Below are 55,367 nucleotides of genomic sequence, written 5' to 3' on the forward strand. Positions count from 1 at the left end.
ATAGCGCGGCGAGACGATAGGCGCAGCCATTACAGGAAGATGAATTCAACCAATGTGAATTGGGGCAGGATAAGGCGCTGTAAAGTAGGCGAGTGTCTTCTTGACCGGCACAATAGCGAATTCCGCCACAACAAAGAATCCGCCCGTGTCCGGCAATCGTGTTTTCAATCGTTTAGCGAACTATCCTAACGGGTCGTAGGTACATATCCCCTCAAGAGGAGAGCGGGAATGGCGAAATGCGCTTGTATAACACGTATTTTCACTGCGCAGTGAAAATTGGCGTGACATCGAATATTAGATGATTTATTGAATTTTCACTCTGCAGTGAAAAAGGTAAAACAATGGAGTTAAACGAGGGGGACCGTGCGACAAAAGCGATCAATGCGCTCGTTGAAACGCTTGAAGGGCTGCCGCATGTCACGGTTTCCCATGTTGAAGCCGAGCCCGGTTTCGGCCTTCACCTATACCTAGACGCTGCAGTGGAGGTCGATGTAGCCGGCAAAGGCATCGTCTTGATCGTCGAGTGCAAGTCCGTCGTATATCCTCGTGATGTCCGCGAGGCGATGTGGCGCCTCCTCGCTGCCAAGAAAGACGCCGAAGCAAAGCGCGTTGAGACTGTCGTGCCCGTTCTCGCAGCAAGCTCCATATCGGTTGGTGCTCGCCAGGTGCTTCGAGGGGAGGGGGTTGGATACTTCGATGATGGCGGAAGCCTCTTTGTGCCAGCACCAGGCGCCTACCTCGACATCGAGCGCCCCGTCCCGAAGTCTGGGGAACGAACGATTGGATCCCTGTTTACAGGGAAGCGCTCCCAGATCTTGCATGCCCTGGTTCTGGATCACGGAGACTGGTTCGGCGTCAGCGAGCTGGCAGAGCGGGCGAAGGTATCGTTCGGAACCGCTTCAGAAACACTTAGCGCACTGGAGCGCTTGGAATGGGTGTCTGCTCGCGGCCATGGCCCAAATAAAGAACGGCGCCTGTCGGACACCACCTCATTACTCGACAGCTGGGCTCGCCATGTGGAAGAGGGGCCGCGGTACAAACGCCGGCGCTTCTACGTTCCTGGTAAAGGTGCCGACACTATTGCAAACAAGCTCGAAGCTGAATGCGAGGCTCTTGGCGCCGAGTATGTGCTTACCCAAGACAGGGCTGCACAAGAATATTCGCCTTACCTTTCATCTATCAATCGCATAGCTTGCCGTATGGCGCCTGGTGAAAAGACAGACATCGTTCTGGAGCATCTTGATGTCCGAGCTGTGACGGAAGGTGCAAATCTCGACGTGATCGAGACGCCGTCCCGAACTGAGTTTCTTTTCAAAGAGAAGCGGGCAGGACTTTGGCTTGCGAGCCCCCTGCAGGTCTATCTGGACCTCTTGCGAGGCGAGGGGCGATCAAGGGATATGGCCGAACACCTTAGAAAAGAAGTTTTAGGAGTCTGAGATGACGAAACCGTCGACCGCCGAGGGATACGGCAATCAGGTCACTGAGAACTGCGAACGGGTCCTGGTCACGCTTCTTCGAGGGTTGGGACCATGGCGTGACTCCATCTTCCTGGTGGGTGGTTTGACGCCTCGCTATCTTATCGAGAGGAAGCCTCCCGAAATTCCGGCACACGCAGGAACGGGCGATGTCGACGTCGTCATCCAGCTTCAGATGCTCAACGAAACGGAGGCTTACCATAGCCTTGAAGACAATTTCAAAAAACTCGGATTAACGCGCGGCACAAATACGAAGGGACAGTCTGTCTCTTGGCGCTGGGAGATCAGCACGGGTGGTACGAAGGTCGCAATCGAACTCCTCGCCGATGATCCTGACAAGTCAGGCGGCAAGGTCGTTGAGTTGCCCACGGAAGGCAGCGTATCGGCCATGAACATCCCGCATTCGGCAATTGTCTTCGATCATCATAAAACGCGAAAGATCTCGGCCGAGCTTCTCGGGGACGACGGGGTTGCAACGGTCGACCTCCACTATGCTGACCTGGTGGCGTTCGTTTGCCTGAAAGCTTATGCCTTCAACCAGCGAGCAGAGCGAAAAGACGCCCATGACCTAGTCTACTGCATCGAGCATTATGATGGTAGCGTCGATGCGGCCGCAGACGAATTCGTGAAAGCGCTTGGTGGTAAACACAAGGAGGTTATCGCCGAGAGCCTGACTTTGTTGGCTCAGCACTTCGTTGATGACGAGCGGACCGAAGGCTTCACCAAGGATGGTGCTGTCGCGGTGGCGAAATTCGAATTGGGAGAAGACACCGATCGCGACACCCGTATTCTCCGGCAGCGTGAGGTTTCCGATCTCATATCGACGCTCCTGAAGAAAGTTGGCGCCTAACGCCTAGCCTGGGCGCACTCCCTCAAGTTCCATAGGTCGGCGTTACGCCATCTTTTCAGAGGCTTAGTTCATTTGGTGAGCGTGCCATTGGTTCGAATCCGTTCAAGAGCTTGCTTGGAGGTTCTTGTTCCTTCCCCACAGTACGACTTGAAGAGTGATATCATTTTGTTTATATTGATAGCGCGGCAAGACGATAGATAGGATAATGTCCATGGCAGCGGTCACCATTCGAAACATCTCTGATGAAACGCATCGGGCGTTACGTGCAAGAGCCGCTCACCACGGCCGGAGCACCGAAGCCGAAATTCGTGACATCCTTGAAGCTGCTGTTCGTCCATCTGGACGCGTGAAACTTGGATCACTGCTCGCGGCCATCGGACGTGACGCCGAATTATCAAATAGTGACGTTGAAGCTCTGCACCAGCAGCGCGACAGGACCCCGGCAGAACCGATGACTTTTGAATGATCTTGCTAGACACTAATGTAATATCTGAGCCTTGGAAGTCGGCTCCTGACCCTGCCGTGCTGACTTGGCTGGATGCACAGGCAATCGAGACGCTGTTCATTTCCGCAATTTCCATTGCCGAACTTCGTTTCGGGATTGCCTCAATGCCTGTGGGGAAGCGCCAGACAATTCTTCATGATCGTCTTGAAAGCGAAGTTCTTCCGCTCTTTGATGGGCGTATTCTGCCCTTTAGTGTCGGTACCTCGCACTTTTATGCAGCTTTAATGGCCGACGGCCGAAAATCTGGAAAGGCGATCGCGCAGGCTGATGGATACATCGCTGCTACGGCAGCAGAAAACCATCTCGCGGTCGCAACGCGAGATACAAGCCCGTTCGAGGCAGCCGGATTGCGCGTTATTAATCCTTGGCTCGCCTAAAGCCGCCTGAATTGCGCGGCTCCGGTTCGCGTCACTTCAAGAGCTTCCGTCCCTCCTTCGACCCGCATTTTGGAAACGCCAGATAAATATGCCGGTGATGATGCCTGAAGATGTTGCGTCATCACTCTGCCTGCCGTCTATGGCGTGAGATTTTGGGTGCCATCCCGTGATGATCAGTTTTCATCGTTCTGGAATCGACAAAGCGAGTGAGCCAAATGAGACGCTCCCGCAAGAGCGCCTGAGCTTACGTAGCATCAAACACGACCCTAAACGGAGAGCGCCGTGCTGCAGCTTTCGGCGATATTGCTGTCGACCGATGTCTGCCCCGGCATGGATGCCCACCCGCCCGCTTCGATGAACTGCCGCTTTTTGTAGCTGTCTGAAAGAGCCTTGAACTGCGTCAGTTTCCCAGCAGCGTCCGGAGCAGCCTTTAAGCGTTCGACGCATATGGCTGATGCGAGTTCTCCACGGGCCGCCTTGCCCGCAGCCGCCGCTGTCAGGACTGAGGACCCGCCCGTCACCCACCCGCCCCAGTTAAAGCCGACAACGATGGTCGCGACCGCGGTCGCCACACAGGCCCACACAAGAATGGTCTTGGAGGGCTGATACGTATCAAATCGCTGGAATATTGATGTTTTGCTGTTCTGCACGGCCATGTCATTCTCCTCGTTGATCGGTTAACTGATCCAAGTTCCAGAGTAAGCGCTACATCATTCCGCCCATGTCAGGCATGCCGCCGCCGGCAGCATCCTACCTGGGAAGGTCGGCAATCATGGCTTCTGTTGTCACCAGAAGGCCTGCCACCGAAGCGGCATTCTGTAGGGCGGTGCGAACCACCTTGACAGGATCGACAATACCCATAGCGATCATGTCGCCATACTCGGATGTCTGAGCATTGTAACCGAAATTGTCGGTATTGCTTTCGAGTATCCGGCCTATCACGATCGAGCCCTCGTCACCCGCATTTTCGGCAATCTGCCGAACCAGCGACTGCAGGGCCTTGCGGATGATGGCGACGCCGGCATTCTGATCGTCGTTCTCGCCCTTGATGTCGAGAAGGATGGAAGCCCGTAGCAGGGCTGTGCCACCACCGGGAACGATGCCTTCTTCGACAGCCGCGCGGGTTGCGTTCAGCGCGTCGTCAATGCGGTCCTTCTTTTCCTTGACCTCGATTTCCGTCGAACCTCCGACGCGGATCACGGCGACGCCGCCGGAAAGCTTGGCAAGTCGCTCCTGCAACTTTTCCTTGTCGTAGTCCGACGTGGTTTCCTCGATCTGCGCTTTGATCTGGGCAACGCGGCCTTCGATATCCGCCTTGGTGCCTGCGCCATCGACGACGGTGGTCGCTTCCTTTGTGATCGAGACCTTCTTGGCACGGCCGAGCATTTCAAGCGTGACGGTTTCCAGCTTGATGCCGAGGTCTTCGGAGATGACAGTGCCGCCGGTCAGAATGGCGAGATCTTCGAGCATCGCCTTCCGACGATCACCGAAGCCCGGAGCCTTGACGGCAGCGATCTTCAGGCCACCACGCAGTTTGTTGACAACAAGTGTTGCGAGAGCTTCGCCCTCGACATCCTCGGAGATAATCAGGAGCGGTTTGCCGCTCTGCACGACGGCTTCGAGGATCGGAAGCATCGCCTGGAGATTGGAAAGCTTCTTCTCGTGCAGCAGCACATAGGCATCTTCCAGATCGGCGACCATCTTTTCGGCGTTGGTGACAAAATAGGGGCTGAGATAACCGCGGTCGAACTGCATGCCTTCCACGACCTCGAGTTCTGTTTCGGCGGCTTTGGCTTCCTCGACGGTGATGACACCCTCATTGCCGACCTTTTGCATCGCATCAGCGATGTATTGGCCGATCTCCTTCTCGCCATTGGCCGAGATGGTACCGACCTGGGCGATTTCCTCCGACGTATTGATCTTCTTGGCCTTGGTCAGCAGGTCCTTGACGACGGCTGAGACGGCAAGGTCGATGCCGCGCTTCAGGTCCATCGGGTTCATGCCGGCCGCAACGGCCTTGCCGCCTTCGCGGACGATGGCCTGGGCGAGAACGGTTGCCGTCGTGGTGCCGTCGCCGGCGATGTCGTTGGTCTTCGAGGCCACTTCGCGGACCATCTGGGCGCCCATGTTCTCGAACTTGTCTTCGAGCTCGATCTCCTTGGCGACGGTGACGCCGTCCTTGGTGATGCGCGGCGCGCCGTAGGATTTGTCGATCACGACATTGCGGCCCTTGGGGCCAAGCGTAACCTTGACGGCGTCGGCTAGGATATCGACGCCACGCAGCAGCTTTTCGCGCGCATCACGCCCGAATTTGATTTGTTTGGCAGACATAAAATAACTCCCGGGCCATTGGCCCCATGGTCTTCATGAAAATGGAAATAACGAAGAGGCAGAAAGTCAGGTGATCACGCCCATGACGTCGGCTTCCTTCATGATCAACAAGTCCTCGCCGTTGAATTTAATCTCGGTGCCCGACCATTTGCCGAACAAGATGCGGTCGCCGACTTGCACGTCGGGCGGGTTGAACTTGCCGCTTTCGTCGCGATCACCAGGGCCAACGGCAACGATTTCGCCTTCAGCTGGCTTTTCCTTGGCGGTGTCCGGAATGATGATCCCACCCTCGGTCTTACCTTCGGCCTCGATACGACGCACGACGACGCGGTCGTGCAACGGCCGGAAAACAGTAGTCAACATTTTGGGATTCCTCGACGGCAACGAAACCCAATGGCCGCTCCCGATAATGTATGTTAGCAGTCTAATGGTAAGAGTGCTAGCGAATTCGTATTGGCGGCGGGTCGCATAAGTTCTCATTCCGTTCGCCCTTAGCGTACGATTTTGCACTGCTCTTGTTCTGACCCCGAAGAGGATCTGCTGCGACAATTCCGGCGATGAGAGAAACTGGATCAGCGAAAGAAGCGACTGGAAAAGGAAGAGCAGCGCGATGCCGCCTAGCATGGAAAAGACGAAAGCGCCGAGCGGCACTGCGATAATGGCCGACAGGCCAAGCGCGCCGACCGCAAGAACCAGCCCTGCGCCGAGGGCTGCAACGACAACAAGTCCCATCAGCGCCATGGGCAGGCGCAGCGAGAGGCCGCGACGGCTGCACCAGTGTCTAGGCCCGTATTTCCTGGCAGTCATTTGGATGCGAACTTAGACCTGCCTAAAAGGACTTGAGTGCAAATTTGAACGCACCTAAGCCTACCCACACCTGAGATTAATCAACCCTACGGTCGATTTCGTTCGTCATGACGTTCGACGAAATGAATCTTCTCCTCCTTCCAGAGACCTTGCTTGTCCGGGCGTCATGCCAAAGAACTCTCGAAAAGCCACACCAAACGCTGGAACGCTGTTGAATCCCGCAATTGCTGCAGCTTTCGTTGGCGTTGCACCGATAGAAAGAGCAGTCAAAGCTTCGGTCAATCGCGCCTGTTGCCGCCATTGCCGGAAACTGAGACCAGTTTCCGCACGAAACAGACGTGCAAGTGTGCGGCTGGACGCATTCCCAATTTCGGTCCACTCCTCCAGACCTCTATTGTCATGCGGTGTGTCGCGAAGTGCACTCACCACGCGCCTCAACCTGCTGTCCTTCGGAAGGGGCAGCCCCAGTGGCATGGTGGTGGAATGTTCGATCTCGCTGATGACGAGCTCAGCGAGATGGTATCCTCGTCCGTCAGGTTTCCAGTCTACCGGTTCAGCACAGACTGCAACGATCAACTCACGCAGAAGCGGAGACACGACGATAACGCGCGACCGTGTACCCAGTCTGTCGGTCGCCTCCTCTCTGAGAAACAACTCACGCATAGCGACGGGCCCCTCCATACGGACTGCGTGTTCCAAGTCGGCGGGCAAGAGAAGCGCGGTGGTCGGAGGCACGACGTAGTTTGAGGTCCGTGTTTCCACGCGCATGACACCGCTGATCGCATAGACAAGCTGCGCGCGCGGATGCGTGTGAAAACCTGTTGTCAAACCAGAGGGATAGTCGCGGGAAAAACCAACGATCGGCCTCTCTGCCGTTTCGAATGGCAGGATTTCCGCTTGTCTGGTTGGCGACAAAAATTGTCCAGATGTTTCCATTCGACCAGTCTAGGCTTTTGCTTGCATCTTTCAAGGATGCGGAGCGAAGGAAGGAAAAAAAGATGAGCACAGGGCTCTTTCAAGAAATCGGCTACGTCACTGCGGATCAACTGGTCGACGGACCTATCACGCCAGGCCAAAACCGTCGCAAGGCGTTGGAAGCGGGCAATCTCTGGGTGGGACAATGCCACGTCACGGCACTGGATGCCCCAAGCCAGTGGCACCACCACCAGGAATTCGACAGCGTCATGTACATGCTGTCCGGGCGCATTCGCGTCGATTTCGGCGAGAATGGCGATCAGTCCTTCGAGATCGGAAAAGGCGATTACGCCTACTTCCCGCGACGCGCCATCCATCGCTGCCAGATTCTCGAGGGCGGCGACGACGTCCACTACGTTTTTGTCCGTGTCGGCGAGGGTGAGACCGTTGTCAACGTGGGCGGCCCGGGCGGCTTTGCTCCGGAAGTAAAAACGGCGGCAAAAGTCGCCTGAGAAAGCGCTGAACGCTTTCACGATGCAATTGGCGGCGGCCCTGAGGGAGATCGAGCGGCCGCCCCCTAGGTCATGATGGAGATGAATTCCTGCGCATCGCAATTGGTCGCGACCGCAGTCTGCACAAAAAGGGGAATAAAAATGAGTGACATAATGTCAGCCTATCCACTTGCCGAACAGCGAAGCAATACCTCCAGAGGAACGGTCATTGCGGCGACACTTGGCAATCTGTTCGAATGTTTCGATCTTTATATCTACGGCATCATGGCGGGCACGATCGCCAAACTTTACTTTCCAACCGGCAATGACACCGTCTCCCTGCTGCTGTTCCTGGGAACCTTCGGTGTAACGTTCTTTATGAGACCGCTCGGCGCGATCTATCTCGGTAATCTCGGCGACAGGATCGGCCGCAAGAAAGTGATGAGCCTTTCCCTGTTTCTGATGACAATCGGAATGCTGATCATCGCACTTGCGCCAACCTACTCCGCGATCGGCGTGCTTGCGCCCCTTCTCGTCGTTGGAGGAAGAATGCTGCAGGGTTTTTCTGCCGGTGGCGAATACGGTAGCGCAACGGCACTTCTTGCCGAACACAACCCGCAAAAACGCGGCTTCCTTTCAAGTTGGCAAACAGCAACACAGGGCCTGGCGATGATGCTGGCCGCAGCTTTTGGCGCATATCTCGCATGGGCATTGACGCCTGCCGAGTTCGAAAGCTGGGGTTGGAGAATTCCATTCCTGTTTGGCGCGTTGCTTGGTCCGATCGGCCTCTACATCAGACGCGGCACATCGGAATCCTCCGAGTTCACGGAGACAACACGCACAGAAACGCCAATGCTGGATATGCTGAAACTGCAAAAAACGCGGATTTTGTCTGCGGCCGGCATGATTATTCTCGCGACCATCACGATCTGGATGTCGGTGTTCATGCCCACCTATGCGGTGAAGCAGTTTCATGTTGACCCTGCAACGGCATTCTTTGGCACCATTGTTACGGGAGGCACCATCTTCGTGCTCTCTCCACTCATCGGTTACCTCTCCGATTTCATCGGCAGAACAACCACGATGATTGTCGCCGTCATCGCAACGATCATACTGGCCCATCCCGCATTCGCGCTTCTGCAGCAATCGCCGACCTTGAATACACTCGTAACGGTACAGGCCATATCGGGTGCATTGATTGCCCTTTATTTCGGCCCCTTACCGGCGCTTATGGCAGAAATTTTTCCGGCGAAGAACAGAACGAGCGGTCTTTCCCTCAGCTATAATCTTGGCGTCACGATTTTTGGCGGTTTTGCGCCTTTCGTCCTGACCGGTATCGGCTCCATCACTGCCGATCCGCTTGCGCCGAGCTATTACGTCATCCTCGGCGCCATATTGAGCGGCATCGCGATCTTCGTTGCGCGAACACGCCTTGGGGTGCGGTGACACCACCTCTACCCAAGGCACGCCTTGTCTCCAGACGGTCATCGAGAACGTGAAACCACAGCAAGGGGCTCCGTGGGAGACCCGCTGATGTTCCTTGCTGCGAACTTTCACGGCGACTGGCTACATCGATAATTCGACTAAAAAAATCAATGTTATAAATGAGGGAAACAAATGTATCACGGCGATATCAGCAGCAGCAACGACACGGTCGGAGTGGCCGTAGTCAACTACAAGATGCCGCGCCTTCACACCCGCCAGGATGTGCTCGAAAATGCGCGGAAGATTGCCAGTATGGTTGAAGGAATGAAGATCGGGCTTCCCGGAATGGACCTTGTCATATTCCCGGAATACTCGACCCACGGCATCATGTACGACCAGGATGAAATGTATGAAACCGCCTCCCAGGTCCCCGGCGAGGAAACGGCGATTTTTGCCGAGGCATGCCGCAGGTCGAAAGTATGGGGTGTCTTCTCGCTGACAGGTGAGCGGCACGAAGACCATCCTAAAAAGGCGCCTTATAACACGCTCATTCTCATCAATAGTGAGGGTGAGATCGTGCAGAAGTACCGCAAGATCATGCCCTGGACACCGATCGAAGGATGGTATCCGGGAGACCGCACCTACCTATCCGAAGGCCCGAAAGGCCTCAAGATCAGCCTCATCATCTGCGACGATGGAAACTACCCGGAGATCTGGCGCGACTGCGCGATGCGTGGGGCTGAGCTCATCGTTCGTTGCCAGGGTTACATGTATCCCGCGAAAGAGCAGCAGGTGCAGATCTCGAAGTCGATGGCCTGGGCCAACAATTGCTACGTGGCGGTCGCAAATGCCGCGGGCTTCGACGGCGTCTACTCCTATTTCGGTCATTCTGCGATTATCGGATTCGATGGGCGCACTCTTGGCGAATGCGGGACCGAGGAAAACGGCATCCAATATGCCCAGCTTTCCGTCTCGGCGATCAGGGATGCCCGCCGCAATGGCCAGTCCCAGAACCATCTCTTCAAGCTCTTGCACCGAGGCTATACCGGCATGATCAATTCCGGTGATGGCGATCGCGGTATCGCAGAATGCCCCTATGGCTTCTACGCGAAATGGGTCAGTGACCCGGAGGGAACACGGGAGATGGTCGAGGCACTGACGCGCCCGACAATCGGAACAGACGAGTGCGCGATCGACGGCATCCCGAACGGCAGGCGCAGCAACTACTAGGCTCGAAAGCCATGGCACCCGGTCCGAGCTTCGCGCCGGGTGCTACGCGAGCCGATCGTTAGTCGAGAATGACTGAGATACTGGCGTCGTCATGATGCTTTGTCTGATTGGCGACAAACATTGGCGGGACGGCGAACTCTTCCACCTCATAGTTTGCGCGTCCAAAATACAGTGAAGGCTTTAAAATGGATTTGACCAACTGGCTGGGCGTCGCAAAGCCGTCTCGGAAAGTTCTCAACGGCAACTATGCCCGTCTGGAACCTCTGGAAGCGGGAAAGCACAGAGATCAGCTTTATCGTTCGACAATCGCACCCGGAGCGGATGATCGGTTCCGCTTTCTGTTCGAAGCGGCACCCAGCCAAAACAGCGAATTCGATAGCTGGCTGGAAAAGGCATCCTCCTCGGATGACCCGATGTTCTTCGCGGTCATCGATCAGAGAACCGGATTGGTCGAGGGGCGTCAGGCGCTCATGCGCATTGATGCGACGCATGGCGTGGTCGAGGTTGGCAATATCCTGTGGGGGCCAGTGATCGCCAGAAGCACCGTGTGTACCGAAGCTCTCTTTCTGTTCGCACAATACATATTCGACGAGCTTGGTTACCGCCGTTTCGAGTGGAAATGTCACAACGACAACGAGCCTTCCAAGAAGGCTGCCGCGCGGTTCGGCTTCCGGTTTGAAGGAATTTTCCGCAATCACATGGTCATGAAGGGCCAAAATCGCGACACAGCATGGTTCGCCATGACAAGTGAGGATTGGCTTTCCATCAAAAAGGAATACGTCCGTTGGTTGAGGCCGGAAAACTTTGACGCCAACGGCGCACAAAAAAGCAGGCTGTCCGTCCAGGATGCCTGAAAGAGTAGTCTCGCACGTTTACCGAAACGACGAGACGGAATCCCATCGTTAACACCTCGTCGGCAAACGAAGATGACTGGGTGTTCGCCCCTCGATCAACGAACTGCTGTCGCTCCAATATGGCCGTTTCTCGGGATTTGTTGTCCTTCTCGCGGGCGCAATTCTTTTCCGGTCGTTCCAAAAACCCTTGCTTAAAAATCTTTTCAGGCAGGTGACGACATGGGCGAAGGCAACGCAGGCGAAAACAAGATGGCATCTGCGACCTGACGCGTCCTGATAGATGATGGCTGGGTTAAAGCTGCTGGGTGGATGAAGACATGGGATAAAGCTCTCCGGCCGGGAGCGCTTTGCCGCGTATCTCCCCTCCTTGCTGGGCGGCCGATGGTCAAGTTGTCTAGGCAGGTCTTGCGCGGACGGTGATAACGGCGCGAATATCGATCAACGTGCGCGGGCGCGTTTGGCAAGCAGAGCGGAGGTTGCCGCGGTACGATCCGACAATTCCTTCGCAAGACGGGCTTCCCGAAGGCGCAGGGTCTTTGCATCTCGGGATTGCGCTATGGAATCGAGCTCCTCAAGCGCTTTTTCCTTTGCGAAGAACTGTGTCTGGATATGGCTGAAGGCGAGTTCGGCCTTCTGGCGGGAAATACTGTATTTTTCTGTCATGGGTGTTCCGATGATGATGCTCGGAGAGCGAGCGAAAAACAAAAGGCCAGGCAATTTGCCTGGCCTTGATTGGGTTGGTGTGCTTCCGGCAGTGCCAGTACATCCGTGGTCAAAGGGAAGCGCAGACCCGTTAGGCAGCTTGCAGATTGCAGGCCGACATTTTGCCTGACTTGTTGTCGCGCTCCAGCTCGAAGCCGATCTTCTGACCTTCGACGAGTTCGCGCATGCCTGCGCGCTCAACCGCGGAGATGTGGACGAACGCATCGGTGCCGCCATTGTCAGGCTGAATGAAGCCGAAGCCCTTGGTGGAATTGAACCATTTAACTGTGCCAGTGGTCATGATGAACCCTTTCATAGCGATAAAGAAACCACAGCACTTATGCGCTGCGGAGGATAATAGCGATTTTGAAAGGAAAGGTTCGTTCAGAACGCGGTGCCATACGCGTGACAAGCAGAGCTAAGCAAGCAAATTCGATTGCCCCTTATATCCTGGCTCTGCTGGAGTGTCAACTATTGGTTTTTGACGAAATTTCATCTCGCCACAAAGTTGTCTCCCTCCTAGAAGGCGTGTGGCCTTCCATCGCCTTGTTTTCCGCGCAATCCGGGCGCATGGTTAGGCTTCGTCATGCTGGCCGCATGGCGCTGCGGTGTCAGAAAGGCGCCGTCTTCTTCCCTTCGTCCGATTGCAAATGTTTGCGCAAGCGCTGCGGTGTCATTTTTGACCATGCCGCGAAGTTTGACTCATCGCGAGAGGCGCGTGCCGGTAGCGGCGATCATAGACCATCAGCCATTTCTTTATGCCTCCGCGTAACGTTCGTCCGGCGGCGATAGCGGTGCAGAATAAACGGGCTCCACGCGAACGAAATCCGCGTGCCAGTTCCATACGAAAGGCAACACCATGGAAACGTGTAACGAACACCGGCGCCAGGCGCTAAGGATAGAGACCTGGGAGAACGAAGGCGGCGCTCCCGTCTCCGATACGCTCGAGACCCAATATGGAAGACGGATCGAGAGGGATAAAAGCTGGACGATATACCATGTCTTCACCGGCGTGCCGGTGCGCATCGGCCGCCGCAGGCTGACCCATCTCAGCATAGCGGAAGCGACCGATGGCATGCTGTCCCTCAACCGGCGCAACGCCTTGCGCAGGAAAGAGCGCACGGGGAGCAAGTCATGACGCTCGCTTTCCCCAACACGGCCCGCAGTTTTGACGACGTGCGTAAAGCGGTTCGCTTTTTCGGCTATGACGGCATGTTTGAAATCCGGTTTTTTGTCGAGGCCGAAGCGCTCGCCGAGGGCCGGGGACAAGCCATGAGCATGTCGGAAGCCCAGTGCCTTTCCTCTTTCGACGCGATGCGCACGGCCATCTATGCCGCGGCACAGAAGGTCTACGCCAAATCGCGTCGAAACATGAATATCCTGACAGCCTCCGACCTCGATTAACTGTCGCCAGATATTATTCGTTTCCCGAAGGTGCCGACGTCACCAAGCGCGGCATCGCTGCCGTGCCCGCTGGTGATTTCATTTCACTGGCGGCGGAGCCTTTCCGAGCTTTACTGAAGGTTCCCGACCCCAGACACGCAGCTTGCCGAGGTTCGATACGAAGCCGGCGAGGCCTTCCTCCCCGGGGAGGGCAACGGTGCCCTCATCAAGAGCGTCGGCAATGCCGGCTTTTTCCAGCAAGGACAGCGCTGACTGATCATAGCCGATGAACTTGCAGTGCTGGAAAGCATCGGCCACGAAGTCCCGTGCCGTTGCCTCAGTGACCAGATCGTCTATCGCTTCGGCGGAGGTCAGCAGTGCGACCGCATCGAAAAGAACGGACGGCCCGCCATCGATCATGTGATGGGCCTCAAACCAGCTTCCATCCGAGGCCGTGACGCCGCCGACCTTCGGCGCGATCAGCTCGCAGACGGCTTTCTCCTTGGCAATCGCCGATATCAGGCCATTCAGCAGCTTGGCATCGACCCCATCGGTGACGAGGATACCGAGCTTGCGGCCTTCGAAGCGCTTAGGGCCGCGCTCCACGATGCTGAGCGCTTGTGAGGGCTCCAGATCCTGACGGGTCGGCATGGCTGCATCCGCCGGCTTCGGCATCGACTTGAATCCCAGCTTCTGCGCAACGGTGGTTGCCAGCGTCTCGTCAATGTTCATCAGATGCGACACCATGCGTTCGCGGATAACAGGTGTCTCCACCTTGCTTAGTTCGAATGTCAGGGCGGCAACGATGTGACGCTGTTCGGGTGGTGTCTGGCTGATATAGAACTGTCGTGCCTGGCTGTAATGATCGGCAAAGCTCTCGGGGCGAAGCCGCGCCTTGCTTCCCTGTTCTTCCGCCGGAAAATGCCGATAGCCGCGGCTTGGTGATTCCCGCGGACCTTCACCAAACGAGTTCGGCTGGTAGTTCGCCCTGCCGACAGGATTGCGCATGGCCATGTGGCCATCCTGCTGGAAATGCGCGAAGGGACACTTCGGCGCATTGATGGGCAGGTGGGTGAAGTTTGGCCCGCCAAGCCGTTTCAGCTGGGTGTCGAGATAGGAGAAGTTCCGGCCCTGCAACAGCGGATCATTGCTGAAGTCGATGCCCGGCGGCACGTTCTGGGTCATGAAGGCGACCTGCTCGGTCTCGGCGAAGAAGTTGTCGGGCATGCGGTCAAGCACCAGCCGTCCGATCGGCTGCGGCTTCAGTATTTCCTCGGGGATGATCTTTGTCGGGTCGAGGACGTCGAAGTCGAAGCTGTCGGCAAAGTCCTGGTCGAACAGCTGTACCTGCAATTCCCATTCCGGGAAGTTGCCGGCTTGAATGGCCTGCCAGAGGTCGCGGCGGTGGAAATCGGGATCGGCACCGTTGATCTTGACCGCCTCGTTCCAGGCGACCGACTGAAGCCCCAGCTTCGGCTTCCAGTGGAACTTGACGAAGGTCGATTCGTCCTTGGCATTGACCAGGCGGAAGGTGTGGACGCCGAAACCTTCCATGAAACGGAAGGACCGCGGTATAGTCCGGTCCGACATCGCCCACATGATCATGTGCATGCTTTCCGGCGTCAGGCTGATGAAGTCCCAGAACGTGTCATGGGCGGTCTGCGCCTGCGGAAACGCCCGATCCGGTTCCTGCTTGGCGGCATGGATCAGGTCAGGGAACTTGATGGCGTCCTGAATGAAGAACACCGGAATATTGTTGCCGACGAGATCCCAGTTGCCTTCCTGGGTGTAGAGCTTGACGGCGAAGCCACGCACATCGCGCGCAAGGTCGGCAGAACCCTTGTTGCCGGCAACCGTTGAGAAGCGGACGAAGGCTGGTGTCTTTTCGCCCGCTCGCTGCAGGAAATCCGCCCTGGTATAGGCAGAAAAGGATTCGAAGGTCTCGAAGAAGCCATGCGCGCCGTAACCGCGTGCATGCACCACGCGCTCGGGAATGCGCTCGTGGTCGAAGTGGAAGATCTTCTCACGGAAATGGAAATCATCCACGACCAGCGGCCCGCGCGCCCCGATCCGCAGAGAATTCTGGTCGTCGGCAACCGGCCCGCCCTGGGCGGTTGTCAGCACAGACGCGTCTGTTTCGGCCGCCTGATGCAGCTCGCCGCCGGCGCCGCGCTCCAGCTTCTGGTCGTGAATAGTGACGGTCTCGGTCTTGTCTTGCGGTGTTTTGCTGTTGGTCGTCTTTGTCATGGTGTGCCTCCTGAATTGGAAGGGGCCTATCGCGGCCCAGAAATGAAAAAGCCGCCTTGAAAGGCGGCCCGAACAGAGTGGGCGGCTCACGCCATTTTCGGCTGGGCCTTCAGTGTCTGGTTTGCGGAACAGCCGATGCCCTCGAGTCCGTCAGGCAACACGTCATGCAATGTCTTTTCCGCAGGCATCTGGGAATCCGATCAAATTTTGAGTGCTGGACTTGGAGAACCATCGAACCGAAGCGACGTTCCTGCGGCGACAAAATAATTTTCATCCCGCCGCAATGCCCCGACGCACCAGGTCGGCAAGCCATTCACCGTCATGGAAACGCAAACGCCATCCAATTCTATTTGCAAGGCGGCGGAACCATGCCGCGAGCATAGTGTTTGTTGTGGGAGCCTGCTCGAAAGGCTACAACGAGGAAAAAATCATGAAAAAACTTCTCTTAGCCGCAGCGCTTGTCGGCGCCTCGACGCTTGCCGCCTTCGCACAGACCACCCCCGCCCCGGCAACCGACGGGAAAACGCCCGCCGTGGCCACGCCCCAGACCAAGAATCCTACAGCGCCTGTCGAAGGCGCCAACAGTTTTACCGAGGAACAGGCGAAAACACGCCTCACGGAAGCCGGATATACCGATATCACTGGCCTTATGAAGGATGACAAGGGTGTCTGGCAGGCCAAGGCCTCGAAAGATGGCAAGCCGGTAAGCCTCGCGCTCGACTATCAGGGCAACATTGTCGCTAAATAATTCAATTTTCAGGAGAATCCTATGAAGATCGTTACAGGACTTTTCGACGACTACTCCGATGCCAGCGCGGCCGTTAGCGCGCTCGAAGAACGCGGTGTGCCATCCTCGGATATTAGCATCGTGTCCAACAATGCAGATGAACGCCACGGCAAGTCTACAAATGCCACTGAAGGCGCCGGCACAGGTGCCGGCATCGGCGCCGCCGTTGGTGGCGTGGGCGGTCTGCTCACCGGCCTCGGCATCATGGCAATTCCCGGCGTCGGACCGGTGGTTGCTGCAGGCTGGCTTGCCGCAACAGCGGCGGGCGCAGTAGCCGGTGCCGTGGCAGGCGGTGCCGCCGGCGGGCTTATCGGCGCGCTGACGGAGTCCGGCGTGCCGGAAGACTATGCTCATGTCTATGCGGAAGGCGTTCGCCGCGGCGGCACGCTGGTAACCGCGAAAGTGGAAGACAGCCTTTATGCGGACGCGCAGGACATCCTTCGCCAGTCCAACCGGGTTGATCCCGATCAGCGCCGTGAGGCCTATGCCAAAGAGGGCTGGTCACGCTTTGATGACACGCTGGATCCTTATGAACCAGCTGAAATCGAACAGGAGCGTATGCGCTACAGACGCCAGAACTAACAATGAAGAGAGGCCGGCATCTGCCGGCGTTTTCTTTCAAATCCAAAGGCAAACAAGAGTGCCGATCATTGCAACAGCGTTCTCTGCAGATAGCAGGCGAGGGCGATCGTAAAACACGGTTCAAAAGCCTTCTGAAACGTATCATAAACGTGACGAGCAGTTCAGAGGAATACCGGTCATTCTACAAAATCGGCAAATTCGGGCCCGACGCCACACAGATTCACCTGAAGTCTGGTCGCCGGACGGGCGAAAATTACAATGACTGCCCGCAAGGGTAGTCGGCTCGCTGCAGCCTTGGGATTCGCTCGATGCTGTTGTTGGTATATTTGAACGTGAGTTCTTCGATGACGCACTCTTGCGGCGCCTTGATTGGAGAGTTCGTGCCGAAAGCCTTCGATCCTCTCTTCGGGATGCAGGGTCGGACACCAGAGCAATTTCTGAACGTTAGCTCTGCTCAAGTAAGAGGTTCGAGTGTTCGGTTTCCATCAAGAGCTTAAAAGAGCCGTGGTGGGGACGGCGGCGTAAACTCCATCAGGAGCCCGTCATTAAATTTCGTTGCTGCGCCACCCAATTGTAAGCGACAAGCTGCGGCCGTTTTGGCCTTGTAGCCCCACGGCATGAGAGCGTCGATTTCACTGCTTGGCCAGCGAGACGCTCAAGTTTCTGGGCCAACCGAGCTTGCGGATCCACAGTGTTCAACTTTGCAGTTTGAAAGTGTCGCGGTTGTTGCCAATGGCCTTCCGCCGCCGTCGCTGTCCGCGAAGAGACTATTCTTTCTTGTTATCGCCTGACGTCTGATAGCACGCTCGACGATGTTGGAGGTCAATCTCGGCGCGGCCGCCGGTCAGGAAGCGTTCGAAGACGTCACGACGCTTGAGAGCGTAGCGGAGAGCTTCGGCGAGTTTGGATTTTCCGGATACTCGCGGAAGTGTCGCCTGCCAAAGAACGAAGGGATCACGAACAATCTCCATCGAGCGTTCTTGTCGGGCGGCGATACGCGCTTCGGTATGTTGGCCACAGACGGTTTCTTCGATCTCCCAAAGCTTTGCACTTCGCTCAAACGTCGAGCGGCCGCCCGACTTTAAGCCGGTGCGCAAGAATCGTGAAGCTTACTTGGTCTGCGTTTGCGTCGTCGGATCGCTACGCCATCTTCACATACATCGATGCAGATAATCCTACAGCGGCCGGGAGGCTCACCCGATAATAGCTTCGATCTTTGCTAGGAGTTTAGGGTTTCAACAACCTGCCACGCCTAAAGTCGCGCGTGATCTGCGGGGAAAAAACATTGACGCGAGTTGCTCTTGGACAACGCGATGCATAACCCGGAAAAGCTCTTCTTCGACATCCTTATGCGTGAAGAAATTTAGATCGCGGGACGCAACCAGAATTGTCTTTTCAACAATCATTCGCTTTTTGGCGGGTGTCGGCGAGTAAAGCGATGCTCGATCATAGAGCACCTTTTCAACCCCGAATTTCAGATTGATGCCTTGATAAACGGAGGGAACCATTGTTGCTCTCCTGTTTCGGCAGGCAAGAGCACGTGATAACCGTTAGCCGCCAGCGCCTACGTAATCGGTTGCTGACGATAGCCTCAACCTATACTTCTTTCCTGAAAGAGTCCAATGAGCAGTAAACTCGAAACACTGTGCGTGGCAATTTCCTAAGCGGCCCACTTTCGAAGCAGCTCAAGGAGAGTTTAAAAAGACTTTGACACGAAGGCTGGAATTTCAGAGTTCCCATGTCAAATCCAAATGTTCGAGGTTGGTGGGTCGGACGGGCGTTCAGGAGCCCCAAACGTTTGAGGGATCACTTACTGAAGCCTTATTCGCTTGCGTTAGGGGTCATTCAGGCGCAAAGTTGGGTTGTCAGTGGTCATGTTAAGGGCGCTACTGGTTGAGGGCAGGTCACCCTAGCCCCAATAAGAGGAGGACGAGATGTCTTCCGATTCCAACTTTTCTGGCATCTCCCCCGAGGAAATGGAGATAATCCAGTCAGTCTTGAAGAGTGTCGGCTATAACGCCGCATTGCTGAATGATGATCAGAGACAATTTAACACTGCCGCATTTCTCGTAATGAGAATGTTTCTTGCGGGCGAGAAATCCGCAGATGCGCTCGCAGCCCAACTTAAACGCCGTCTTGGGAGGGCGAGTTTGCATCGACCCTCTTATCAGTCGGCGCTCGTCCCGTATGCCATTCGTGGACTGCCCCGCAACATGAGGTATGTGCTTCGAATATCCCGGAAAGTGCCTACCCGATCAATTGAAGCGGACGAGCAGTCTTGGGAAAATGAAGGCGGCGCGGTACGACGCCCCCTTGGTCATCCCCATCACAGTCCAAAGCTGTTCTGATCAAGAAGAACGGTTGGCAGTGCCCCATCACTCATTTCGCCTCTCAGCGAGAGGCTATGCAATAGAACAGAGGATACTAGGGACATGATAGAGAGAACGACGAACAGCGAGATCACTTTCGCGCACCCGTTTGTACTAAGTAGCCTGGTGGCACCTCTAGACGCAGGTACGTATCGTCTCGTCGTAGACGAAGAACTCATTGAAGGTCTAAGTTTTTCGGCCTACAGGCGCGTGGCGACCCACCTTGAGATACCTGCGATTTCCGCTCAAACGGTCAAACGGCAGTTCTTGCAAGTTTCCTCTGCGGAGATTGAGGACGCACTACGGAAAGACGCCGAACTCGGGAGCGCCATCAAGAGCTTAGCTATCAGCGCGCCAGAGCTCCTCCCGGACGTCTAGTGAGGAATATTCGCGGAAGGATAAAGCACCGCGCCAACCTTCTGAGCCGCAGCAGCGAGGCGTTTATCCCTCGTCCACAAGCTTGATCGTCGATCGAGGAGGGTTGAAGTCAACAGATGGGCATCAGTATAGCCTATTCCCATGCTGAATACCGAATAGCGGTCAATGACGGTCATCACCTCGGCATGTGTCGCGACAACTGCCTCACGCTGAGCTGCAAGAAACGCTAGTACCGCATCCCGATCTCGCAGACTGCCCAGAGCCAGCTCGCCGACAACGAACGGGTGGCAAAGCAACTGATCATCTCCGATGATTTTGGTCAACTCCGAGCCGCCGTGTCGAAAATGATCAATCCAGATTGAGCTGTCGACAAGGATCACATGCTCACTTCGCTCCGGCGGCGAGGCGCTACTTCGGCCTCGGGCATAGTACCGCCAAGAGCAATCAGCCGTTTGCCGGATTCGACTCGTACCAAAGTCTCGAGTGCTTGACGCACCAGCGCCGCCGTTTCCTTCGTGCCTGTAAGAGACTTGGCACGTTCCATGAGCTTGTCGTCAAGACTGATAGTCGATCGCATAGTTGGCTCCCAAATTTTGATACGATTCTAGCACCAGTTGGTGCCATGATCCACGCCTCACGAGCGGTCCATTGCCACCAGACCTATCGCGGGTCACAGGTGCGTATCCCATCAAGAGCTAAACCGATCCGGGTGAGCCTGTCATTTTTTTGGACGTCCTACCCCAAGTGCAACGTGCCAGTTTGCAGGGTAGGGGATCAGGTCGCCTCCTGCAAATGGGCCATGAATGCTTCGGCTGGTGTCCGGTATCCAAGGCACTTTCTGGGTTGGTCGTTGAGGATGCGAGCGACCTGGTTCAACGTTGCCTGAGACATCTGGCTGAGGTCGGTGTTCGACGGCAAAAAGCGGCGGATGCGTTTGTTGGCATTCTCCCGCCTGCCCGCACGATCTTGTCCATGATCGGTCGCGAATGCCGGCTCGGGTTCTTGATAAGAACGGTGTAGCGGCTCTTGCGCTCGACGAGGGACGTCACATTGGCATGGCCATACGGTCGATCGAAGATGATAAGGTCACCCTCCCAGTGCCCAAACCGCGATCTGTTTCCAATGAAATCAGGCCTTTGCGATATGCGATGGCTGGCCAGGAATGCTCCGTCGCGAGGCTTTCTTGAGCGCAGTGGCCGACGTTTGCGGCGTGCTTCCGGCAGATAGTGATAGAGACCGAGCTGATAATCTTCCTTGCTGTAGATGAACCGGTAAATGGTCTCGGCGCAGACACGGACAAGGCTCAATCTCTCCGATACCAGGCGCCCGGCGATCTGTTCGGGTGACCACCGGGCCTCCAACTGTCGGATGACTTCGGCACGAAGATCTGGATAGCGTCGAAGCTTGCGCAGGCGACGACGACGCTCGCGCCTCAGTTCATCAGCGATCGTCCCAAAATACCCGGTGTGCTCGGGCAGCTCGTTGTCATGGAAGGTGTTGCGGCGGATTTCTCGATAGATGGTCGACCTGTGGCGTCCCAGCCGCCGGGCCATTTCATTGACGGAGACTTTCTGATCAACGAGACGATGAAGGAGGCGGCGATCGGCAAGGGTCAATTGAGTATAGCATCCGGACATGTGAAATCTCCAAAGTGAAGCCATTGAAATTATTGGCATGTCGCACTTGGAAATAGAATGTACCCCCCTTACAACCAAAAATCAGATAATTTTCATTACGGAATTATCGGTTCTAACCCCATTTAGAGCAAGGCATCAGGGACATCCTGATCTCCATGGATCCACTCCGCAATATCCGCGATAACTTTGCTCTCGTTCGTCCCCAGCATCGCCTCACGGATTTGCTGCCGCAACCATGCGCAGCCCAGATCACTATCCATATGAAGGGGCCAAACCATCGCCACCGGAGGGAAAGAGAGTGCCAGTGGCACTGGACTGACCTCGAGTCCCAATAGCGGCCCATAACGAAGCGCGATACGCGAAGATACGGTGGCAATCACTGCAGATGAACGCGCGGTGGCCAATATCGACATGAAATCGGGAGCTGCCGCCACGACTTCCAAGTCTGCACCTGCATGTTCCAGCGCATCCTTAACGCAACCATGAAGGCTGTCTGTTTGTGAGATCACCGCGTGCTGTGCGGCCATATAGTCATTGCGGCTCACTGGGCTGGAAAGGTTCATTAGCTGCGGGTTGAAACAGCACAATACGCTGGACTGATACAAGGGCTCGCTATGGTGCCGTGAGTCCGGCAGATAACTGCATCCTACAGACAAATCGATGACACCCGCATCTAGCATCGATTCCACTTCCTGCGCATCACCACCGCGGGCGAGAATGCGGATACCCGGCGCGATATCCCGCAACCGCACCGTCAGATCGGGCAGTAATAGCAGTTCCACCTCGCTGGAAAGTCCCAGCCGAAATGTGCGTTGCTCGGTGGCCGGATTGAATTCGTCCGCCATCAAAACGGCCGCCTGCGCCTGCCGCAGAGCCTGCCGTACCGGGCCGGATAAATTGAGCGCCCGTGCGGTTGGCTTCATCACCTGACCAACACGGATGAAAAGATCGTCCTGAAACAGCGTGCGCAGGGTCGCTATATTGTGGCTCATCGCAGGCTGCTGAATTTTCAGCCGCTGGGCTGCCCGGGTGACGCTCATCTCTTCCATCATCGCATCGAAGGCGACGAGAAGATTGAGATCAAAGGAACGAAGATTGAAATGATCGATGGCTTGCATGAGTGGTATCGATTTGATTGCTGACCGAAGCATCCTTAGCTGATGGGCAGGAACTTTCAAGCCGTCCCGCACACTCACGTAAGGAGCAAATCCATGCCATCCCGTCGTTCCATTCTCAAAAGCGCTCTGACCGGCCTCGTCACAGCACCCTTCGTCGCACCATCAATCGTCTTCGCCAAGGCACCTTATGCCGCTGCTCAGGCACCGGGTTTCTACCGGCTTATGATCGGCTCTGTAGAGGTCACTGCCCTGTCGGACGGCACCATCGCCCTGCCGCTCGCCAAGCTCTACACCAACACGAGCGAACACCACGCGCAGGACGCTTTGAATGATGCCTTTCTGCCCGAACTGGTACCAACTTCCGTCAACGCGTTCCTGGTCAACACCGGCGAAAGACTGGTGCTGATTGACGCAGGCACCGGTACCTATCTGGGCCCCTCACTCGGCAGGCTCGCTTCGAACATCGAGGCATCCGGTTACAAGCTGGATGAGATCGACGACGTCATTCTCACCCATATTCATACCGATCACTCCGGCGGGTTGATGAGCAAAGGCAAACGCACCTTCTCGAACGCCACCTTGCGGGTTAATGAACGAGAGGCAAAATTCTGGCTGAATGCGGCAAACGCCAAGGCGGCGACAGGCATCGTCAAGCAGCATTTCGGCGAGGCGGAACAGTGCGTGACGCCATACGTGGAAGCCGGAAAATTCGAAACCTTCGCGGATAACGCAGCGCCTGTTCCCGGTCTTGGTTCCATTCTTTATGCGGGACATACGCCGGGCCACAGTGCCATCACACTGGAGAGCGGAGGCCATAAGATCGTATTCTGGGGTGACATCACCCATGGTGATATCCTGCAGTTCGATGAACCAGGAGTCGCGATTGAATTCGATATCGACCAGAAAGCCGCTGTGCTTGCACGCGACGCTGCGTTCAAGCGGGCGGTAGAGGGCAAATATCTGGTGGCCGGCGCGCATATCGCCTTTCCGGGCATCGGCCATGTCCGCAAGGACAGCACGAATTACGACTGGCTACCGATCAACTACGCTTAAGGGTCTAGCACCGGCTGTCATCCGCGCAACAGGCGAATACGAGAAGAGGCTTCCACCAGCCTCTTCTTCCAAAATGACGAACGTCGATTTCGCTGGGGGCTTCCCCCGCGAGTGACCGCTAGCACTACCCAAGCTTGTGCCCACGAACGTGGTCAATAAGTGCGCGCAGCTTGGGCGCCATATTGCGGCGGTTGGGGAAGTAAAGGAAAAAACCTGGAAATGGGGGCAAATATTCCTCTAGCGCTGTGATCAACTCGCCTCGTTCGATATACGAACGAAACGTCTCTTCCAGCGCAAATGTAATACCGCCGCCAGCAAGCGCAGTCCGGATCATCAGGTACAGATCGTTTGTGGTGATTTGCGGCTCAACAGCGACGTCGAGAGGTATTCCATCCTCCTCGAACTCCCACCGGTACGGCGCAGCACTTGGAGACGGTCGCCAACCGATACAGCGATGACGCACAAGGTCCCGAGGATGGCGGGGCATTCCGTGGACCTCGAAGTATCGCGGCGTTGCCACGACCACTTCTTTCTCTTGTTTGGTCAGTGGAACCGCGACCATATCCTGCTCAATCACCTCACCCAGCCGAACCCCCGCATCGAAGCCCGCCGCCACGATGTCGAATACGTCGTCCGTCACAGTAACATCGATCGTGATGCCGGGATGGGCCTCAGCGAATGACGCGATCAGTGGGCCTGACAGGAATTGTTCCGCAATCGATGTGACCGCAATCCGCAGCAAGCCACTTGGTCTGGCATCCCCCGCCACGTTCTCGAACGCAGATCTGACCTCGGCCATCGGTTGCGACAAGGTTTCGCGGAAGCGGTTGCCGGCTTCGGTGAGCCGCACGCTACGGGTCGTGCGGCTGACAAGCGCGATGCCGCAAATATCCTCGAGCCGGCGTATGCCCTGGCTTACGGCCGAACGTGTAACCCCCAATCTGTCAGCCGCGGCTCTGAAGTTGCCCTCTTCGGCCACTGCCAGAAACACTGGCACAAGGTTAAGGTCGATTATCATTGTCGCATCCTGCTAACCAATCTCGTTAGCGAAAAGGGAATACAAGCGACAATCGAATTTGTCTACCTTCTACCCGTGGCCGACAGTCGCATCCCGCACAGCACGGCAGGCAATAGCAACGATCAACGAAGGAGATATCCAAATGACGAACATCAAGATCACGCTCGCAGCAGCATTGGGGCTCGGAATTTGCGCCGGACCTGTCGCTGCGCAGGATAGTGCGTGCCCCCCGCACGGCGCCGAAGCTCCTCTCGCACTCCATGCAGACTGGATCATGAAGGGCTGGGAGCGTCATGAAGGTGATGGCAAATTCGTGTTCGCAGAAAAGCTGAACAAGTATTACGATCTGGAGAACACGAAAGGCGTTTTCTACGATAATTTCGCACCTGGAAGCACACAGCTCTTTGACAATTCGGCTCGCTACGGCGCCAACTGGGAAGCGTTGCAAAACGCCGCCCGATCCGTTCGCCACGGCTTGACCGGAGGCCATGACGCAATCGTCGGCGACACAGTTGCTTCGACGACTCTTGGCTTCGTTGGACGTATCGATCGACTTGATGGCAAGGTGATCGCTTTTGACGGCCGCTCGCAGCTGGGCTGGGAATGCACTGGTGGCAGATGGAAGATCCGGCATGAACTGAATTACGCCTGGGTCGTCGAACCAGAGACCATTCAGTCTTTTCTGGGAAAGACGGAGGCGGCACAATGACCACCGCAACGCCTTCACACCCGTATGTTGGCATGTGGGAGACCGCAGACGGTAGCATCCGTCATCAGTTGCTTCCGAACGGCCGCTACGACGAGGCGCGTGGCCGACGCGAAAGTGCCTATCAAGGACGATACGAGGTGTCGGGAGACCACATCGAGTACTGGGACGACACTGGCTTTACTGCCGACGGCGATTTCGTCGATGGCGTCCTGTACCACGCGGGAATGGTTCTCTATCGCAAGAAATAGCCTGGATACCACGCCGGCATATCTGTAGCCGGCGTGGTGTCGTTTTTAAGCCTGGACGCGAAGACGCGATTTCGCATCGGTTTGGATCCAAAAGTAAAATAAGAGCTGGGCATGTTCTCGTCTGAAACCAGATGCTGCTTCGCAACATTAATGAAGGTTGTGAACGAAGGTGTTGATCAGGCTGTGTTCCGTAGGAGCAGTTCTGCCCTCTTTTTAAGAAAGGCTCGACATTGGAAGATTTGGAAGCATCCGGTCAAAAGATCTTGCCGTCGATCCCGGCTGTAACTGGGAAGTCTTTATTTCGAGCCGACCTCGTGCCTGAGGTGACGAAGGCCATTGCAAGGCCTGATCGGACGTCCCCACTCGGGCTCGAGCAGTATATTGCCGGCCGCACACTAGTGAGTGGAGATAGTCCGGCTTGGAACGATATGTTCGTGCAAGTCTACTCTCGCCTCACCAAGCAGGAGCCTTTCCTCGTCCCGGCGGTTGCAGAACCTCTAATCGTCTGGGTGATGTCGGGGCAGGCTGTTGTTGAGGAACGTGACCTCGACGGGGAATGGGTGGCAAACACCGTCACCGTTGGAGACTTCTTTCTTACCCGCTCCCCCACGCCCTATGAGATGCGCTGGCGCGCAATCGGAGATGCACCTTTCCAGGTCATGCATCTCTATCTCTCCGTTCCGCTGTTCGAGCGCGTTGCCTACGACGTGCTGGGCTGCGCCGCTCCTCCTGCGCTCCGCGACATCTCCGGGGGTAAGGACACGCAGCTGTCGCACCTTCTTTCGCTTATCCACCAGGAGCTGACGTCGGAGGGCAAGGGGAGCCAGCTATTTATTCAGGGCCTCGCGCAGACACTGGCCGTGCATCTCATACGAAACTATGCCGCCAGCGAAACTTCCGATGATCGTCAGAACGCACTTCCCGGCTTCAAGCTTCGTCGTGCTGTCGCTCACCTCGAAGAAAATCTGGCAGAGCCGTTCAATCTGGCCCAGCTCGCCGAAACGGTGGGAATGAGCGAATTCCACTTCAGTCGCCTGTTTAAAAAAGCAACGGGCCTCTCGCCATCACGCTACTTTATCCGTCAGCGGATCACCCGTGCGCAGCTTCTCCTTCAGGAGACCGATACGAGCATCATCGAGATCGGCATGTCTGTCGGGTATTCGAGCCCGAGCCATTTCGCGCAGGTCTTCCGTCGCGAAACCGGTCTGCCGCCGAGCCACTATCGGCGAGGCTGAATTTTGACCTTTTGCGCCGGCAAAAGTTCGAGGGATCATTTCGTCGAACGCAAAACACGATCTGAGACGGCTCCAGAAAAGTGCGCTCGATCCAGACACTAATGCGCTTGTTTTCCTCAATCCCAGCCCGCACAGTAAGTCACTGACAACGTTGCGCGGAAGTTCCAGAGGCATGACGAACGAGGACATTGAAAGTATTTCCGCCTGGTTAGCGCAGGAGGGACTTCGGGGAGCGACAGAATCGATCTTGCTCGGTGGCTTTTGTGCAGCATGTCGGGACGCAGGGTTACCGCTTGACCGTAGCCTCGCGCTCATTGACACGCTTCACCCGGTTCACGAGGGACGCGCCTTTCGGTGGGACAGTCAGCAGGAGGTGGAGACGGAATTCGCGTATGGTCCCAGCAGTGAGGGAGACGCGCTGGAAAACTGGAAGCGCTCAGCTTTTTATCACCTGTGGGCCGGAGAGGACTCCGAGATCCGACGGCGTATCGGACTAGGCGATCCCGCCGATTTTGCGATGCTTGACGATATGCGTGCCTCTGGCCACACAGATTTTGTCGCTTGCATCCATCGGTTTGAGAAGCAGGGGACAATCGGGGAGATGGACTGTTTCTTGTCCCACTTCGCGACCCGAGACCCTGATGGTTTTTCTGATGTTCATCTTCAGAACCTTCGTACACTTTTGCCGGTTCTGGCATTGGCGATTAAAAGCGCTGCGGTTGCGCGGATTGCAAGGACAATTGCCGAAGTCTATCTTGGGCGCGATGCTGCACGGAAAGTGTTCGAGGGTAAAATCAATCGGGGCGCATCCGAACGGATATCCGCCGCGCTGTGGTTCTCGGATCTCGCAAATTATACAAGAATCTCCGCTACAGTCGCGCCGGAAGAGATCATTCCGCTCCTGAACGATTACAGCGATGCGGTCATCTCAGCTGTTCATGGGGCTGGCGGCACGGTCCTGAAATTAATCGGAGATGGTATCCTGGCAATATTCAGGGCGGATCGACAGGTCGACGCCTGTGAGGCGGCTCTGCAAGCCGAGAGCCTCCTTCGCCTCAGGCTAAAATCCCTCAATAGCAAGAGGACATCGGAAGGCCGTTCGACAACGGAGGTCTGTCTGGGACTCCATGTTGGCGATGTCTTTTTTGGGAACATCGGAAGCGAAGATCGGCTCGATTTCACAGTGATAGGTCCGGCCGTGAACGAGGTTAGCCGCATAGTTTCGATGTGCCGGTCGTTGGACGTAAACCTGTTAGTCTCATCGAACTTTGCCGACCGTATCGAAGGTGGCAATCGCCAGCGCCTTGCATGCGTTGGCCGGTTCGCACTGAAGGGTGTCGAGACCGCGCAGATGCTATACACGCTCAATGGTCTTGATCACATCAGCTCTTAAAGAGGCGAACGCCCAGAATGAGTGAGTCGTTCGGGAAACCGGCTCGCCCGACATAAGTGTCGTATGTAATTTTCATCCACGCAAGATTTCGCGCAAGATCGCGACAGGTTGAGCAAGCCCCCGAGAGAAGAGCGATAAACCGAGGCGTAATTTCCTCCTTGTCAAAACGAAACGCCCACCGCGGTGGTGGGCTCCAGACAAGGAGTAAAGACAATGACCAACCTCAACGGAAAGATCGCACTGGTCACCGGTGCATCGAGCGGCATTGGCGCTGCTACCGCCGTCAAGCTTGCTGAAGCCGGAGCAAAGGTCGGCATCGCGGCCCGCCGCACCGACAAGCTCGAAGATCTCAAGAAACAGATCGAAGCCAAGGGTGGAGAAGCCCTTGTCATCGAGATGGACGTGGTTGATACGGCCTCGGTGGATGCGGGCGTGATGAAGCTGATCGAAGCCTACGGCTCGATTGACATTCTCGTCAACAATGCCGGCCTGATGCCGCTCTCCGATATCGACCAGTTCAAGGTTGACGAGTGGCAGCGAATGGTGGACGTGAACGTGAAGGGCCTGCTCAACACGACGGCCGCCGTTTTGCCCCAGATGATCAAGCAGCATTCGGGCCATGTCTTCAACATGTCCTCAATCGCTGGTCGCAAGGTCTTCAAGGGTCTGTCCGTCTACTGCGCGACAAAACATGCGGTAACGGCTTTCTCTGATGGCCTGCGTATGGAAGTCGGCCAGAAGCACGGCATACGCGTGACCTGCATCCAGCCGGGTGCCGTTGCCACCGAACTCTACGATCACATCACCGATCCGGGCTATCGCAAGCAGATGGACGAACTGGCGAGCCAGATGACCTTCCTCCAGGGCGAGGATATCGGCGACACCATCGTCTTCGCCGCCCAGGCCCCGGCTCATGTGGACGTCGCCGAGCTGTTCGTCCTGCCAGTAGAACAGGGTTGGTAACAGACCGACCCTGAAGGGTCCCTGCCTCGATGCAGGGACCTCTCAAGGGAGATTGTCATGAAGGAATTACCCGCATCTCAAGCTTATCGCGTTCTGGAACCTGGCCCGATCGTCATGGTCTCCACGAGCGATAACGGCAAGCCCAATGTGATGACAATGGGCTTCCATATGATGATCCAGCATGACCCGCCGCTGATCGGGTGTGTCATTGGGCCCTGGGATCACAGCTATCAGGCTCTCCGGAAAACCGGAGAATGTGTCATCGCAGTCCCCGGTCTGGATCTCGCCGAAACTGTTGTCGACGTCGGCAATTGTCCGGGCGATCGGGTGAACAAATTCCAGAGGTACGGCCTCAAGACGCGACCTGCCAAGGACGTGTCAGCGCCGCTCCTCCCCGATTGCCTGGCGAACATAGAATGCCGGGTCGTCGATACAAGGCTCTCTGATCCCTACGACCTCTTCATCCTTGAGGCGACGAGGATCTGGATCAACGAGACCCGAAAAGAGCGTCGAATGATGCATCACCGCGGCGACGGCACGTTCACCGTCGACGGCGGCACGCTCGACCTAAAAGACCGCATGGTCAAATGGCGCCATCTCCCCTGACAGCGCCATGAGCCCAGAAGCTACAAACTCAACAGGAAAGGAAAAGACCTATGTCTGCTTATCTTATCGTCGATCTCGACATCCACGACATGAAGTCTATCGAAGATTACAGGTCCAAGGCATTGCCGCTTGTCGCCAAAGCCGGCGGCACGCTCATCGCAATCGATGAAACACCACTGGAGCTGGAGGGCTGGACGGCCACCAACATGCTTATCATCGAATTTCCGGACAAGGATGCGATCCGCCAGCTCTTCGCATCCCCCGAATACGCGCCCTTGGCCGCTCAGCGGCAGGCTGCGGCCGCATCGCGCATCATCGCGATCAACGGCGTCTGAAAAGAGCAAGACGACAGCTCCCGCAAAGACGCGGCAGATCTTTTTCCAGGCATGCCGTCACTATGCGGGTGTTGCCCCAACCTAAGAGGAGACCTGAAATGGCTGATCTTACAAATGTGGCCTACTTCACCGCAAAGCCGGGCCGCTCAGAAGATCTGGGTGACGAACTGCTTCAGCTCGTCGCTCCGTCCCGACACGAGGAAGGCTGCCTCCGTTACGAGATCCACCAGTCCAATGATGTTCCCGACGTGTGGATGGTGCTCGAAGACTGGCGGCACGCCTCCGACTTCAAACTGCATATGAGCACGCCTTACGTCGAAGCGTTTATGGCTAAGGTCCCAGACCTGTGTGTCGAAGACGTGGAAATCTGCGGCTACCAGCAACGGTCCCCGCAGGCCTGGTACAGAAAGGAGTATATGAAATGAGCACGCAAAACCCAAAAGTCTGGCTCGTCACCGGATGCTCTACAGGCTTCGGTCGCTACATCGCAGAACACCTGCTGGAAGCCGGTGAAAAGGTCGTGGTGACGGCTCGCAAGACTGACAAAATCGCGGATCTTGAGCAGAAGGGCGATGCCCTGATCCTCCCGCTCGACGTCATCGATCGGGATCAGTGCCAAAAGGTTGTTGACGCTGCAGAAGCGCACTTCGGACGCATCGACGTTCTGATCAACAACGCCGGGATCGGTTTCTTTGGCGCTATTGAGGAAACAGCCGAAGCCGACGCCCGCCGCCTGTTTGATGTCAATTTCTTCGGTACTGCCAACACCATCCATTCGGTGCTCCCGCATATGCGAGCCCGCCGCAGTGGTACGATCGTCAATCTGACATCAATCGGCGGCCTGGTGGGGTACACCGGCGTGGGCTACTACTGCGCGACCAAATTTGCCGTGGAAGGCCTGTCAGATACGCTCCGAAAAGAAGTCGCGCCACTCGGGATCAACGTCATGACCGTCGAGCCTAGCGCCTTCCGGACGGAATGGGCAGGCTCGTCGAACGAGGTCTCCGCGTTCATTGACGATTACGAGGCGACAGCGGGCGAGGCACGTCGTGCTTACCACGCCTCGGTCGGAAATCAGGCCGGTGATCCCGCACGCGCAGCAAAGGCGATCCGGGAAGCCGTGCTGGCTGAACAGCCTCCGCATCACCTTCCGCTCGGCAATGACGCCGCGGACGCAGCCCTGAAGAAGGCTGACGATCTCAAGGCGAACGTGCTTGCCTGGGAAGCTTTGTCTCGTTCCGCCGACTTCCCGACAAACTGAACCAATCCAGTCAAACCCAAACACGAAACCAACACTGCCGCGGCCTTCGCCACGGAGAATGAAGGAGTGTGTCATGTCAAAGCGATTTGATGGAAAAGTTGCAATCGTAACGGGCGGGGGTTCCGGTATCGGCGCCGCCATTGCCAACCGGCTTCTTGAGGAAGGAGCGTCCGTGATGATCTCCGGCAGAACCGAGAAGCGGTTGTCGGAAGCTGCCTCGAAAATGCCGGCCGACCGCAGTGGCATCTTTGTCGCAAATGTCTCCTCACGGCCGGACTGCGACGCCCTTGTCGCAGCGACGGTCGAACGGTTCGGCCGCATCGACACTGTCGTCAATGCCGCTGGCATGAATCTTGTCGGCACCATCGAGGAGACGAGCGATCAGGATTGGGACGAATGCATCGCCTCGGATCTTTCCGGCGTCTTTTATATGAGCCGTGCCGCGGTTCCGCATCTGAAGGAGACCAAGGGTTCGATCGTCAACATCGGCTCCGTCTCATCCCTTGGTGGCGGCTGGAGCCACGCGGCCTATAATGCTGCAAAGGGTGGGGTTGCGAATTTGACCCGCTCAGCAGCTTGTGACCTCGGCAAGTTCGGTGTCAGAGCCAATACAGTGGCGCCCGGACTTACTGTCACGTGGATGGTGGATGCCATCATGGATGATGACGCGCTCCTCGAAAAGGCGTGGGACCGGATCCCGTTGCGACGGGCAGGCCAACCTGAAGAGATTGCCTCGGCGGTTGCTTTTCTTGCCAGTGATGAAGCTGCCTGGATCACCGGAATTGTCCTGCCTGTCGATGGGGGCCAGACCTGCACCGATGGCGGCCCGGAATGGGGCAAGTAAAAACACGAGAAGCCCGGACCATCGTCCGGGCTTTTCTTTTGATCGGGTGCTTCGCTTAGCGGCGGGCGTCGAGGCTGAAACGCCCCGCGCCGAACGCCACGACCTGGAGCAGGCCGCCGGCCATTGCGATGTTCTTGAAGAAGTGGATGAACTGGTTCAGGTCGCTGAGGTTGTTGTGGAACGTCAGTGCCGTGGCAACGCTAAACAGGGCAAGGATTAGAGCGACGATGCGGGTCTGGAAACCGAGGATCAGGGCAATGCTGCCCAGGAGCTCAGTCACGACCGCTGCACCGTAGGACAGCGACGGGAAGGGCAGGCCAACCATATTGATATAGCCGATCGTCCCAGCTGGATCAGAGATCTTACTGATACCGGACAGAAGGAAGATTGCCGCCAGCAGGACACGGCCGGTGAGAGGCGTGACGCCGTTGATGAGGGCCGAATGGGAGAGAGTTTCAACGCGCTGGGCGAATGCTTCGGAATAAGACATGGACGTTCTCCTTAAGTTTAGGGCGTAGCCACCGTGGCTGCGTCGTGAGGAGAAATTGCCACCATCCGAACAAACGAAAAAGCTGGATAATATCGCCGATTATCGTCGAGAAAATCGAATGATGCAGGCAAAGAAAAACCCGCGCTTTTGAGGGCGCGGGTCCGACTGGAGGGTCGAGAAATCAGATAACGGAAAGCAGCCCTCCATCCACCAGGAGCGCGGTGCCCGACACATAGCTCGACAGGTCCGAGCCGAGGAAAGCCACAGCATCTCCGACTTCTGCCGGTTTGCCAAGCCGGCGAAGAGGTGTTCTCTGGCGGAAACCCTCGGAGGCCTGGGCAATACCGGGGCTGGTGCGAAGGAGTTCCGTGTCGATGGTGCCGGGTGCGACTGCATTGACGCGGATACCGTCGGGGCCAAGAGCATCGGCCAATGATTTGGCCATCAGCACGACACCGCCCTTGCTGGTCGAGTAGGCGACTGTGATGCCGGCCCCGGAGATACCGCCCATGCTTGCCATGAGGACAATGCTGCCCTGCTTGTCCAGTGCCTTCATCTGACGCGCAGCTGCCTGCGCTCCAAACAGCGGGCCATCGAGATTGACAGACATCAGGCGGCGGTAATCGTCTTCCGGAACCTCCACCCCGTCTGTCTTCAGCGTAATGCCTGCATTTGCGACCATGACGTCGACGCCGCCGAATTCTTCTGCTGCCGCAACGAGGGCGTCGTTGTCGGCCTTGCGACTGACGTCTGCTTTCACGAAGACGGATTTGGCCCCCAGTTTTCTGATCTCGGAGGCAGTCGGTTCACCGCCTTCGCGCGGTGCTTCCACGACGTCAGAGACGATAACTGCTTTGGCGCCATGTTCGGCAGCACGGATGGCGATCGCACGGCCAATGCCGCTTGATGCGCCGGTTACGATGACGACCTTGCCGTCGAGAATGTTGCTGTTGCTCATTGTGGTGATCCTTAATGTTCCGGCACTTTGGGAGCCGAGGATGGCAGGGCGTCGAGTTGCTGCAGAAGATAATAGAGATTGGCGACACCCCAGTGTTCGACGATCTGGTCGTTGCGAATGCGCATGGCGTCGACGGTTTCGAACTTGATCTGGCGGCCCGTTGGCGCGATACCAAGGACGACGCCCTGATGCGTGCCGTGATAGGTCTTGAAAGTCGTCACGATGTCGTCGTCGACCGCTTGCCAGTGAATTTCGGCGTGGAAGTCCGGGAAGGCTTCGCGCAGCGCGTGGTAAAGACGACGCGCTCCTTCCTTATCTGGCGTCCCCCCTGGCTGCGGTGTGTGGTCCAGAAAGTCGTCGGCGAAAAGCTCGTCAAAAAGTTCGAAGTTGCCGCCAGACTGCACTTCGAGTGTGTTGCGGCGGACGACTGCTTTCAATACTTCGTTTTGGTCAGACATGGGATGTTCCCTTCAAGATTGAGCGTCAAAGTTCGAAGCCACCAATCGTCATGCCACCATCGACGGTCAGCATGTGTCCGGTGACATAGGAGGCGGCGTCGGAGGCAAGCCAGATTGCCGCGGCCGCGATTTCCTCCGGCCTGCCGCCGCGTTTGGCGGGAATGGCGCTCTGCGCAAGTGCGGCGAAGGCGGGGTTTTGTTGGCTGTTTGCCACAACCATTGGCGTTTCAGTCCAGCCGGGCGCAATCGCGTTGACGCGGATGCCGTGCGCCGCATTTTCCATCGCGACAACCCGGGTCAGCCCTTGCACGCCATGTTTGGAGGCGGCATAGGCACTCATGCCTCCCGGCCCCGTCAAAGCGGCGACGGAAGCCGTGTTTACGATAGAACTACCGCCGCTGCGCCTGATCAGCGGGATCTGGTACTTCATTCCCAGAAAGACGCTCTGCAGATTGACAGCGATTACCCGCTGAAAATCCTCGAGAGAATAGTCTTCGATGCGCTTCGCCGGGCCGGTGATACCCGCATTGTTGAAGGCCGCATCGAGACGGCCAGACGTAGAGCCGATCTGCTCGATCCATCCGACAACTTGAAGCTCGCTCGAGACGTCGAGTTGGGTGGTAAATGCCCGCCCGTCTTCAGAACGGATTAGGTCTGCAACCTCTGCGAGAGCATCGGCATCCCGATCAGCCAGATGCACTGTCGCGCCGTCACGAGCGAGGCCAAGTGCAATAGCTCGGCCTATCCCAGAGCCTGCACCGGTGACCGCAACGATCTTGTTTGAGAAAAGCAAGGACATGACTTCTCCTTGCCAGCCGATCGCAATCGGCTGGTCTGGTTGGAGCTCAGTTGTAGGAGTGAACTATGCGGGTTTAGTTACGCGCAGCGACAAGAGCGGCCGCAGTGCGGGCGACGATCTCGCCCTGATGGAAGGCACCGGCGAGATCGATCTGCGACGGCTGGCGAGAACCGTCGCCACCGGCAATCGTTGTTGCACCATAAGGAGCGCCACCTACAATCTCGTCCATACTCATCTGCCCCTGATGGCTATAGGGCAGGCCGACGATGACCATGCCGAAATGCATGAGGTTGGTGATGATGGAAAACAGGGTGGTTTCCTGGCCGCCGTGCTGGGTGCCGGTGGATGTGAATGCCGCGCCCACCTTGCCGTTCAGAGCGCCACGAGCCCAAAGGCCGCCGGCCTGATCGAGGAACGCCGCCATCTGCGACGACATCCGGCCGAAGCGAGTGCCGGTACCGACGATGATCGCGTCATAGTCGGCGAGTTCCGCGACCGTCGCAATCGGTGCCTCCTGGTTGATCTTGAAATGGGACTTTTCGGCAATTTCGAGCGGGACAGTTTCCGGGACGCGCTTGACCGTAACGTCGGCGCCGGCGCTTCGGGCGCCTTCAGCGATTGAGCCCGCCATTGTCTCGATGTGGCCGTAGGACGAGTAGTAGAGGACGAGTACCTTGGTCATTTGCTTTGCTCCGTTGGGATGGCTGAATTCGATGGAGACAACTTCTGCTTTTTCATCGTTCGATAAAAGCTGCATAATTTGATCCGTTACGTTCGATTTTATCGACCTGTCACGTTGTCAAAAAATCCATGTTGCCTTTGTCTCGATTCTCTATATCTTATAACTTATAAGTTAGGGAACAACGGGAGCATATCCGTGACAGCGTTAAATATATATGACGGCCATCCACCGATGGGCCGAGACGGTGATCCATTGTCTGAAGCCAAGGTGGAGCTTTTGCGCGAACGCGCCCAGTTCGTCCGGCTCGAGACGATTCGGCTGATCTCCATCGCCAAGGTTGGTCACTACACATCGGTGTTTTCTTGCGCCGAGATATTCGCGGCGCTCTACTATGACGTGATGAACATCAAAAAGGGCGAGCCCGCCTGGCCGGATCGTGACCGGTTCCTGATGGGGAAGGGTCATGCCGCTGTCGGATTGTTCCCTATCCTCGCCGACCTCGGCTTCTTCGATCCGAGCTGGCTGGACACCTATACCCGTCTTGGAAGCCCCCTTGGCGATCACCCTGACATGACGAAGGTGCCGGGCGTGGACTTCAGTTCCGGTTCGATCGGTCATGCCCTCTCAAACGGCGTCGGAATGCTTCTCGGCGCGCGCTTCCAGAAGCGGGACTTCAACGCGTTCGTGTTGCTCGGAGACGGGGAAATGCAGGAGGGACAGGTCTGGGAGGCGGCGCTTTCCGCTTCCAGTCACGGCCTCTCCAACCTCGTCGCTATCGTCGACCGAAACGGTTACCAGCTCGATGGCAAAGTTGACGATGTCCTCGCCGTGGAGCCGCTGGACGAGAAGTGGCGGGCTTTTGGATGGCAGGTCCACACCGTCGACGGGCACGACGTCCATGCCCTCACGACGCTTCTCCGGCAGGTGAAGGCGGACACCGGGCGCACCAGGCCCTGCTGCATAATTGCGCAGACGGTGAAGGGCAAGGGCATCGATTACATGGAGACCGAGCCCGGTTGGCACCTCGGGTATCTCGGCGCGGAAGACGAAGACAACGCCCGCGAAACCATTCTCAAGACGGTGATTTCATAATGAACCAGCTGATTTCCAAGGACTCGTGGCAATACCGCGAAGTGAACCGCCGCGCGCCGTCGCTGCCGACGCTGTCGAACGCGCTGATCGAGCTGGCAGAAGCCGGCCATCCGGTCATGGCCGGAACAGCCGACCTCCAGTACTCGAATGGCCTCAACGAATTCGCCAGGCGTTTTCCCGAGAGGTTCGTGCAGTTCGGCATCTCCGAGCAGAACATGGTCTCGGCAGCCGCCGGCATGGCGACGACCGGAGTCATTCCCTACGTGGCCACGTTCGCCTCGTTCCTGGCTCTTCTCTGCTGCGAGCAAATCCGGATGGACGTCGCCTACTGCAAGCAGCCTGTCCGTCTCATCGGTCACCACACAGGCATCTCGCTTGGGTTCTACGGCACGTCCCATCACGCGACCGAAGACATCGCGATTACCAGGACCATCGCCAATCTCGCTGTCGTTTCCACGGCGGATGGACCCGCACTGGCGGCCGCCCTGAAGGCGACGGTCGATTACCCTCTTCCGATTTACTTCCGCATCCACCGCGGTCACGATCCTGTCGTGTACGAAAACGGCGTGGACTTCCAGCTCGGGAAGGCCGTGGTTCACGGGGTCGGCGACGACGTCACCATTATCGCCGCGGGCTACCCGGTCCACGGTGCGAAAAAGGCGATGGAGGAGCTCAGCGCAGCCGGTCATTCCGTGGGCCTGATCGACATGCACTCGATCAAGCCTCTGGACGAGGAAGCCATCATAGAGGCATCGGCGCGCTCGAAAATCATCCTCACTGTCGAAGAACACAACATCCTCGGCGGTCTGGGTGGCGCTGTTGCCGAGGTTCTCGCAGAGAAGGGGAAAGGGGCCCGCCTCGTACGTCACGGCATCCGGGACGAGTACAGCCTGATCGCTCCGCCCACGCACCTCTACAGGCACTACCGCCTCGACGCCGACGGGATCCGCGCGGTGGTTCTCGAAAACATCGGGGGAGCGGCTTGATGGCAAGCAACAACGAACTAATCGCAAGCCGCGCCGAGGCGGTGATACCCGGCGGTCTTCTCAGCCCCAGCCGACGCCTTGGATCGCCGATCGCGTTTGCCAGGGCCAATGGCCCGTACCTATACGACGCGGATGGCACCCGATACACCGACTACCACTGCGCCTTCGGTGCAAACGTTCTCGGGCACAGAAATCCCGCGATCTCCCGGGCCATTGCAAGAGTTGGCGAGAGCCTTGATCTGGTCGGGGCCGGAGTTCTCGAACTTGAGGTCGAGGTCGCCGAGCTCCTCGTGAAGTCCATTCCATGCGCCGACCAGGTCGCCTTCTGCAGCAGCGGATCGGAAGCCACGTATCACGCCCTGCGCCTGGCCCGCGCCTATACCGGGCGCAAGCAGATCATCAAGTTCCAAGGCGGCTACCACGGCTGGCATGACTACGTCGCAATGAACGGGCAGTCCAGCCGGCAGATGATCGACGCTTTCGACCCCATGTCCGACGGTATCCTCTACGACGCGGCACGCTACACCAAGATACTTCCCTACAACGACGCCACGGCGGTGGAGGAATACATCCGGGCCAATCCGGGCGAGGTGGCCGCTGTCATCATCGAGCCGATCGCGCACAACATGGGAGCGGTCGTCGCTCAGAACCAGTTCCTGCGCGATCTGAGGAGGATCACCTCCGAAAACGGCGTGATCCTGATCTTCGACGAGGTGATTACCGGGTTCCGGCACGCTCTCGGCGGATACCAGTCGATCGTCGGCATCACGCCCGACCTCGCCACCTTCGGCAAGGCTGCCACCAGCGGCTATCCGATCGGGCTGGTTGCCGGCCGGCGGGACATCATGGAACGCGTGGGCCGGACCGGCGAGGGAGCGGTCTTCATGGGAGGGACCTTCAACGGCACCCCTTCCTCTATGGCCGCCGTGAAGGCTACCGTCCAGGAGTTGTCGAAGCCGGGCGTCTACGACCGCCTTTTCGACCTCGGCAGCTATCTCCGCAAACAGATCGACGCAATCATCGCGCGGCACGGCATCAGGGCCCAGACCGCGGGCTTCGGTTCCGTCTGGCTCGTGTACTTCTTCGAGGGCGAGTTCAAGGAGTATGCCGACCTTCTACGGAACGACAACGAGCTCGACATGCGGTTCCGCCGGGCCCTGATCACGGGCCGGCAGATTTTCCAGCCCCTCCAGCTCAAGCGGCTCTACCTGTCGCTTAGTCACGATCAGACGGTGTTAGACGACACCCTTGAGCTCATCGACGCCACCATGGCTGATCTTGCGAGGTCAGCCGCCGCATAACGACAAAACCTTATCTCAAAAAAAAGGGGAACCAATGAGAAACCGGTTTATAACATTGATGGCCACGGTCGCCTGCCTCGCGGCGGCGACACCGACACTCGCCCGCGATCTCACGGTCGTTGGCTTCGGCGGCGCAACTCAGGAGGCTATGCGCGAGACGCTCTTCAAGCCTTACGAAAAGAAGTCCGGCGCGCCTCTTATCGAGGAGTCGTACACGGGAGGCATCGCCAAGGTGAAGGCGATGGTGGAGACCGGCACGACGACGTGGGACGTCGTGCAAATGGACGAGAACGAGATGATCCTGGCGTGCGACCAGGGCCTTCTCGAGACGTTCGACTGGAAGAGCCTGCCGAATTCAGCAGACATCATCGGTCCGGCCAAGTCGGACTGCGGAGTGGGGGCCTTTGTCTGGTCGAAAATCCTCGCATACGACGGGGACAAGACCACAGGCGTCACATCCTGGGCGGACTTCTGGGACGTCAAGAAGTGGCCGGGCAAGCGCGGACTGCGCAAACAGGCTCGCATGACGATCGAGATCGCGCTGCTCGCCGACGGGGTGAAGCCTGAGGAACTGTACAAGGTCCTGGCGACGAAGGAAGGGCAGGACAGGGCATTCGCCAAGCTCGATCAACTGAAACCGAATATCCAGTGGTGGGAGAGCGGCGCGCAGCCGATGGAATGGCTGGCCTCGGGCGAGGTCACGATGACTTCCGCCTACAACGGCCGCGTCATCGCCGCCAACCGGCAGGGCAAGCATTTCAGGATGTCCTGGACAAACCAGCTTTACGCGATGGACTTCTGGGCCATCCCCAAGGGCGGGAACAGTGAGAAGGCTTTCGACCTTGTCGCGTATATGACCAGCCCAGAGCCGCAGAAGGCTTTCGCCGAAAAGATGGTCTACGGCGTCACCAACGCGAAGGCGACGTCCAGCATTTCCCCGGATATCGCACCGCAGCTGCCGACAGCCGAAAACAACATGGCCGGCGCGCTCGCGTTGAGCACGCCGTTCTGGGTGGATCATGAGGAGGAGCTGCAGCAGCGGTTCAATCGGTGGGTGGCACAATGAGGAGAGGTATCATGCTTTATCGCGATTTCATTGGCGGGCTGGTTTTGCTCGCCGGCCTTGGCGTCTCGTCGATGAGCTTGGCTGAACCCGGCAAGCTGACGGTCGTGGGAGCCGGCGGCGTTCTCCAGGACGCGGAGCGGAAGGCGTTTTTCGAGCCCTTCGCGAAGTCATCCGGCGTCGCCGTCACCGAGGATTCCTATTCGGGCCAGATGGCGAAGGTTCGTGCTATGGTCGCCAGCGGCAGCGTCTCCTGGGACGTCATGCAGGTCGAGCAAAACACGCTACTTTCCGGCTGCGCGGAAGGGCTGTTCGAGGAGCTCGACTGGAGCAAGATCGCCAACAGGGACGACTTCATTCCCGAGGCCTACAGTGACTGCGGCGTGGGAGCTTTCGTGTGGTCGATGGTTCCCAGCTACGACAGGTCCAAAACTGCCGATGGACCGCGGACCTGGACAGACTTCTGGGACATGAAGAAGTGGCCAGGGAAGAGGGGTTTCCGACAGACAGCCAAGATGACGCTCGAAATCGCCCTTCTGGCCGACGGGGTGCCTCCGGGCGAAGTCTACAGGGCCCTCGCGACAAAGGCCGGGCAGGACCGCGCGTTTGCGAAGCTCGACCAGATCAAGGGCGATATCATCTGGTGGACGTCCGGAGCCGAATCCCTGGAACGTCTCGCGGCGGGTGACGTGGTCGCCACCGCGACATTTAACGGCCGCGTGACCGCCGCCAACGCTTCCGGCAAGAACTTCGCCCTCATCTGGGATGGCCAGGTCTACGGTATCGACTACTGGGGCATCGTGAAGGGAAGCTCGAACCGCGAGAACGCGCAGAAGTTCATCGCCTTCGCAGCTTCGGACGCGGCCCAGTCTGCATTCCCGCAGTATATCGCGTACGGGGTGACCAACAAGAAAGCCATACAGAGCATGAAGCCGGAACTGGCAAAAGACCTCCCGACGACGGAGGTAAACCTCAAGTCCGCCGTCGGGCTGAACACCGAGTTCTGGGCGGATAACGGCGAAGCCCTGGAGGCGAGGTTCGCGACATGGCGGGCTCAGTGACCTCCGGTATCATGGTGCGGCAGCCCTCGGGGGCTGCCGCCGGCCGGCCGGGGCGCGCTTCCGCGCTGGCGGCCGGTTTCCGCGCCGATCGAAGACGCCAGAGAATGATTTCCCTTGCCTTGATCGGACCTCTTGTCGCCTTCATCGTATTCGCATTCGTACTTCCGCTCGGTACAATGCTCTTCTACGCGGTCAACAACCCCGAGGTTCGCGGCGCTCTTCCCCGGACGTTGGAGGCCCTGCGGACATGGGACGGGCGGTCCGATCCGCCTTCGTTGGCCTTCGACGCGCTCGTGGCGGACATACGGTCCGACGTTCAGCCGAACGTCCTGGCGGAAGCGGGCCGTCGGCTGAACTACGAGATCACCGGGTTCCGTAGCCTCCTGGCGAAGACGGTGAGAAACGCAAAAACCGCCGAGATAACCTCTGCCCGGGAATACCTGGTAGGCCTCGACGAACAATGGAATGATCCCTCGTACTGGAGAGCGATCCAGCGCAATGGCTCAGCGCTGACTGCCTTCTACCTGCTGTCGGCGGTCGACCTCAGGCCTGGAGACGACGGAGGTATCAAACTCGCCCCTCCGGAGGAGCGGCTGTTTCTTTCCACCCTCGCGCGCACGCTGACAATCAGTGGCTTCGTCACGGTCATATGCGTCCTGCTGGCCTACCCGATCGCGAATGCCGTCGTGGCGGTGGGCGGTCGATTCTCGGCCATAATGCTGGCCTGTGTCCTGCTGCCCTTCTGGACTTCGCTTCTGGTGCGGACGAGCGCCTGGATCGTGATCCTACAGAAAGAGGGAATAGTGAACCGCGCGCTGCAGGCGGCGGGACTGACCAACGCGCCGCTTGAGCTCGTGTTCAACAGGACCGGGCTTTACATAGCGATGGTACACATCCTGCTGCCGTTCATGGTCCTGCCGCTCGTGAGCGTTATGAAAGGCATTCCACCGTCATTCGTGCGCGCATCATCCTCCCTCGGCGCTGGCCCCGTCACCACGTTTCTGCGGGTCTACCTCCCGTTGACGCTGCCGGGCGTAGGAGCAGGATGTCTCCTGACGTTCATCATCGCGGCCGGATATTACGTAACGCCGACGCTCGTTGGCGGCGCGTCGGACCAGATGCTCAGCTACTTCGTAGCGTTCTACGCCAACACCACCATCAACTGGGGCATGTCCGCGGCTCTTGGAGTCTTGCTTCTGAGCTGTATCCTCGCCCTTTACATCATCGTCGGCAAGATCGTGGGCATCGGCCGTATCGTGGGAATGGAGTGAGCCATGCCTTCAAGCATCCGACGCCTGCAGATAGCGTTCTGCATCCTGGCCATGGTCTTCCTGATCGGTCCGACGCTGGCCATCATTCCGATCTCCTTCAGCTCTGCCAATTTCCTGTCATATCCACTGCCCGGGTTTTCGCTGCAGTGGTATTACAAGATACTCCAGCCACAGCCCTGGATGTCGGCGTTGATGAACAGCCTTCTCATCGGGGCAGGAGCGACCGTCGTTGCCAGTGCCCTTGGGACGATCGCGGCTCTCGGCCTGTCGAGAGGATCTCTGCCTGCCAGATCGACAATCCTCGCGGTCGTTATCTCTCCGATGATCGTTCCGGTGGTCATCAGCGGGGTTGGGATGTACTTCTTCTTTGCCAAGCTCGGCCTGGTGGCGTCCTTCCTCGGCCTCGTTCTGGCTCACGCGGTTCTGGCGGTTCCCTTCGTCGTGATCACGGTCACGGCGACCCTCAAGAACTTCGACACGAACCTCGTACGCGCAGCGGCGAGTCTGGGGGCGCCCCCCTTCCACGCGTTCCGGACCGTCACGCTTCCGCTGATCGCGCCTGGCGTCATATCGGGAGCGCTCTTCGCCTTTGTGTTCTCCTTCGACGAGGTGGTCGTGGCGCTGTTCATCAGCGGTCCAGGCCAGCGGACGCTGCCCCGCCAGATGTTCGACGGCCTCAGAGATAACATCGACCCGTCTATCCTCGCGATGTCGACCCTGCTCGTCATCGTTTCGGCTGCCCTTATGGGTTTCGGGGCATTCGTTCAACACCGCGCGGCCGCCAACAAGTCCCCGGTCGACTAATGGGAGTATTTCAGGAATGATCATCGTTACAGGTTCTACACACGGTATCGGCCGGGCTTGCGTGGAAGTACTGGCCGCAGCCGGTAAACAGGTCCTCGCCACAGGTAGGGATCACACCGCGGGAGAGGCACTGGCCGCCGCTAATCCGGGTGTTATCTTCATTCCGAGCGACGTAAGCCGGGAAAGCGACTGCGAGCTCGTCGTGCATAAGGCGTTGGAGCTGGGGGGCGGAAAGCTTTCCGGCCTCGTCAACAACGCGGGCATGTCCAGGCGCATTTCGTTCGCGGAGGCCAGCCAGTCGGACTGGGACGAGGTGCTCGCAGTAAACGCCCGCAGCGCTTTCCTTTTTACGAGGCATGCTCTAGAGGGGCTGCGGAAGGGGCGCGGGTCTGTCGTCAACATTGCCAGCATCGCGGGCAAGACCGGAGAGGAGGGGCTCGCTGTCTACTGCGCCTCCAAGGCGGCCGTGATCGGCATGACCGAGGCGCTGGCACTCGAATTCGGGGAGGAAGTCCGGTTCAACGCCGTCTGCCCCGGTCAGATCGCCACACGCATGATGGATAAGATCATGGCGGACCCGCTGCGCAAAAAACAGCTTGAACTTCGAATACCCGCCAACCGCTTCGGCACTCCCAAAGAGGTCGCAGATGTCGTCGCATGGCTGCTCTCCGAGCAGTCGACGTATGTGAACGGAACAGTGATCACAGTCGATGGCGGCGAGACGGCGGGCTTGCGCACGCCGCGTGTTGCCGAAGTTGCAAACTAAAGTCCAGGTTGACGGGGGCTAAGCTAGCTCGCGTTCTTCAAAATACCGCAGGAAGCTTTTGGACGCTCGCGCAATATCGTTTTCGATCGCCGCCCGAGCCCTCTTCTTGTCTTTTAACCGGAGAGCGTCCAGGAGGTGCTCATGCTCTTCCGCGCCAACGTAATCGTGCGGGATTTCGCGATAATACACGTTCAAGATGGGGCCCATCGACACCCACATTGTCTCAATTTGGGCGATGAGCATCGGCATTTTAGAAAGGCGATAGACGCCGAAATGGAAAGACCTGTTCGCCGATCTTGCAGCCTCAAAGTCATCAGATTTCTCGCTCGCGACAAAAGCGTCGTGGGAGTTTTTTAGCTGCTGGATATCTGCCGCTGACACATTCTCTGTTGCCAGTTCAGCAGCGAGTCCCTCAAGAGCAGTGCGTATGACTTTTATTTGGACATAGCGGTCCCGACTAAGTTCAGGGACGATGACAAATCGACCCGAACGAAGTTCAAATGCCTGCTCACTAACCAGACGCAGGCACGCCTCGCGCACCGGGGTGACACTGGTGCCGAGCTTCTCCGCGAGCTCTTGCATCAAAAGCCGTTCGCCAGGAGCAAAACTCCCTACGATCAGACCCTCACGAAGCTTCGCGTAGATCCTTGCCGAAAGGCTCCCCATCTCCCCTGGCTGCATGTCCATCACACTCATCGTCTTAGCCCCTTATCCTACGCTCTCGGCCCTGGTCCGGACGCTTCGATTAATCACTTATATCTTATACCGGCGCGATGCACTCCAGATGACGATTTTTATCCAAAAGCGATAACGACGGTTGCCAAATCCATCTGATAACTTATAAGTTATAAAAAACAAGATTGCTTAGGAGGCTGTCGTGCTTAATTCCCTCAAGTCACGCGACATGGCGTACCACTTTCACTCGCAGACCAATCCCCGTCGCCATGAGATCGATGGCCCTCTGATGATATCCAAGGGAGAGGGATGTTACGTGCTTGATGAACTGGGAAACCGGTACCTCGAGGGAATGGGAGGGCTGTGGTGCGCATCGCTCGGCTTCGAGAACGACCGTCTGGCGGAGGTGGCGGCAGCGCAGATGAAGACGCTCGCCACCTACCACACCTTCAACCACCGCTCTAATGACCCGTGCGCGGACGTGGTCGAGCAGATCGCTGAACTGTCCCCGATCCCGGGCAGCAGGGTGTTCCTGGTCAATTCCGGCTCGGAGGCCAACGACACGATGGTCAAGCTCGCCTGGTTCTACAACATTGCGCGGGGGAAGCCGTCCAAACGGAAGATCATCAGCCGCAAGGGGGCTTTCCACGGAAGCACCGTGATGGGGGCGGCTCTGGGTGGCCTGCCGCATATGCACGAGAGCTTCAACCTTCCTGGCCTCAACGTCGTCTACGCGGAGAAGCCCCATTTCTACAAGAACGCTCTGCCCGGCGAAACGGAGGAGGCTTATTGCGACCGGCTGATCGGCGATCTCGAGACGCTGATCGCTACCGAAGGTGCCGACACCATCGCCGCGATGATCGCCGAGCCGATCATGGGCGCGGGCGGTGTCGTCTCTCCTCCGGGGGATTACTTCCACCGTGTCCGCGAGGTTATGACCCGAAACGACATCCTGCTGCTCTCCGACGAAGTCGTCTGCGGCTTCGGCCGTAGCGGAAATTGGTTCGGTTGCGAGACGTTCGGTTTCGTTCCGGACATGATGTCCATCGCTAAGGGGCTCTCGTCCGGTTACATGCCGATCGCCGCTGCGGTGATCGGTGATCATGTCTACCAGACTATAGCCGATGAAGCGGACCGCATCGGCGTCTTTGGTCACGGCTTCACGTATTCGGGACACCCCGTGACCGCGGCCGTGGCTGCCGAAGTCCTTCGCACCTACCGCGAGATGAATATCCCCACCCGCGCACGCGAACTCGGCGGCCACCTGTTCGGCAGGCTCGAAGCGACCATCGCGGATCACCCCATGGTCGGCGAAATCCGAGGCGCGGGTTTCCTCGCGGGAATCGAACTGGTCGCGGACAAGTCCACCAGAACTCCCTTCGATCCCGCTCTCAAAGTGGGAGCGCTCGTTGAACGGCGCTGCCGCGCACACGGTGTCATGATCCGCAACATGGGCGACGTTATCTCCATCTGCCCGCCATTCGTCATGACTGAATCCCAGGTCGGGGAACTGGTCGATGGTATCGCCGCGGCTCTCGACGACGCCTCGTCCGAACTGGGGATGTGAGCGATGGCCATGGACGAATTCGTAGACCTCGATCTGACTGCCCAGGCCGCACTGGTCAAATCCGGGGATGTGACTGCATCGGAACTCCTTGAGGCGGCCATACGGCGCGCGGAGCGAGTGAACCTGCAGGTGAACGCCATCATCAGGCCGCTCCACGAAGAGGCGCGGGCCGAGGCGGGAAGTGCCTCTCCGGACACTGCCTTCGCCGGAGCACCCTTTCTTGTGAAAGACCTCTACTGCCACATGGCGGGTATACCTACGTCGGGCGCGTCGGAGATCACCAAAGACTTCATCCCGCATCATGACAGCGAACTGATGCGCAGATATCGCAAGGCGGGCCTCAGCACGTTCGGGAAAACGAACCTCTGCGAGTTCGGAACACTGGGGACCACGGAGCCAAAGTTGTTTGGCGCGACGAAGAACCCGTGGGACACGGCTCGATCGAGCGGAGGTTCGAGTGGCGGAGCAGGGGCAGCCGTGGCCGCGGGGATCGTCCCGGCCGCTCACGGTGGCGACGGAGCGGGGTCGATCCGTATCCCCGCTTCGTGCTGCGGCCTGTTCGGGCTCAAGCCCTCAAGGGGAAGAATAAGCCTGGGTCCGGATCTCGGTGACAGCACTGGCGGCATCGTGAACGAGCACGTCCTTTCGAGAACCGTACGCGACAGCGCCGCCTTGCTCGACGCGACACGAGGGGCGATGGCGGGGGACCCATACACCGCTCCCCAACCGGTGATCGATTACGTGCAGGCACTCCGTTCCGCCCCCCGCAGGCTGAGGATCGCCTTCACGACGGAATCGCTGCTCGGCACCCATGTCGATCCTGACTGTGTCGCCGCAACGGTCTCGGCGGCCAAGCTCTGCGAGAGCCTTGGACACGAGGTGGTCGAGGCCCGCCCCAGCCTGGATGCCGAGACCTATCGGACCTACTACAAGCGCTTCTGGGCGATGACCGCTACACGGGCGATCACCTCACTGGCCCGTAGCAGGAACGTTCCCGCTGAGACACTTGCCGCGCAAGTTGAAATCTTCAATCAGTACCTCTTTGGGGTCGGCTCCAGGATCACCGCGGCGGACTACCTCGTGGACCTGAACTGGTTCCACGGTGTGGGCCGGACCATCGCGAACTTCCTCGGCGATTTCGATGTCTGGCTGACGCCCACCCTTGGTTCACCGCCGCCCGCTCTGGGGCACTTCGACGCGGATGTCCACGGCGGCGAAGAGGTCATGGAGCGCTTCCTCCAGTTCCTCGCGTTCACCACCTTCGCGAACATGGCAGGTCTACCCTCCATGAGCGTCCCGCTCGCCTGGACGGCCGGAGGACTGCCCGTGGGAACTCAGTTCACCGGGCGCTTCAATGATGAGGAAACGCTTTTCCGGCTCGCCGCGCAGCTCGAGGAAGCCCAGCCCTGGTCAGGCAAGCGACCTCCGGTCTTCGCAACGGCATAAGCGCATCAGCAAAAAAGGGGAACCGCTATGTCATCATCAAGTTACGTCGAATTCATAAACGTAGACAAGAGCTACGATGGTCACAATCTGGTTGTGGACAACCTCAACCTTTCGATCGCCCAGGGTGAGTTCCTGACGATGCTCGGGCCATCCGGTTCGGGTAAGACGACAAGTCTCATGATGCTCGCGGGGTTCGAGGCTCCAAGCGGCGGACACATCCGCATCGCCGGCCGCTCGCTTGAGTCCGTGCCATCGCATCGCAGGAACATCGGCATGGTGTTCCAGAATTACGCGCTATTTCCGCACATGACCGTGTCGGAGAACCTGGAGTACCCGTTGCGCGTACGCAAGATGCCTAAGGCCGAGCGGACGGAGCGGGTGCGGCGGGTTCTCGACGTGGTACAGATGGCGGCGCTTGGCGAGCGGAAGCCCGCGCAGCTTTCCGGCGGACAGCAGCAGCGCATCGCCCTCGCGCGTGCCATTGTGTTCGAGCCCGATGTGGTCCTGATGGACGAGCCTCTCGGGGCTCTGGACAAGAACCTCCGCGAGCATCTGCAGCTCGAAATCAAGCATCTACACGAACGCCTTGGCATAACCGTGGTTTATGTAACGCACGACCAGTCGGAGGCATTGACGATGTCGGACCGGGTCGCCGTGTTCAACGCAGGGAAGATCGAACAGCTGGCTCCGCCGACCGAGCTGTACGAACGCCCCGCGACCTCTTTCGTCTCGGGTTTCATCGGCGAAAACAACCGTATCGTCGGCGAGATATCCGGGCGTGCCGGAGAAGACTATGCAGTCGAGACCGACTCGGGTCACCGCATGTACGTCCGCAGCAGCCTTTCGTTCAAGGAGCGGCAAAGGGTCCTCGTATCCGTACGGCCGGAGCGGGTGAAGCTCGATCCGGCTGAAGCATGTCCCAACACGTTTGGCGGGACGGTCGAGGAGGTCATCTACCTCGGAGACCACAAGCGGGTTCATGTCAGACTCAACGAGACATCGACGGTCGTCGCCAAGGTGCCGAACGTCGGGACCAATATCGACATCAGGCCGGCCCAGTCACTTTCCCTTGGCTGGGACAGCGATGACGCCGTGCTGATCCCGGCCTAATCTCAGGACAATCAACCATGACCATTTTTCGAGACCTCGGGCTTCGGGAGCCCGAACTGCTGCGTGACCGCGCCTTCGTGGCGGGAACATGGGTCGAATCCCCCTCCGATGGGCGCATCACAGTGAGCGATCCATTCGACGGTAGCGAGATCGCTGACCTGCCGAGCCTCGGGCAGGCCCTCGAGGCGGGTATGGTGGGCGTCAACACGGGCCTAATCGGTAGCGAGGCAGCCCCTTTCGGCGGCGTCAAGCAATCGGGGCTCGGGCGGGAAGGCTCCAGGTACGGCATCTCCGAGTACCTCGAGATCAAGTACGTGTGCTTGGCAGGGATCGGACCGGCGGCTTGAGATGAAAGCGGTGTATTCGGAAGCTCATCGGGCCCATGTCGCGGGCGACGTGGTCGAGAACGGCGTCCTGCGCGCCAGCCGCGACGTTTCCGAACGCCTGGACGCGCTCCTCCGAGCTGCGGAGCGAGCAGGTTGCCATATCGTGGAGGCGTCCGATCATGGGCTTGATCCAATCTCCGCCGTCCATTCGGACGCTTATCTGGAGTTCCTTTCTACCGCCTTTAGCGAGTGGAAAAACAGCGGTTTACCTGGACGGGTGTTTCCCTCGATATTCCCGGCGGGAAGCGCGACCTACCGAGCTGACTGGTCCGTTGTCGCAAAGGCCGGATTTCATCTGCGGGACCAGATCACTCCGGTGGGCGAGGGTACGTGGCATGCCGCTTATTGGGCAGCTCAGACCGCCGTCACTGCAGCGCATCTGCTGATGGAGGGCGAGCGCCGGGTCTACGCGCTTTGCCGTCCATCGGGTCATCACGCCGGACGAGATTATGGAGGAGGCGCAACATACTTGAACAACGCCGCGATTGCCGCGCGGCGACTTGCCTCGGGGGGAAAGCGCATTGCAATCGTCGATCTGGATGTCCACCATGGCAACGGAACGCAGGACATATTCTGGCACGAGGCGGGTGTCTTTTTCGCGTCTATTCACCGAAGCCCTGCTAATTATTTCCCTCACTTCACGGGTTTTCGTGGAGAAGTAGGTGGTATCTCTTCCGAGGGGTCGAACCTGAATTATTCCTTGGAAGCGGAGGCGGGCGACACGGAGTATCTTGAAGGTGTCAAACACATCCTGGCTGCAGCACTCCAACACGACCCTGCGGCTGTGGTCGTTTCGCTCGGTTTTGACGCGCTGGCGAGCGATCCGGCGAGGGGGCTGTCCGTAACCACAGCTGCTTTCGAAGAGATAGGTAGGCGGCTCGCAGCTGTCTCTCTTCCTGTCCTGTTGGTGCAGGAGGGCGGCTACGACCTGACAAGTCTGCAGCACGTCGCTGCTCGCTTTCTGGACGGGCTTTGTTCACCTCATTAGCGACCGTTCCATTCTGGTGAGAGATTGCGGCTGCGATTATCGATGCGCATCGAGCGACACAGGCGTCCTCTTTTCAACATGTCGCACGCAGTATCGGCGCGACAAATCGATGAAATCGAACAGCACAATCGAAACTATCCAGATTCCGGAGAATGCAACGAGCGCCTATCGTCGTATCAATGAAACGATCAGCCCCCGATCGAGACAGCGAAGGAACGCGTGATGCAAATACCGGCAACAGAATTCGGGCTTGATACCTTTGGTGACGTTACGCACGACAGCATGGGTCGACCGGAACCTCATGCGACTGTGATTAGAAATCTGGTTGAAGAGGCGAAGCTCGCGGATGAACTCGGCATAGACTTCTTCGGGATTGGCGAACACCACAGAGAGGACTTCGCAGTGTCTTCGCCCGAAACCGTTCTGGCAGCAATTGCGGGCGTGACGTCCCGGATCAGGCTCGGTTCCGCTGTTACGGTCCTGAGTTCGGATGACCCTATCAGGGTATTTCAACGTTTCTCGACGCTTGATGCTGTTTCGAACGGGCGGGCCGAGGTAATCTTGGGGCGGGGCTCCTTCACCGAGTCATTTCCGCTGTTCGGGTTTTCCCTGAACGACTACGAGACACTGTTCGAAGAGAAGCTGGACCTCTTTTCAAAGCTGCTTGAACAGAAGCCGGTCACCTGGTCGGCGCGGCCTGCCCTGTCGGATCAGAATATATTTCCTCCTGTTCAGTTGGGGAAGCTGAAGACCTGGATCGGCGTTGGTGGCAGTCCGAACTCGGTCATTCGGGCTGCGCAGTATGGACTGCCCCTGATGCTGGCAATAATAGGCGGCAGCCCATACCGCTTCATGCCTTATGTCGACCTATATCGCGAGGCAATACGCAAGCTCTCCAGGGAACAGCAGCCGATAGGCGTCCACTCTCCAGGATTTATAGCTGAAACAGACGAGAAGGCTCGCGAAGAATACTGGCCGCATTACAGGGTGATGCGCGACAGGATTGGGAAGGAGCGAGGTTGGGGACCTGTCACCACGGATGAATTCGTCTCTGAAATCGAGAACGGTTCACTGTACGTCGGATCCCCCCAAACAGTTGCGGCCAAGATTGCTCCTGTTATCTCCACTCTCGGCATTCAACGTTTCCAGCTCAAATACAGCGCAGGAACTCTGCCGCACGAAAACCTCATGGCGAGCATCAGGCTCTTCGGCGAGGCAGTTGTTCCTGCGGTTAAAGCCGCGCTTGGTAATCAGGAAGAGAATGAGATTTACGCAACCGGCCGCCTTTAGAGAAATAGGCAATCCTCCCGGAGGCTTGATCTACCGACGCTGCTTGCCCAGTGGCTAGTGTTCCCTCGTGTTCAACGCGCACTGGCGCAGAAGCGAGAGGAATGTGAAATGAGCAAGGTATGGTTCATCACCGGGGCGGCTCGAGGCATTGGCAAGGAAGTGGCACTTGCGGCCTTGGCTGCCGGAGACAAGGTTGTTGTCACTGGTCGCAACGTTGCGCAGCTCAGCAAGACCTACGCGGATTGCGGTGACAACGTTCTGGCTCTTCCGCTCGATGTTTCCGATGAGGAGCAGGCTATCACGGCGGTCAAAGCCGCGGTCGCCTATTTCGGTCGAATCGACGTCCTTCTGAATAATGCCGGCTTCGGCCAGCTGGGACTATTCGAGGAAATTGGCTCGGTCGCCGTCGTCAGCCAGTTCAACACGAATGTGTTCGGATTGTTCAACGTAACCCGCGCGGTACTGCCCGTCATGCGCAAGCAGCGCAGCGGACATGTCCTCAATGTGTCGTCGATCGGCGGCTCCGTCGGATTCTCGGGCTCGACCATCTATTGCGCCACAAAGTATGCCGTTGAAGGGTTCTCGGAATCCCTTGCTCTCGAAGTTGCCGCCTTCGGGATCAAGGTATCAATCATTGCACCTGGTTTTGTGCGAACCGACTTTCTCGACAGCTCGTCTGTCCGATACGGCGACAGGACGATCGAAGATTACGCCGCCGTCTCGGCGCAGATCCGGTCAACTTATGACAGCTACAGCCATAAACAGGCTGGCGACCCGAAGAAACTTGCAAATGTGATCCTCACGCTCGCCGGGCAGGCCGAGCCGCCCGTTCGGCTGCTGACCGGATCCGACGCCGTTGCCATGGCCCGTGAGAAGATTGGCAAGGTCGATCGGGAAATCGCCCGTTGGCAAGACCTGTCTCAATCGACCGATATCGTCGAATGAGAGTCTGTTCAGGAGGCCGGCAAATCCGGCCTTCTGGACGGAGACAATAGCAATGACAAACGCTCAAATGATCTCTGCTCTTATCGAGAAAAATACCGGCGCGGATGGAGTCTTCTCCACGGTTCTGCCCGGAGTGTTCCTGCTGCGCGCATCGCATCCAGGCGAGCCGGTTCAAACGTTCTACGAACCCAGCTTCAGCTATGTCGCGAACGGACGTAAGCGGATTTCGTTCGGCTCGTTTCAGGTTACGTGCGAGCCCAGCACTGCTCTCGCTGTCTCGGTCGGTCTCCCGGCATGCGGTGAGGTAATTCTCGCATCGCCGCAGCGTCCCTTTCTAGGCTTGCGCGTCGAACTCCGACAAACAACGCTAGAGGAGATGCGCGGCTTTCTTACTCTTCGTCCGGCTTCGCGCCTGAAGCCGGGCACCGGGCTGATGCAGCCATCGGGATTTTTGGAAGATGCATTGCTTCGGACAGTGCAGCTTCTCGACAAACCAAACGATGCCAAAGTCATCTGGCCACTTCTGGAGCGTGAAATCACGTATCACCTGCTCTCGCAAGGTGACAACCCGTTTGGAAACCAGTTGCCCGCAACTCTTCACCGGTTCAACGCTGTGGTACGTGCAGCGAATTATTTTCGCAGCCAGTTTAGAAAGGCGGTTGGCCCGGTCGATGCCGCTCGACGGACGGGCGAAAAGACCGAAACACTTGCGCGGGATTTCAAGCGCGTCACGGGGATGAGTGTCGGGGACTACATTCGTTCCCTCCGTCTCCAGGAAGGACGGCGGCTTCTGATGCTGGGCATCGACGATATCACCAGGCTGTCGCAGGCGGTGGGTTACCGGACTGTTACGAAATTCATAAATGACTACACCGAGGCGTTCAAAGGGACACCGCACGAAGACGCTCGGCGCCGGCGTCGCTCCCTGACAATCATTCATGAAGAATAACCACGGTTAGTGCCCTTGATATAATCGATCCAGGCTCTGAACGCAGGCGATACGTGACGACGGTTTGGGTAAAACAGGCTGAACCCCGGAAGCGGTTTCACCCAGTCCACCAGCACTCTTTCGAGCCTTCCCGCAGCGATATCTTCTGCTACCTGTGCCTCGAAGAGAAACGCGAGACCAAGGCCATCCAGAGCGGCAGCGCGGATAGCCTCGCCGTTGTCGAGGATAAGTTGACCCGGTGGCCTTACGTCCAGCCGCACCTCCTTTTTCTCCAGCGGCCAGTGGAAAAGCCGCCCGGACCCAGCGAACCGATAGTTGATGCACTGGTGGTCCTGCAGATCTGCGGGATCGAGCGGCCTGCCTTTGGAGCGGTCAAGATAGTCCAGACTTGCGACGACGACTGTCGGTGATGATTTCGTCAGGCTAACAGCGACCATGTCCTTCTCCACCAACGATCCGAACCGTATGCCACCATCGAAACTTAATGAGACCAGATCCGCGAGGCTGTCATCAACGGAGACTTCAAGGCGAACGTGCGGGTATGTGGAAAGGAACCCTGGAAGATTCGGCCGGATCAGTGCGTCGTAAGCGACTTGCACCGTGGTCAACCGCACCGTTCCGGCGACGCTGCTGCGCATATCCTGCAAGCCCTGCAGCTCAACCTCGATGTTCTGCAGAGCGGGCCTCAGGGTCTCGAGCAGTCTGAGGCCTGCTTCCGTCGCGGCGACATTGCGGGTTGTCCTTGCAAGTAAGGCCACTCCCACCCGGTTTTCCAACTGGGTCATCGCGTAGCTCAAGGCGGCTTGCGAGATCCCAAGTTCGGAGGCGGCTTTCGTGAAGCTCTGCAGCCTCGCAACGACCTCAAAGACCGCGAGGTCTCTCAGAATGATCCTGTCCATTCATAAATATCCTTTATAAGCGTTTTCACATTTACCCAGCTAACGGAAGGAATTCTCTTCCTCTATTTTCGAAGCTCCAAGTGCAACCCACAAAAGGAATGGAGCACCAGATGATCGAAAAACTCGTTTTAGCGGCGGCAATCCTGTCAGGAATCGCGGGGACAGCGCTGGCTGGCGCGCGCAATGTCGTTTTGGTCCACGGAGCAACAATGGACGGGTCGACCTGGCACGAGGTCTACGATCTTCTGGTAAAAGAAGGCCTGAAGGTCAGCATCGTTCAACTGCCACACACCAGCATGGCTGACGACGTTGATGCGACCCGCCTTGTCCTCAAGCAACAAACCGGACCCACTATCCTTGTGGGCCACAGCTATGGTGGAGCAGTGATCACCGAAGCAGGCGTGGCGGACAATGTTGCTGCGCTGGTTTACGTGGCGGCGTTTCAGCCGGAAAAGGGCGAAACCATCAACGATCTGGTGTCTCGCTATCCTATGCAATTTCACGTCAAAATGCTGGATGACAAAACTTTTGTGCCCGATCCCGCTCATTACCACGACGACATAGCCGCAGATTTGCCGAAGAAAGAAACTGACTTTCTTTCTGCATCTTCCAAGCCAATGACGTTCGAACCATATGGCGTAGCGATCCAGCACACGCCGTGGAAGGAGAAGCCGACCTACGGCATCGTAACGACCGCAGACAAAACGCTCTCGCCTGACCTCTTGCGCTGGATGTACGCCCGGTCGAAGGCCAAGACAACTGAACTGAATGGCAGCCATATGGTCTACATGTCGCAGCCGAAGCAAGTGGCAGAAGTTATCCTGAAAGCTGCAAAAGAAACAGATTGAACGGCAAAGGCGGCTGATGGCCGCCTTTGCCTTATGATTTACCTCCGAGAATCACGCCGGCGTGCCAGAGAACATCATCGGAAAAATCGCCGTCCGCCGTGAACCCGTTATCGTCGGTATCCGTCCGGTTGCCAGCGACTTTGCAGGAGCCCAATGCGCGCTCTTTCGCTTCCGCGCGCTTCATCAACCCTGACGGCCGCTCTAAACTCGTGGCGTATCCGCTCGTCGTTTGTGACCTGCATGCCGACACAGTGGTGAATCGAGTCAGACATTTTGCGCCCCGTTGCGGATTTGATATCACCAATACCGGCGGAGTGTGCCGGTGCGGCTGCCATGATCCACAATTCGGTGACGGTGATAAATACGGCGGTCCACAAGCGACGTTCGCCCTTGTCTCCTGCTTTC

Annotated in this window: 59 protein-coding genes and 4 pseudogenes; 41 read left to right on the plus strand and 22 right to left on the minus strand. The window is 57.7% G+C overall.

Going from position 1 to position 55,367, the window contains the following annotated elements:
* Positions 1 to 341 precede the first annotated feature (341 nt).
* From FY156_27560 to FY156_27575, 4 genes are all read left to right on the plus strand, one after another.
* The gene (locus tag FY156_27560; GenBank protein ID UXS05327.1) at positions 342 to 1,436 is read left to right on the plus strand and encodes a hypothetical protein; all 1,095 of its coding nucleotides are present in this window, start codon (positions 342 to 344) and stop codon (positions 1,434 to 1,436) included.
* Position 1,437: 1 nt separating this feature from the next.
* Positions 1,438 to 2,325 carry an antitoxin gene (locus tag FY156_27565; GenBank protein UXS05328.1) on the plus strand — a complete coding sequence of 296 codons (888 nt, stop codon included), beginning with the start codon at positions 1,438 to 1,440 and terminating at the stop codon, positions 2,323 to 2,325.
* Positions 2,326 to 2,536: 211 nt separating this feature from the next.
* Positions 2,537 to 2,791 (plus strand): plasmid stabilization protein, encoded by a 255-nt coding sequence (locus FY156_27570; protein UXS05329.1) that lies wholly within the window; start codon positions 2,537 to 2,539, stop codon positions 2,789 to 2,791.
* Positions 2,788 to 3,207 carry a type II toxin-antitoxin system VapC family toxin gene (locus FY156_27575; protein UXS05330.1) on the plus strand — a complete coding sequence of 140 codons (420 nt, stop codon included), beginning with the start codon at positions 2,788 to 2,790 and terminating at the stop codon, positions 3,205 to 3,207. The genes FY156_27570 and FY156_27575 overlap by 4 nt, the downstream gene beginning before the upstream one ends.
* A gap of 266 nt (positions 3,208 to 3,473) precedes the next feature.
* Here the strand turns inward: FY156_27575 and FY156_27580 are convergent, their stop codons facing one another.
* From FY156_27580 to FY156_27595, 4 genes are all read right to left on the minus strand, one after another.
* Positions 3,474 to 3,863, minus strand: coding sequence for a hypothetical protein (locus tag FY156_27580; protein ID UXS05331.1), 390 nt, complete (start codon positions 3,861 to 3,863; stop codon positions 3,474 to 3,476).
* A gap of 94 nt (positions 3,864 to 3,957) precedes the next feature.
* Positions 3,958 to 5,538 (minus strand): chaperonin GroEL, encoded by a 1,581-nt coding sequence (gene groL / locus FY156_27585; protein ID UXS05332.1) that lies wholly within the window; start codon positions 5,536 to 5,538, stop codon positions 3,958 to 3,960.
* Between the two features lie 66 nt (positions 5,539 to 5,604).
* Positions 5,605 to 5,901 carry a co-chaperone GroES gene (locus tag FY156_27590; GenBank protein UXS05608.1) on the minus strand — a complete coding sequence of 99 codons (297 nt, stop codon included), beginning with the start codon at positions 5,899 to 5,901 and terminating at the stop codon, positions 5,605 to 5,607.
* Positions 5,902 to 6,450: 549 nt separating this feature from the next.
* Positions 6,451 to 7,281: an AraC family transcriptional regulator gene (locus FY156_27595; protein ID UXS05333.1), complete on the minus strand. Its 831-nt coding sequence runs from the start codon at positions 7,279 to 7,281 to the stop codon at positions 6,451 to 6,453.
* Positions 7,282 to 7,343: 62 nt separating this feature from the next.
* Here FY156_27595 and FY156_27600 point away from each other — a divergent pair, with 62 nt between their 5' ends.
* The 4 genes from FY156_27600 to FY156_27615 all read left to right on the plus strand — a co-directional run bounded on the left by FY156_27600 (position 7,344) and on the right by FY156_27615 (position 11,260).
* Positions 7,344 to 7,772 (plus strand): cupin domain-containing protein, encoded by a 429-nt coding sequence (locus FY156_27600; GenBank protein UXS05334.1) that lies wholly within the window; start codon positions 7,344 to 7,346, stop codon positions 7,770 to 7,772.
* Positions 7,773 to 7,913: 141 nt separating this feature from the next.
* On the plus strand, positions 7,914 to 9,197 hold the full coding sequence (locus FY156_27605) for an MFS transporter (protein UXS05335.1): 1,284 nt from the start codon (positions 7,914 to 7,916) through the stop codon (positions 9,195 to 9,197).
* A 171-nt stretch (positions 9,198 to 9,368) separates the two neighbouring features.
* A complete protein-coding gene (locus tag FY156_27610; protein UXS05336.1) occupies positions 9,369 to 10,406 on the plus strand; it encodes an aliphatic amidase in 1,038 nt (345 codons plus the stop codon).
* A gap of 185 nt (positions 10,407 to 10,591) precedes the next feature.
* A complete protein-coding gene (locus tag FY156_27615) occupies positions 10,592 to 11,260 on the plus strand; it encodes a GNAT family N-acetyltransferase (GenBank protein UXS05337.1) in 669 nt (222 codons plus the stop codon).
* 438 nt (positions 11,261 to 11,698) lie between these two features.
* On the opposite strand, the gene FY156_27620 is transcribed toward FY156_27615, so the two are convergent.
* On the minus strand, positions 11,699 to 11,923 hold the full coding sequence (locus FY156_27620; GenBank protein ID UXS05338.1) for a hypothetical protein: 225 nt from the start codon (positions 11,921 to 11,923) through the stop codon (positions 11,699 to 11,701).
* A 130-nt stretch (positions 11,924 to 12,053) separates the two neighbouring features.
* Positions 12,054 to 12,263, minus strand: a complete 210-nt coding sequence (locus FY156_27625; protein ID UXS05339.1) for a cold-shock protein — start codon at positions 12,261 to 12,263, stop codon at positions 12,054 to 12,056.
* Between the two features lie 558 nt (positions 12,264 to 12,821).
* Here FY156_27625 and FY156_27630 point away from each other — a divergent pair.
* Together FY156_27630 and FY156_27635 are read left to right on the plus strand one after the other, a co-directional pair.
* The gene (locus FY156_27630) at positions 12,822 to 13,100 is read left to right on the plus strand and encodes a hypothetical protein (protein ID UXS05340.1); all 279 of its coding nucleotides are present in this window, start codon (positions 12,822 to 12,824) and stop codon (positions 13,098 to 13,100) included.
* On the plus strand, positions 13,097 to 13,366 hold the full coding sequence (locus FY156_27635) for a DUF1488 domain-containing protein (protein UXS05341.1): 270 nt from the start codon (positions 13,097 to 13,099) through the stop codon (positions 13,364 to 13,366). The genes FY156_27630 and FY156_27635 overlap by 4 nt, the downstream gene beginning before the upstream one ends.
* Positions 13,367 to 13,444: 78 nt before the next feature.
* Here FY156_27635 and FY156_27640 read toward each other — a convergent pair whose 3' ends face one another.
* The gene (locus FY156_27640) at positions 13,445 to 15,592 is read right to left on the minus strand and encodes a catalase (protein UXS05342.1); all 2,148 of its coding nucleotides are present in this window, start codon (positions 15,590 to 15,592) and stop codon (positions 13,445 to 13,447) included.
* A 430-nt stretch (positions 15,593 to 16,022) separates the two neighbouring features.
* On the opposite strand from FY156_27640, the gene FY156_27645 reads away from it, so the two are divergent.
* On the plus strand, positions 16,023 to 16,340 hold the full coding sequence (locus tag FY156_27645; GenBank protein UXS05343.1) for a PepSY domain-containing protein: 318 nt from the start codon (positions 16,023 to 16,025) through the stop codon (positions 16,338 to 16,340).
* Positions 16,341 to 16,361: 21 nt separating this feature from the next.
* Positions 16,362 to 16,961, plus strand: coding sequence for a hypothetical protein (locus tag FY156_27650; GenBank protein UXS05344.1), 600 nt, complete (start codon positions 16,362 to 16,364; stop codon positions 16,959 to 16,961).
* A gap of 598 nt (positions 16,962 to 17,559) precedes the next feature.
* Here the strand turns inward: FY156_27650 and FY156_27655 are convergent.
* A pseudogene (locus tag FY156_27655) lies at positions 17,560 to 18,025 on the minus strand (IS66 family transposase).
* Positions 18,026 to 18,196: 171 nt separating this feature from the next.
* Positions 18,197 to 18,469: a hypothetical protein gene (locus FY156_27660; GenBank protein UXS05345.1), complete on the minus strand. Its 273-nt coding sequence runs from the start codon at positions 18,467 to 18,469 to the stop codon at positions 18,197 to 18,199.
* A gap of 426 nt (positions 18,470 to 18,895) precedes the next feature.
* Between FY156_27660 and FY156_27665 the strand changes: the two genes are divergently transcribed.
* Positions 18,896 to 19,309: a hypothetical protein gene (locus tag FY156_27665; GenBank protein UXS05346.1), complete on the plus strand. Its 414-nt coding sequence runs from the start codon at positions 18,896 to 18,898 to the stop codon at positions 19,307 to 19,309.
* Positions 19,310 to 19,704: 395 nt separating this feature from the next.
* On the opposite strand, the gene FY156_27670 is transcribed toward FY156_27665, so the two are convergent.
* The 4 genes and pseudogenes from FY156_27670 to FY156_27685 form a co-directional block, all read right to left on the minus strand.
* On the minus strand, positions 19,705 to 20,088 hold the full coding sequence (locus FY156_27670; protein UXS05347.1) for a type II toxin-antitoxin system VapC family toxin: 384 nt from the start codon (positions 20,086 to 20,088) through the stop codon (positions 19,705 to 19,707).
* Entirely contained in the window at positions 20,085 to 20,285 is a 201-nt protein-coding gene (locus tag FY156_27675) for a type II toxin-antitoxin system VapB family antitoxin (protein ID UXS05348.1), read from the minus strand. Before FY156_27675 ends, FY156_27670 begins: the two co-directional genes overlap by 4 nt.
* Before the next feature lie 197 nt (positions 20,286 to 20,482).
* Positions 20,483 to 21,345, minus strand: a pseudogene (locus FY156_27680) (IS30 family transposase).
* A gap of 122 nt (positions 21,346 to 21,467) precedes the next feature.
* Positions 21,468 to 22,463: a LysR family transcriptional regulator gene (locus tag FY156_27685; protein UXS05349.1), complete on the minus strand. Its 996-nt coding sequence runs from the start codon at positions 22,461 to 22,463 to the stop codon at positions 21,468 to 21,470.
* Between the two features lie 93 nt (positions 22,464 to 22,556).
* On the opposite strand from FY156_27685, the gene FY156_27690 reads away from it, so the two are divergent.
* Positions 22,557 to 23,516, plus strand: a complete 960-nt coding sequence (locus FY156_27690) for an MBL fold metallo-hydrolase (GenBank protein UXS05350.1) — start codon at positions 22,557 to 22,559, stop codon at positions 23,514 to 23,516.
* A 124-nt stretch (positions 23,517 to 23,640) separates the two neighbouring features.
* On the opposite strand, the gene FY156_27695 is transcribed toward FY156_27690, so the two are convergent.
* Complete coding sequence (locus FY156_27695; protein ID UXS05351.1) at positions 23,641 to 24,534, minus strand: LysR family transcriptional regulator; 894 nt, start codon at positions 24,532 to 24,534, stop codon at positions 23,641 to 23,643.
* A 142-nt stretch (positions 24,535 to 24,676) separates the two neighbouring features.
* On the opposite strand from FY156_27695, the gene FY156_27700 reads away from it, so the two are divergent.
* The 10 genes from FY156_27700 to FY156_27745 all read left to right on the plus strand — a co-directional run bounded on the left by FY156_27700 (position 24,677) and on the right by FY156_27745 (position 32,128).
* Positions 24,677 to 25,243: a hypothetical protein gene (locus tag FY156_27700; GenBank protein UXS05352.1), complete on the plus strand. Its 567-nt coding sequence runs from the start codon at positions 24,677 to 24,679 to the stop codon at positions 25,241 to 25,243.
* The gene (locus FY156_27705) at positions 25,240 to 25,491 is read left to right on the plus strand and encodes a hypothetical protein (protein ID UXS05353.1); all 252 of its coding nucleotides are present in this window, start codon (positions 25,240 to 25,242) and stop codon (positions 25,489 to 25,491) included. Before FY156_27700 ends, FY156_27705 begins: the two co-directional genes overlap by 4 nt.
* A gap of 230 nt (positions 25,492 to 25,721) precedes the next feature.
* Complete coding sequence (locus tag FY156_27710; protein UXS05354.1) at positions 25,722 to 26,726, plus strand: helix-turn-helix domain-containing protein; 1,005 nt, start codon at positions 25,722 to 25,724, stop codon at positions 26,724 to 26,726.
* A gap of 172 nt (positions 26,727 to 26,898) precedes the next feature.
* Entirely contained in the window at positions 26,899 to 28,119 is a 1,221-nt protein-coding gene (locus FY156_27715) for an adenylate/guanylate cyclase domain-containing protein (protein UXS05355.1), read from the plus strand.
* 213 nt (positions 28,120 to 28,332) lie between these two features.
* On the plus strand, positions 28,333 to 29,082 hold the full coding sequence (locus FY156_27720; GenBank protein ID UXS05356.1) for an SDR family oxidoreductase: 750 nt from the start codon (positions 28,333 to 28,335) through the stop codon (positions 29,080 to 29,082).
* A gap of 57 nt (positions 29,083 to 29,139) precedes the next feature.
* Positions 29,140 to 29,688, plus strand: coding sequence for a flavin reductase family protein (locus FY156_27725; protein UXS05357.1), 549 nt, complete (start codon positions 29,140 to 29,142; stop codon positions 29,686 to 29,688).
* A 50-nt stretch (positions 29,689 to 29,738) separates the two neighbouring features.
* Entirely contained in the window at positions 29,739 to 30,023 is a 285-nt protein-coding gene (locus FY156_27730; protein UXS05358.1) for a DUF1330 domain-containing protein, read from the plus strand.
* A gap of 98 nt (positions 30,024 to 30,121) precedes the next feature.
* Positions 30,122 to 30,448: an antibiotic biosynthesis monooxygenase gene (locus FY156_27735; GenBank protein UXS05359.1), complete on the plus strand. Its 327-nt coding sequence runs from the start codon at positions 30,122 to 30,124 to the stop codon at positions 30,446 to 30,448.
* Positions 30,445 to 31,284: an SDR family NAD(P)-dependent oxidoreductase gene (locus FY156_27740; GenBank protein ID UXS05360.1), complete on the plus strand. Its 840-nt coding sequence runs from the start codon at positions 30,445 to 30,447 to the stop codon at positions 31,282 to 31,284. Before FY156_27735 ends, FY156_27740 begins: the two co-directional genes overlap by 4 nt.
* Before the next feature lie 73 nt (positions 31,285 to 31,357).
* Positions 31,358 to 32,128 (plus strand): SDR family oxidoreductase, encoded by a 771-nt coding sequence (locus FY156_27745; GenBank protein UXS05361.1) that lies wholly within the window; start codon positions 31,358 to 31,360, stop codon positions 32,126 to 32,128.
* 55 nt (positions 32,129 to 32,183) lie between these two features.
* Here the strand turns inward: FY156_27745 and FY156_27750 are convergent, their stop codons facing one another.
* The 5 genes from FY156_27750 to wrbA form a co-directional block, all read right to left on the minus strand.
* A complete protein-coding gene (locus FY156_27750) occupies positions 32,184 to 32,618 on the minus strand; it encodes a DoxX family protein (protein ID UXS05362.1) in 435 nt (144 codons plus the stop codon).
* Between the two features lie 181 nt (positions 32,619 to 32,799).
* Positions 32,800 to 33,576 (minus strand): SDR family oxidoreductase, encoded by a 777-nt coding sequence (locus FY156_27755; protein UXS05363.1) that lies wholly within the window; start codon positions 33,574 to 33,576, stop codon positions 32,800 to 32,802.
* An 11-nt stretch (positions 33,577 to 33,587) separates the two neighbouring features.
* The gene (locus FY156_27760) at positions 33,588 to 34,034 is read right to left on the minus strand and encodes an ester cyclase (protein UXS05364.1); all 447 of its coding nucleotides are present in this window, start codon (positions 34,032 to 34,034) and stop codon (positions 33,588 to 33,590) included.
* A gap of 25 nt (positions 34,035 to 34,059) precedes the next feature.
* The gene (locus FY156_27765; GenBank protein ID UXS05365.1) at positions 34,060 to 34,833 is read right to left on the minus strand and encodes an SDR family oxidoreductase; all 774 of its coding nucleotides are present in this window, start codon (positions 34,831 to 34,833) and stop codon (positions 34,060 to 34,062) included.
* Between the two features lie 73 nt (positions 34,834 to 34,906).
* A complete protein-coding gene (wrbA, locus tag FY156_27770; protein ID UXS05366.1) occupies positions 34,907 to 35,515 on the minus strand; it encodes an NAD(P)H:quinone oxidoreductase in 609 nt (202 codons plus the stop codon).
* Positions 35,516 to 35,746: 231 nt separating this feature from the next.
* Between wrbA and FY156_27775 the strand changes: the two genes are divergently transcribed.
* The 8 genes from FY156_27775 to FY156_27810 are packed head-to-tail and all read left to right on the plus strand — an operon-like array spanning position 35,747 to position 43,859.
* Entirely contained in the window at positions 35,747 to 36,607 is an 861-nt protein-coding gene (locus FY156_27775) for a transketolase (GenBank protein UXS05609.1), read from the plus strand.
* Positions 36,607 to 37,593: a transketolase gene (locus FY156_27780; GenBank protein UXS05367.1), complete on the plus strand. Its 987-nt coding sequence runs from the start codon at positions 36,607 to 36,609 to the stop codon at positions 37,591 to 37,593. The genes FY156_27775 and FY156_27780 overlap by 1 nt, the downstream gene beginning before the upstream one ends.
* Entirely contained in the window at positions 37,593 to 38,894 is a 1,302-nt protein-coding gene (locus tag FY156_27785; GenBank protein ID UXS05368.1) for an aspartate aminotransferase family protein, read from the plus strand. Before FY156_27780 ends, FY156_27785 begins: the two co-directional genes overlap by 1 nt.
* Before the next feature lie 34 nt (positions 38,895 to 38,928).
* A complete protein-coding gene (locus FY156_27790) occupies positions 38,929 to 39,960 on the plus strand; it encodes an ABC transporter substrate-binding protein (GenBank protein ID UXS05369.1) in 1,032 nt (343 codons plus the stop codon).
* 11 nt (positions 39,961 to 39,971) lie between these two features.
* A complete protein-coding gene (locus tag FY156_27795) occupies positions 39,972 to 41,018 on the plus strand; it encodes an ABC transporter substrate-binding protein (GenBank protein UXS05370.1) in 1,047 nt (348 codons plus the stop codon).
* On the plus strand, positions 41,003 to 42,289 hold the full coding sequence (locus FY156_27800) for an ABC transporter permease (protein ID UXS05371.1): 1,287 nt from the start codon (positions 41,003 to 41,005) through the stop codon (positions 42,287 to 42,289). Before FY156_27795 ends, FY156_27800 begins: the two co-directional genes overlap by 16 nt.
* Positions 42,290 to 42,292: 3 nt before the next feature.
* On the plus strand, positions 42,293 to 43,093 hold the full coding sequence (locus tag FY156_27805; protein ID UXS05372.1) for an ABC transporter permease: 801 nt from the start codon (positions 42,293 to 42,295) through the stop codon (positions 43,091 to 43,093).
* 16 nt (positions 43,094 to 43,109) lie between these two features.
* Positions 43,110 to 43,859: an SDR family oxidoreductase gene (locus FY156_27810; protein UXS05373.1), complete on the plus strand. Its 750-nt coding sequence runs from the start codon at positions 43,110 to 43,112 to the stop codon at positions 43,857 to 43,859.
* 18 nt (positions 43,860 to 43,877) lie between these two features.
* On the opposite strand, the gene FY156_27815 is transcribed toward FY156_27810, so the two are convergent.
* Complete coding sequence (locus FY156_27815) at positions 43,878 to 44,555, minus strand: GntR family transcriptional regulator (GenBank protein ID UXS05374.1); 678 nt, start codon at positions 44,553 to 44,555, stop codon at positions 43,878 to 43,880.
* Between the two features lie 181 nt (positions 44,556 to 44,736).
* Here FY156_27815 and FY156_27820 point away from each other — a divergent pair, with 181 nt between their 5' ends.
* The 8 genes and pseudogenes from FY156_27820 (at position 44,737) to FY156_27855 (ending at position 53,215) form a co-directional block, all read left to right on the plus strand.
* A complete protein-coding gene (locus tag FY156_27820) occupies positions 44,737 to 46,101 on the plus strand; it encodes an aminotransferase class III-fold pyridoxal phosphate-dependent enzyme (GenBank protein ID UXS05375.1) in 1,365 nt (454 codons plus the stop codon).
* 9 nt (positions 46,102 to 46,110) lie between these two features.
* The gene (locus FY156_27825; protein UXS05610.1) at positions 46,111 to 47,547 is read left to right on the plus strand and encodes an amidase; all 1,437 of its coding nucleotides are present in this window, start codon (positions 46,111 to 46,113) and stop codon (positions 47,545 to 47,547) included.
* A 27-nt stretch (positions 47,548 to 47,574) separates the two neighbouring features.
* The gene (locus tag FY156_27830; GenBank protein UXS05376.1) at positions 47,575 to 48,657 is read left to right on the plus strand and encodes an ABC transporter ATP-binding protein; all 1,083 of its coding nucleotides are present in this window, start codon (positions 47,575 to 47,577) and stop codon (positions 48,655 to 48,657) included.
* A gap of 173 nt (positions 48,658 to 48,830) precedes the next feature.
* Positions 48,831 to 49,004: pseudogene (locus FY156_27835) on the plus strand (aldehyde dehydrogenase family protein).
* Position 49,005: 1 nt separating this feature from the next.
* Positions 49,006 to 50,031, plus strand: a complete 1,026-nt coding sequence (locus FY156_27840) for a histone deacetylase family protein (protein ID UXS05377.1) — start codon at positions 49,006 to 49,008, stop codon at positions 50,029 to 50,031.
* Positions 50,032 to 50,253: 222 nt separating this feature from the next.
* Entirely contained in the window at positions 50,254 to 51,321 is a 1,068-nt protein-coding gene (locus FY156_27845) for an LLM class flavin-dependent oxidoreductase (GenBank protein ID UXS05378.1), read from the plus strand.
* A gap of 108 nt (positions 51,322 to 51,429) precedes the next feature.
* Entirely contained in the window at positions 51,430 to 52,266 is an 837-nt protein-coding gene (locus tag FY156_27850; GenBank protein ID UXS05379.1) for an SDR family NAD(P)-dependent oxidoreductase, read from the plus strand.
* Positions 52,267 to 52,318: 52 nt separating this feature from the next.
* The gene (locus FY156_27855) at positions 52,319 to 53,215 is read left to right on the plus strand and encodes a helix-turn-helix domain-containing protein (protein UXS05380.1); all 897 of its coding nucleotides are present in this window, start codon (positions 52,319 to 52,321) and stop codon (positions 53,213 to 53,215) included.
* Here the strand turns inward: FY156_27855 and FY156_27860 are convergent.
* Positions 53,203 to 54,114: a LysR family transcriptional regulator gene (locus FY156_27860; GenBank protein UXS05381.1), complete on the minus strand. Its 912-nt coding sequence runs from the start codon at positions 54,112 to 54,114 to the stop codon at positions 53,203 to 53,205. The two genes, FY156_27855 and FY156_27860, sit on opposite strands and share 13 nt — an antisense overlap.
* A 110-nt stretch (positions 54,115 to 54,224) precedes the next feature.
* On the opposite strand from FY156_27860, the gene FY156_27865 reads away from it, so the two are divergent.
* Positions 54,225 to 54,962, plus strand: coding sequence for an alpha/beta hydrolase (locus tag FY156_27865; protein ID UXS05382.1), 738 nt, complete (start codon positions 54,225 to 54,227; stop codon positions 54,960 to 54,962).
* Between the two features lie 31 nt (positions 54,963 to 54,993).
* On the opposite strand, the pseudogene FY156_27870 reads toward FY156_27865, so the two are convergent.
* A pseudogene (locus tag FY156_27870) lies at positions 54,994 to 55,234 on the minus strand (hypothetical protein).
* Positions 55,235 to 55,367: the final 133 nt, after the last annotated feature.

This window comes from Agrobacterium tumefaciens (genome assembly GCA_025559845.1).
Lineage (GTDB): Bacteria > Pseudomonadota > Alphaproteobacteria > Rhizobiales > Rhizobiaceae > Agrobacterium.

What these genes read in the sequence shown, in the direction of transcription:
- FY156_27600 (UXS05334.1), top strand. Translation starts at nt 7,344, where the DNA reads ATGAGCACAGGGCTCTTTCAAGAAATCGGCTACGTCACTGCGGATCAA.
- FY156_27725 (UXS05357.1), top strand. Translation starts at nt 29,140, where the DNA reads ATGAAGGAATTACCCGCATCTCAAGCTTATCGCGTTCTGGAACCTGGC.
- FY156_27650 (UXS05344.1), top strand. Translation starts at nt 16,362, where the DNA reads ATGAAGATCGTTACAGGACTTTTCGACGACTACTCCGATGCCAGCGCG.
- FY156_27565 (UXS05328.1), top strand. Translation starts at nt 1,438, where the DNA reads ATGACGAAACCGTCGACCGCCGAGGGATACGGCAATCAGGTCACTGAG.
- FY156_27645 (UXS05343.1), top strand. Translation starts at nt 16,023, where the DNA reads ATGAAAAAACTTCTCTTAGCCGCAGCGCTTGTCGGCGCCTCGACGCTT.
- FY156_27855 (UXS05380.1), top strand. Translation starts at nt 52,319, where the DNA reads ATGACAAACGCTCAAATGATCTCTGCTCTTATCGAGAAAAATACCGGC.
- FY156_27620 (UXS05338.1), bottom strand. Translation starts at nt 11,923, where the DNA reads ATGACAGAAAAATACAGTATTTCCCGCCAGAAGGCCGAACTCGCCTTC.
- FY156_27690 (UXS05350.1), top strand. Translation starts at nt 22,557, where the DNA reads ATGCCATCCCGTCGTTCCATTCTCAAAAGCGCTCTGACCGGCCTCGTC.
- FY156_27715 (UXS05355.1), top strand. Translation starts at nt 26,899, where the DNA reads ATGACGAACGAGGACATTGAAAGTATTTCCGCCTGGTTAGCGCAGGAG.
- FY156_27805 (UXS05372.1), top strand. Translation starts at nt 42,293, where the DNA reads ATGCCTTCAAGCATCCGACGCCTGCAGATAGCGTTCTGCATCCTGGCC.
- FY156_27795 (UXS05370.1), top strand. Translation starts at nt 39,972, where the DNA reads ATGCTTTATCGCGATTTCATTGGCGGGCTGGTTTTGCTCGCCGGCCTT.
- FY156_27775 (UXS05609.1), top strand. Translation starts at nt 35,747, where the DNA reads ATGGGCCGAGACGGTGATCCATTGTCTGAAGCCAAGGTGGAGCTTTTG.
- FY156_27765 (UXS05365.1), bottom strand. Translation starts at nt 34,833, where the DNA reads ATGTCCTTGCTTTTCTCAAACAAGATCGTTGCGGTCACCGGTGCAGGC.
- FY156_27860 (UXS05381.1), bottom strand. Translation starts at nt 54,114, where the DNA reads ATGGACAGGATCATTCTGAGAGACCTCGCGGTCTTTGAGGTCGTTGCG.
- FY156_27845 (UXS05378.1), top strand. Translation starts at nt 50,254, where the DNA reads ATGCAAATACCGGCAACAGAATTCGGGCTTGATACCTTTGGTGACGTT.
- FY156_27850 (UXS05379.1), top strand. Translation starts at nt 51,430, where the DNA reads ATGAGCAAGGTATGGTTCATCACCGGGGCGGCTCGAGGCATTGGCAAG.
- FY156_27705 (UXS05353.1), top strand. Translation starts at nt 25,240, where the DNA reads ATGACCACCGCAACGCCTTCACACCCGTATGTTGGCATGTGGGAGACC.
- FY156_27840 (UXS05377.1), top strand. Translation starts at nt 49,006, where the DNA reads ATGAAAGCGGTGTATTCGGAAGCTCATCGGGCCCATGTCGCGGGCGAC.
- FY156_27605 (UXS05335.1), top strand. Translation starts at nt 7,914, where the DNA reads ATGAGTGACATAATGTCAGCCTATCCACTTGCCGAACAGCGAAGCAAT.
- FY156_27625 (UXS05339.1), bottom strand. Translation starts at nt 12,263, where the DNA reads ATGACCACTGGCACAGTTAAATGGTTCAATTCCACCAAGGGCTTCGGC.
- FY156_27760 (UXS05364.1), bottom strand. Translation starts at nt 34,034, where the DNA reads ATGTCTGACCAAAACGAAGTATTGAAAGCAGTCGTCCGCCGCAACACA.
- FY156_27735 (UXS05359.1), top strand. Translation starts at nt 30,122, where the DNA reads ATGGCTGATCTTACAAATGTGGCCTACTTCACCGCAAAGCCGGGCCGC.
- FY156_27685 (UXS05349.1), bottom strand. Translation starts at nt 22,463, where the DNA reads ATGCAAGCCATCGATCATTTCAATCTTCGTTCCTTTGATCTCAATCTT.
- FY156_27615 (UXS05337.1), top strand. Translation starts at nt 10,592, where the DNA reads ATGGATTTGACCAACTGGCTGGGCGTCGCAAAGCCGTCTCGGAAAGTT.
- FY156_27660 (UXS05345.1), bottom strand. Translation starts at nt 18,469, where the DNA reads ATGGTTCCCTCCGTTTATCAAGGCATCAATCTGAAATTCGGGGTTGAA.
- FY156_27745 (UXS05361.1), top strand. Translation starts at nt 31,358, where the DNA reads ATGTCAAAGCGATTTGATGGAAAAGTTGCAATCGTAACGGGCGGGGGT.
- FY156_27665 (UXS05346.1), top strand. Translation starts at nt 18,896, where the DNA reads ATGTCTTCCGATTCCAACTTTTCTGGCATCTCCCCCGAGGAAATGGAG.
- groL (UXS05332.1), bottom strand. Translation starts at nt 5,538, where the DNA reads ATGTCTGCCAAACAAATCAAATTCGGGCGTGATGCGCGCGAAAAGCTG.
- FY156_27780 (UXS05367.1), top strand. Translation starts at nt 36,607, where the DNA reads ATGAACCAGCTGATTTCCAAGGACTCGTGGCAATACCGCGAAGTGAAC.
- FY156_27830 (UXS05376.1), top strand. Translation starts at nt 47,575, where the DNA reads ATGTCATCATCAAGTTACGTCGAATTCATAAACGTAGACAAGAGCTAC.
- FY156_27730 (UXS05358.1), top strand. Translation starts at nt 29,739, where the DNA reads ATGTCTGCTTATCTTATCGTCGATCTCGACATCCACGACATGAAGTCT.
- FY156_27575 (UXS05330.1), top strand. Translation starts at nt 2,788, where the DNA reads ATGATCTTGCTAGACACTAATGTAATATCTGAGCCTTGGAAGTCGGCT.
- FY156_27580 (UXS05331.1), bottom strand. Translation starts at nt 3,863, where the DNA reads ATGGCCGTGCAGAACAGCAAAACATCAATATTCCAGCGATTTGATACG.
- FY156_27635 (UXS05341.1), top strand. Translation starts at nt 13,097, where the DNA reads ATGACGCTCGCTTTCCCCAACACGGCCCGCAGTTTTGACGACGTGCGT.
- FY156_27740 (UXS05360.1), top strand. Translation starts at nt 30,445, where the DNA reads ATGAGCACGCAAAACCCAAAAGTCTGGCTCGTCACCGGATGCTCTACA.
- FY156_27865 (UXS05382.1), top strand. Translation starts at nt 54,225, where the DNA reads ATGATCGAAAAACTCGTTTTAGCGGCGGCAATCCTGTCAGGAATCGCG.
- FY156_27825 (UXS05610.1), top strand. Translation starts at nt 46,111, where the DNA reads ATGGACGAATTCGTAGACCTCGATCTGACTGCCCAGGCCGCACTGGTC.
- FY156_27810 (UXS05373.1), top strand. Translation starts at nt 43,110, where the DNA reads ATGATCATCGTTACAGGTTCTACACACGGTATCGGCCGGGCTTGCGTG.
- FY156_27785 (UXS05368.1), top strand. Translation starts at nt 37,593, where the DNA reads ATGGCAAGCAACAACGAACTAATCGCAAGCCGCGCCGAGGCGGTGATA.
- FY156_27815 (UXS05374.1), bottom strand. Translation starts at nt 44,555, where the DNA reads ATGAGTGTGATGGACATGCAGCCAGGGGAGATGGGGAGCCTTTCGGCA.
- FY156_27560 (UXS05327.1), top strand. Translation starts at nt 342, where the DNA reads ATGGAGTTAAACGAGGGGGACCGTGCGACAAAAGCGATCAATGCGCTC.
- FY156_27610 (UXS05336.1), top strand. Translation starts at nt 9,369, where the DNA reads ATGTATCACGGCGATATCAGCAGCAGCAACGACACGGTCGGAGTGGCC.
- FY156_27750 (UXS05362.1), bottom strand. Translation starts at nt 32,618, where the DNA reads ATGTCTTATTCCGAAGCATTCGCCCAGCGCGTTGAAACTCTCTCCCAT.
- FY156_27640 (UXS05342.1), bottom strand. Translation starts at nt 15,592, where the DNA reads ATGACAAAGACGACCAACAGCAAAACACCGCAAGACAAGACCGAGACC.
- FY156_27720 (UXS05356.1), top strand. Translation starts at nt 28,333, where the DNA reads ATGACCAACCTCAACGGAAAGATCGCACTGGTCACCGGTGCATCGAGC.
- FY156_27570 (UXS05329.1), top strand. Translation starts at nt 2,537, where the DNA reads ATGGCAGCGGTCACCATTCGAAACATCTCTGATGAAACGCATCGGGCG.
- FY156_27790 (UXS05369.1), top strand. Translation starts at nt 38,929, where the DNA reads ATGAGAAACCGGTTTATAACATTGATGGCCACGGTCGCCTGCCTCGCG.
- wrbA (UXS05366.1), bottom strand. Translation starts at nt 35,515, where the DNA reads ATGACCAAGGTACTCGTCCTCTACTACTCGTCCTACGGCCACATCGAG.
- FY156_27630 (UXS05340.1), top strand. Translation starts at nt 12,822, where the DNA reads ATGGAAACGTGTAACGAACACCGGCGCCAGGCGCTAAGGATAGAGACC.
- FY156_27590 (UXS05608.1), bottom strand. Translation starts at nt 5,901, where the DNA reads ATGTTGACTACTGTTTTCCGGCCGTTGCACGACCGCGTCGTCGTGCGT.
- FY156_27595 (UXS05333.1), bottom strand. Translation starts at nt 7,281, where the DNA reads ATGGAAACATCTGGACAATTTTTGTCGCCAACCAGACAAGCGGAAATC.
- FY156_27695 (UXS05351.1), bottom strand. Translation starts at nt 24,534, where the DNA reads ATGATAATCGACCTTAACCTTGTGCCAGTGTTTCTGGCAGTGGCCGAA.
- FY156_27755 (UXS05363.1), bottom strand. Translation starts at nt 33,576, where the DNA reads ATGAGCAACAGCAACATTCTCGACGGCAAGGTCGTCATCGTAACCGGC.
- FY156_27700 (UXS05352.1), top strand. Translation starts at nt 24,677, where the DNA reads ATGACGAACATCAAGATCACGCTCGCAGCAGCATTGGGGCTCGGAATT.
- FY156_27675 (UXS05348.1), bottom strand. Translation starts at nt 20,285, where the DNA reads ATGCGATCGACTATCAGTCTTGACGACAAGCTCATGGAACGTGCCAAG.
- FY156_27800 (UXS05371.1), top strand. Translation starts at nt 41,003, where the DNA reads ATGGCGGGCTCAGTGACCTCCGGTATCATGGTGCGGCAGCCCTCGGGG.